The organism is Candidatus Tisiphia endosymbiont of Thecophora atra (assembly GCF_964026395.1).
In the GTDB taxonomy this organism is placed as follows: Bacteria; Pseudomonadota; Alphaproteobacteria; order Rickettsiales; family Rickettsiaceae; genus Tisiphia.
Map to the genome: position 1 here is coordinate 1,672,472 of NZ_OZ032145.1, position 57,671 is coordinate 1,730,142.

The 57,671-nt window shown below is 33.1% G+C and carries 51 protein-coding genes, 1 tRNA gene and 4 pseudogenes (2 of these 56 running past the window's edge); 21 read left to right on the top strand and 35 right to left on the bottom strand.

The genetic code is table 11. The annotated features are described in order from the left end of the window. The 7 genes and pseudogenes from AAGD45_RS07885 to AAGD45_RS07915 form a co-directional block, all read right to left on the bottom strand. Positions 1-6, bottom strand: the start of a protein-coding gene (locus AAGD45_RS07885) for a BON domain-containing protein (protein ID WP_341761342.1). It extends 600 nt beyond the left edge of the window; 6 of the gene's 606 nt are visible here — the first part of the coding sequence; the start codon lies at positions 4-6; the stop codon falls past the left edge of the window. Positions 7-926: 920 nt separating this feature from the next. After that, a complete protein-coding gene (locus tag AAGD45_RS07890; RefSeq protein ID WP_341761343.1) occupies positions 927-1,337 on the bottom strand; it encodes a hypothetical protein in 411 nt (136 codons plus the stop codon). 156 nt (positions 1,338-1,493) lie between these two features. Beyond that, entirely contained in the window at positions 1,494-1,892 is a 399-nt protein-coding gene (locus tag AAGD45_RS07895; protein WP_341761344.1) for a GNAT family N-acetyltransferase, read from the bottom strand. 25 nt (positions 1,893-1,917) lie between these two features. Then, the gene (locus AAGD45_RS07900) at positions 1,918-2,556 is read right to left on the bottom strand and encodes a class I SAM-dependent methyltransferase (protein ID WP_341761345.1); all 639 of its coding nucleotides are present in this window, start codon (positions 2,554-2,556) and stop codon (positions 1,918-1,920) included. Then, a pseudogene (locus tag AAGD45_RS07905) lies at positions 2,553-2,855 on the bottom strand (GNAT family N-acetyltransferase); the annotation flags it as partial. The gene AAGD45_RS07900 and the pseudogene AAGD45_RS07905, both read right to left, overlap by 4 nt. Before the next feature lie 303 nt (positions 2,856-3,158). Beyond that, positions 3,159-3,716: a histidine phosphatase family protein gene (locus AAGD45_RS07910; RefSeq protein WP_341761346.1), complete on the bottom strand. Its 558-nt coding sequence runs from the start codon at positions 3,714-3,716 to the stop codon at positions 3,159-3,161. After that, positions 3,713-4,330, bottom strand: coding sequence for a phosphotransferase-like protein (locus AAGD45_RS07915; protein ID WP_341761347.1), 618 nt, complete (start codon positions 4,328-4,330; stop codon positions 3,713-3,715). Before AAGD45_RS07915 ends, AAGD45_RS07910 begins: the two co-directional genes overlap by 4 nt. Before the next feature lie 245 nt (positions 4,331-4,575). Between AAGD45_RS07915 and AAGD45_RS07920 the strand changes: the two are divergent. Beyond that, positions 4,576-5,607: pseudogene (locus AAGD45_RS07920) on the top strand (PDDEXK nuclease domain-containing protein); the annotation flags it as partial. Positions 5,608-6,004: 397 nt separating this feature from the next. Here the strand turns inward: AAGD45_RS07920 and AAGD45_RS07925 are convergent. Next, complete coding sequence (locus tag AAGD45_RS07925) at positions 6,005-6,823, bottom strand: folate-binding protein (RefSeq protein ID WP_341761348.1); 819 nt, start codon at positions 6,821-6,823, stop codon at positions 6,005-6,007. Positions 6,824-6,956: 133 nt separating this feature from the next. On the opposite strand from AAGD45_RS07925, the gene AAGD45_RS07930 reads away from it, so the two are divergent. Then, complete coding sequence (locus tag AAGD45_RS07930) at positions 6,957-7,760, top strand: RMD1 family protein (RefSeq protein WP_341761349.1); 804 nt, start codon at positions 6,957-6,959, stop codon at positions 7,758-7,760. 492 nt (positions 7,761-8,252) lie between these two features. Here AAGD45_RS07930 and der read toward each other — a convergent pair whose 3' ends face one another. Further along, positions 8,253-9,599, bottom strand: a complete 1,347-nt coding sequence (gene der / locus AAGD45_RS07935) for a ribosome biogenesis GTPase Der (protein WP_341761350.1) — start codon at positions 9,597-9,599, stop codon at positions 8,253-8,255. Positions 9,600-10,151: 552 nt separating this feature from the next. On the opposite strand from der, the gene phaZ reads away from it, so the two are divergent. Further along, entirely contained in the window at positions 10,152-11,399 is a 1,248-nt protein-coding gene (gene phaZ, locus AAGD45_RS07940) for a polyhydroxyalkanoate depolymerase (RefSeq protein WP_341761351.1), read from the top strand. Between the two features lie 75 nt (positions 11,400-11,474). Next, entirely contained in the window at positions 11,475-13,568 is a 2,094-nt protein-coding gene (locus AAGD45_RS07945; protein WP_341761352.1) for a hypothetical protein, read from the top strand. Between the two features lie 319 nt (positions 13,569-13,887). Here AAGD45_RS07945 and clpP read toward each other — a convergent pair whose 3' ends face one another. From clpP to AAGD45_RS07970, 5 genes are all read right to left on the bottom strand, one after another. Continuing rightward, entirely contained in the window at positions 13,888-14,490 is a 603-nt protein-coding gene (clpP, locus tag AAGD45_RS07950; RefSeq protein WP_341761353.1) for an ATP-dependent Clp endopeptidase proteolytic subunit ClpP, read from the bottom strand. A gap of 196 nt (positions 14,491-14,686) precedes the next feature. Then, positions 14,687-15,658, bottom strand: coding sequence for a stomatin-like protein (locus tag AAGD45_RS07955; protein ID WP_341761354.1), 972 nt, complete (start codon positions 15,656-15,658; stop codon positions 14,687-14,689). Positions 15,659-15,743: 85 nt separating this feature from the next. After that, positions 15,744-16,757 carry an efflux RND transporter periplasmic adaptor subunit gene (locus AAGD45_RS07960; protein WP_341761355.1) on the bottom strand — a complete coding sequence of 338 codons (1,014 nt, stop codon included), beginning with the start codon at positions 16,755-16,757 and terminating at the stop codon, positions 15,744-15,746. Next, positions 16,733-17,494 (bottom strand): DUF2608 domain-containing protein, encoded by a 762-nt coding sequence (locus AAGD45_RS07965; protein ID WP_341761356.1) that lies wholly within the window; start codon positions 17,492-17,494, stop codon positions 16,733-16,735. The genes AAGD45_RS07960 and AAGD45_RS07965 overlap by 25 nt, the downstream gene beginning before the upstream one ends. Continuing rightward, entirely contained in the window at positions 17,491-18,255 is a 765-nt protein-coding gene (locus AAGD45_RS07970; protein ID WP_341761357.1) for an alpha/beta hydrolase, read from the bottom strand. Before AAGD45_RS07970 ends, AAGD45_RS07965 begins: the two co-directional genes overlap by 4 nt. A gap of 24 nt (positions 18,256-18,279) precedes the next feature. Between AAGD45_RS07970 and AAGD45_RS07975 the strand changes: the two genes are divergently transcribed. The 3 genes from AAGD45_RS07975 to acpS all read left to right on the top strand — a co-directional run bounded on the left by AAGD45_RS07975 (position 18,280) and on the right by acpS (position 20,605). Continuing rightward, entirely contained in the window at positions 18,280-19,446 is a 1,167-nt protein-coding gene (locus AAGD45_RS07975; protein ID WP_341761358.1) for a glycosyltransferase family 4 protein, read from the top strand. A 386-nt stretch (positions 19,447-19,832) separates the two neighbouring features. Continuing rightward, positions 19,833-20,225, top strand: coding sequence for a DNA-directed RNA polymerase subunit omega (gene rpoZ / locus AAGD45_RS07980; RefSeq protein ID WP_341761359.1), 393 nt, complete (start codon positions 19,833-19,835; stop codon positions 20,223-20,225). Then, the gene (gene acpS / locus AAGD45_RS07985; protein WP_341761360.1) at positions 20,222-20,605 is read left to right on the top strand and encodes a holo-ACP synthase; all 384 of its coding nucleotides are present in this window, start codon (positions 20,222-20,224) and stop codon (positions 20,603-20,605) included. Before rpoZ ends, acpS begins: the two co-directional genes overlap by 4 nt. Here the strand turns inward: acpS and sucD are convergent. The 6 genes from sucD to ctrA form a co-directional block, all read right to left on the bottom strand. After that, entirely contained in the window at positions 20,602-21,480 is an 879-nt protein-coding gene (gene sucD / locus AAGD45_RS07990; protein WP_341761361.1) for a succinate--CoA ligase subunit alpha, read from the bottom strand. The two genes, acpS and sucD, sit on opposite strands and share 4 nt — an antisense overlap. Positions 21,481-21,508: 28 nt before the next feature. Next, positions 21,509-22,669 carry an ADP-forming succinate--CoA ligase subunit beta gene (sucC, locus tag AAGD45_RS07995; protein WP_341761362.1) on the bottom strand — a complete coding sequence of 387 codons (1,161 nt, stop codon included), beginning with the start codon at positions 22,667-22,669 and terminating at the stop codon, positions 21,509-21,511. A gap of 610 nt (positions 22,670-23,279) precedes the next feature. Then, on the bottom strand, positions 23,280-24,116 hold the full coding sequence (locus tag AAGD45_RS08000; protein ID WP_341761363.1) for a DMT family transporter: 837 nt from the start codon (positions 24,114-24,116) through the stop codon (positions 23,280-23,282). Positions 24,117-24,388: 272 nt separating this feature from the next. Further along, positions 24,389-25,063: a DUF5394 family protein gene (locus tag AAGD45_RS08005; protein ID WP_341761364.1), complete on the bottom strand. Its 675-nt coding sequence runs from the start codon at positions 25,061-25,063 to the stop codon at positions 24,389-24,391. Positions 25,064-25,087: 24 nt separating this feature from the next. After that, entirely contained in the window at positions 25,088-25,438 is a 351-nt protein-coding gene (locus AAGD45_RS08010) for a hypothetical protein (RefSeq protein ID WP_341761365.1), read from the bottom strand. Positions 25,439-25,505: 67 nt separating this feature from the next. Continuing rightward, entirely contained in the window at positions 25,506-26,264 is a 759-nt protein-coding gene (ctrA, locus tag AAGD45_RS08015; RefSeq protein WP_341761366.1) for a response regulator transcription factor CtrA, read from the bottom strand. 587 nt (positions 26,265-26,851) lie between these two features. Between ctrA and AAGD45_RS08020 the strand changes: the two genes are divergently transcribed. Next, positions 26,852-27,808: a transposase gene (locus AAGD45_RS08020; protein ID WP_341761367.1), complete on the top strand. Its 957-nt coding sequence runs from the start codon at positions 26,852-26,854 to the stop codon at positions 27,806-27,808. A 148-nt stretch (positions 27,809-27,956) separates the two neighbouring features. Here the strand turns inward: AAGD45_RS08020 and AAGD45_RS08025 are convergent, their stop codons facing one another. Further along, positions 27,957-29,726, bottom strand: coding sequence for an ABC transporter ATP-binding protein (locus AAGD45_RS08025; protein ID WP_410521068.1), 1,770 nt, complete (start codon positions 29,724-29,726; stop codon positions 27,957-27,959). A gap of 125 nt (positions 29,727-29,851) precedes the next feature. Here AAGD45_RS08025 and AAGD45_RS08030 point away from each other — a divergent pair, with 125 nt between their 5' ends. The 4 genes from AAGD45_RS08030 to secB all read left to right on the top strand — a co-directional run bounded on the left by AAGD45_RS08030 (position 29,852) and on the right by secB (position 32,172). After that, positions 29,852-30,109: a DUF2671 domain-containing protein gene (locus AAGD45_RS08030; RefSeq protein ID WP_341761368.1), complete on the top strand. Its 258-nt coding sequence runs from the start codon at positions 29,852-29,854 to the stop codon at positions 30,107-30,109. Between the two features lie 112 nt (positions 30,110-30,221). Then, positions 30,222-30,728: a copper chaperone PCu(A)C gene (locus AAGD45_RS08035; protein ID WP_341761369.1), complete on the top strand. Its 507-nt coding sequence runs from the start codon at positions 30,222-30,224 to the stop codon at positions 30,726-30,728. A 396-nt stretch (positions 30,729-31,124) separates the two neighbouring features. Beyond that, complete coding sequence (gene dcd, locus AAGD45_RS08040; RefSeq protein WP_341761370.1) at positions 31,125-31,691, top strand: dCTP deaminase; 567 nt, start codon at positions 31,125-31,127, stop codon at positions 31,689-31,691. Positions 31,692-31,722: 31 nt separating this feature from the next. Continuing rightward, positions 31,723-32,172, top strand: coding sequence for a protein-export chaperone SecB (secB, locus tag AAGD45_RS08045; RefSeq protein ID WP_341747230.1), 450 nt, complete (start codon positions 31,723-31,725; stop codon positions 32,170-32,172). 275 nt (positions 32,173-32,447) lie between these two features. On the opposite strand, the gene AAGD45_RS08050 is transcribed toward secB, so the two are convergent. From AAGD45_RS08050 to AAGD45_RS08060, 3 genes and pseudogenes are all read right to left on the bottom strand, one after another. Further along, positions 32,448-33,404 (bottom strand): transposase, encoded by a 957-nt coding sequence (locus AAGD45_RS08050; RefSeq protein WP_341761371.1) that lies wholly within the window; start codon positions 33,402-33,404, stop codon positions 32,448-32,450. A 421-nt stretch (positions 33,405-33,825) separates the two neighbouring features. Continuing rightward, positions 33,826-35,382, bottom strand: a pseudogene (locus AAGD45_RS08055) (methyltransferase regulatory domain-containing protein); the annotation flags it as partial. Positions 35,383-35,527: 145 nt separating this feature from the next. Further along, positions 35,528-36,259 carry an outer membrane beta-barrel protein gene (locus AAGD45_RS08060; RefSeq protein WP_341761372.1) on the bottom strand — a complete coding sequence of 244 codons (732 nt, stop codon included), beginning with the start codon at positions 36,257-36,259 and terminating at the stop codon, positions 35,528-35,530. A gap of 189 nt (positions 36,260-36,448) precedes the next feature. Between AAGD45_RS08060 and AAGD45_RS08065 the strand changes: the two genes are divergently transcribed. Next, positions 36,449-37,153 (top strand): HD domain-containing protein, encoded by a 705-nt coding sequence (locus AAGD45_RS08065; RefSeq protein ID WP_341761373.1) that lies wholly within the window; start codon positions 36,449-36,451, stop codon positions 37,151-37,153. Here AAGD45_RS08065 and AAGD45_RS08070 read toward each other — a convergent pair. From AAGD45_RS08070 to AAGD45_RS08105, 8 genes and pseudogenes are all read right to left on the bottom strand, one after another. Continuing rightward, entirely contained in the window at positions 37,056-38,435 is a 1,380-nt protein-coding gene (locus AAGD45_RS08070) for an MFS transporter (RefSeq protein WP_341761374.1), read from the bottom strand. The genes AAGD45_RS08065 and AAGD45_RS08070 overlap by 98 nt on opposite strands. 211 nt (positions 38,436-38,646) lie before the next feature. Then, positions 38,647-39,891: pseudogene (gene hisS, locus AAGD45_RS08075) on the bottom strand (histidine--tRNA ligase); the annotation flags it as partial. 6 nt (positions 39,892-39,897) lie between these two features. Continuing rightward, positions 39,898-41,283: an amino acid permease gene (locus AAGD45_RS08080; RefSeq protein WP_341761375.1), complete on the bottom strand. Its 1,386-nt coding sequence runs from the start codon at positions 41,281-41,283 to the stop codon at positions 39,898-39,900. Between the two features lie 733 nt (positions 41,284-42,016). After that, the gene (gene mnmA, locus AAGD45_RS08085) at positions 42,017-43,114 is read right to left on the bottom strand and encodes a tRNA 2-thiouridine(34) synthase MnmA (protein WP_341761376.1); all 1,098 of its coding nucleotides are present in this window, start codon (positions 43,112-43,114) and stop codon (positions 42,017-42,019) included. A 323-nt stretch (positions 43,115-43,437) separates the two neighbouring features. Further along, positions 43,438-45,054 (bottom strand): ABC transporter permease, encoded by a 1,617-nt coding sequence (locus AAGD45_RS08090; protein ID WP_341761377.1) that lies wholly within the window; start codon positions 45,052-45,054, stop codon positions 43,438-43,440. A gap of 476 nt (positions 45,055-45,530) precedes the next feature. Continuing rightward, complete coding sequence (locus AAGD45_RS08095; RefSeq protein ID WP_341761378.1) at positions 45,531-45,920, bottom strand: type II toxin-antitoxin system VapC family toxin; 390 nt, start codon at positions 45,918-45,920, stop codon at positions 45,531-45,533. Continuing rightward, entirely contained in the window at positions 45,913-46,188 is a 276-nt protein-coding gene (locus tag AAGD45_RS08100; RefSeq protein ID WP_341761379.1) for an AbrB/MazE/SpoVT family DNA-binding domain-containing protein, read from the bottom strand. The genes AAGD45_RS08095 and AAGD45_RS08100 overlap by 8 nt, the downstream gene beginning before the upstream one ends. Before the next feature lie 98 nt (positions 46,189-46,286). Further along, positions 46,287-47,576 (bottom strand): penicillin-binding protein activator, encoded by a 1,290-nt coding sequence (locus AAGD45_RS08105; protein ID WP_341761380.1) that lies wholly within the window; start codon positions 47,574-47,576, stop codon positions 46,287-46,289. Positions 47,577-47,600: 24 nt separating this feature from the next. Here AAGD45_RS08105 and rsmI point away from each other — a divergent pair, with 24 nt between their 5' ends. Continuing rightward, complete coding sequence (rsmI, locus tag AAGD45_RS08110; protein WP_341761381.1) at positions 47,601-48,452, top strand: 16S rRNA (cytidine(1402)-2'-O)-methyltransferase; 852 nt, start codon at positions 47,601-47,603, stop codon at positions 48,450-48,452. A 675-nt stretch (positions 48,453-49,127) separates the two neighbouring features. Here the strand turns inward: rsmI and AAGD45_RS08115 are convergent. Further along, positions 49,128-49,826, bottom strand: coding sequence for a M15 family metallopeptidase (locus AAGD45_RS08115; RefSeq protein WP_341761382.1), 699 nt, complete (start codon positions 49,824-49,826; stop codon positions 49,128-49,130). Positions 49,827-50,151: 325 nt separating this feature from the next. Here AAGD45_RS08115 and AAGD45_RS08120 point away from each other — a divergent pair, with 325 nt between their 5' ends. From AAGD45_RS08120 to AAGD45_RS08150, 7 genes are all read left to right on the top strand, one after another. Continuing rightward, complete coding sequence (locus tag AAGD45_RS08120) at positions 50,152-50,787, top strand: epoxyqueuosine reductase QueH (RefSeq protein ID WP_341761383.1); 636 nt, start codon at positions 50,152-50,154, stop codon at positions 50,785-50,787. Between the two features lie 139 nt (positions 50,788-50,926). Next, positions 50,927-51,862: a TAXI family TRAP transporter solute-binding subunit gene (locus AAGD45_RS08125; protein WP_341761384.1), complete on the top strand. Its 936-nt coding sequence runs from the start codon at positions 50,927-50,929 to the stop codon at positions 51,860-51,862. Positions 51,863-51,892: 30 nt separating this feature from the next. After that, a complete protein-coding gene (locus AAGD45_RS08130; RefSeq protein ID WP_341761385.1) occupies positions 51,893-52,321 on the top strand; it encodes a universal stress protein in 429 nt (142 codons plus the stop codon). 65 nt (positions 52,322-52,386) lie between these two features. Further along, a complete protein-coding gene (gene dapE / locus AAGD45_RS08135; RefSeq protein ID WP_341762249.1) occupies positions 52,387-53,541 on the top strand; it encodes a succinyl-diaminopimelate desuccinylase in 1,155 nt (384 codons plus the stop codon). Positions 53,542-53,588: 47 nt separating this feature from the next. Beyond that, positions 53,589-53,673: transfer RNA gene (locus AAGD45_RS08140), tRNA-Leu, on the top strand. Positions 53,674-53,766: 93 nt separating this feature from the next. Continuing rightward, positions 53,767-55,098 (top strand): trigger factor, encoded by a 1,332-nt coding sequence (gene tig, locus AAGD45_RS08145; protein WP_341761386.1) that lies wholly within the window; start codon positions 53,767-53,769, stop codon positions 55,096-55,098. A gap of 171 nt (positions 55,099-55,269) precedes the next feature. After that, positions 55,270-55,668, top strand: a complete 399-nt coding sequence (locus tag AAGD45_RS08150; RefSeq protein ID WP_341761387.1) for a DUF2660 domain-containing protein — start codon at positions 55,270-55,272, stop codon at positions 55,666-55,668. Positions 55,669-55,925: 257 nt separating this feature from the next. Here AAGD45_RS08150 and AAGD45_RS08155 read toward each other — a convergent pair whose 3' ends face one another. Then, positions 55,926-57,140 (bottom strand): DEAD/DEAH box helicase, encoded by a 1,215-nt coding sequence (locus AAGD45_RS08155; protein ID WP_341761388.1) that lies wholly within the window; start codon positions 57,138-57,140, stop codon positions 55,926-55,928. Positions 57,141-57,572: 432 nt separating this feature from the next. After that, positions 57,573-57,671, bottom strand: the 3' end of a protein-coding gene (locus AAGD45_RS08160) for a cold-shock protein (protein WP_341751689.1). The gene runs 111 nt beyond the window's last position; only the last 99 of its 210 coding nucleotides appear in the window; the start codon falls outside the window, past its right edge — the gene reads right to left on this strand; its stop codon occupies positions 57,573-57,575.

A 57,671-nucleotide genomic window follows, 5' to 3' on the forward strand; every position in this document is an offset into this window, starting at 1 on the left:
ATACATAACCCTCCTTAAATCTACTAATTTAACCTCAAATATCGATGTAAGACATCGGTTTAATAGCCTATTGTGTCATTCCCATAACTGTTGAAAGTTTACAAACACCTATACCACAGCGTCTATTAGCGAGCGTAAGCGAAGCAATCTAGGAAACAATCTATAGATAAATGATGTTACTGGATTGCTTCGTCGGCCTTACAGCCTCCTCGCAATGACGGTTTTTTTTAACTTTCAACAGTTGTGGTGTTATTCCCACGTAGTTACGTGAATTTGGGATAAGAATTTGTCAATTCTTATCCCAAATTCGGTGAAATTATCGAAACAATCAGATTTGAGACGGCTCTGCATCTAATTGTTAAATTAATATTTTGCTAAAAACATGATTTTAAAAGATTAAAATCATGTTTTTAGCTTTAGAAAGGTTTAAAATGCATTCGCAAAACCGCTTTAAGAATGCATTTTTCCTTATATTAAAGTCAGTAATATTCGTGCCTTAAGATAACCTTGAGTTAAAATAAAGGCTTTAAATATTTCATTATAATAAAATTCATAATAAACACAACTGATTTCCATTGTTTTAAGTTAGATTTGGGGAGTATACCCATAATGATTTGAAGAATGGAAACAACAAACAAGAGGCGGGCGAACGCAAGTATTACCATTTAATACGTGAATCCATGATATTAAAAAAATAATTATTTAAAGCAGCAGAGTATTACGAAAAAACTCACAAGACTGATCAAACTACAGCTAAAGTAACATGATTCATTCCTGTAATCACATAATTCTTCCCACATACCATTCAGAAGCCACAGTTAAACCCATACTTTTAAGGAAGCTACGTTTGGACTCGTCATATGCACCACAAACGACAAGAAACTGAGCAGCATTTTTAGTTTTTGCGAGTTCCTTGATTTCCTTAATCAATTTCTGACCAATAAAATTCCAATCGTGTTTACTTTCCACACAAAAATCATCGATAAAAGTCTATAACCCGGGTGGACTAACGCCATAAGCGTTAGTCCACCCGGGTTATAGACTTTTGGTGCTAACGTTAATCTACCGATGATGAAACCTAAGACTTTTTCTTTGTAAACTGCAGCCAGCATAATGTGATCGTCTAACCTCAATAATTCTTTGAACCATTGCTTTTGAGATTCCTCGGATTCAGAACCAGCATATTTCCAAAACTGTGGCTGAGCTTTTTCATAAGCACGACGCTTTTTATATGACAGAGCGACAAATGATGAAATGTCAGTAGTTTCAGCAAGCCGGATTAAAATATTTTCCTGAAACTTTACTGTATTCTTTATTTTGATATTAATTTGTACCATTGATTACAATCGCTTTACTAAAAAATGTGTTTTGCATCCAGCAAATACCCCCTCTCCTTCCATAATAAAATCATCGATATATTTAAATCCCGCCTTTTCATAAACATGTCTAGCCCTTGGATTTGTGACATCTGGATCAATAAAAAAAGTATCAGCCTAGCTATCATAACTACTTCTAATAAAATCAATAAATACTTCTAAAGTCTTTGCCCCTAATCCTTTGCCAAAATAGGCTATATTGCCAATGGTATAATCCATGCTATAGGTGTGACCATGCTTTGAAAGATAAGCTTTTTTGAGTAGTGGTATAGAATATTCCTGCTTTTCTTGTAGTGTCATGACCAAGCAATAAGGTTCGTTATAGATACACCCTATCCAATATGTGTATAGACCACCTGCGTAGCTTGAAGGCTTTATACGACCGTTGATGAAATTTAAAATATCATCTTTATGTTCTTGGCTATTATCCCAAAATTCCTGAACATGGAGTTCTTTTAACCAGTTAAAAATAGTTTCTTTATGACTTAAGTTAGCTTTTTCAAAATGAATATTCATAACATGTCCTGTAACAAGGTTTATCTTATTTTTTCTTGGCTATAACTTCATAATAATGATCAATTTTCCTATCCTCTTTTGGTAAAGTCTTCACTTCTTTAAAACTAATAATGTTAAACTCTTTAAAAAGATCAATTGTTTGCTCTTTTGTATGAAAAGTCATATTTTTCTTATCCTCCTTCCAAAAAGCTACAATTTCGGGATCAAAAGTGTTCCCAATAAAATAACCACCTGAATCAATCTTATTTACAATATTACTCCAAAATTTTTTAAAATATTCAGGTTTACAAAACGGTACAGAAAAGCTAGCAACTATGATGTCTACATTTGGTAATTCTTGAAAATCTAACTCTTCAAAAGAAGATATTAAAGTTTTAAAATGATCTTTATATTTAACAATTTCTGGATATTTAATAAGCATAAAATCAAAAGCCATTTTTTGCTTGTCTATTGCAATAACATTGAAACCTTTTTCTAATAACAAAAATGTTTCATGTCCTACTCCTGCCCCTAAATCAATGGCTGTACCTCGCATTTTTTGATTATCTAGTAATTCAACTTTTTTAAAGAATTCAACAACAAACTCTCTTGCTGGTTTATGAAATTTTTCTTTGTAATAAGCCTCCCATGCATTTGGCTTTAAAAGAGATTTTGATTCACTCATTCAATTTCTTTCCTTAAATATAGTTTTGCCATCAGACCATCATTCTGATAACCAAGGCTTTTATAAAACTCATGACTTCCATCCTTGGCACGCCTAAGACCAGAGGTTAAATCAACGATGCTTGGACTAGACTGTTGTGCAACATTCTCTACAAAATCCATCAATCTTTTTCCAATAGCTTGACCTCGGTAACATTCATCAACCACAACTCCTTCAATATGAAATCTTGTTTTATCTGATATAAAAAGTTGAGATTTAGACCATGCAACCCACCCCACAATTTGGGATTCTAAACATGCTACAGCAACGCCATAACCATCGTTTTTTGTGAATCTTTGAAATCTTGCTTTTAATTCCTCCTCTGATACCTTATATACTCAAATGATTTGAAGAATTGGATTTGAAAATGAATGGTGAGCAAGCGGAGCGTACATATAGTACGTGAGCATGCGAATCCATGATATTTTCAAAAAACAATTCTTCAAAGCAGAAGAGTATACCCAAGTTGTTCCATGAGAGGTAACATGCAAGAGATGTCCTCCATTGCACAGTAACGAATTTTGATATTACTTATAAATCTCCTCCTCACAACTAACCTAAGGTTAACTGAGTTCACACATAGACCATGATTGACTTTGTCCGATTGGTGGATTGTAAAAAATGGGAGAACAATTTTTAAGATATATAATTGACCCTCCTAAAAGTCTTTGGATAGCACGATAAACACCACTATGTGCAACAATTAAAACTGGCTCTTGAAAGCTGAGTGCAATATTAATACCACGCAAAACTCTCTTATCAAAATCATTTACATATTCTGCTCCTTGGTGAGGATTGCCATCTAGCCATCTCTTCAGAATATTATCATCAATGGGTTGGCCTTCATATTCACCCCAACAACATTCTGCTAACTCCGGGACAATTGTAATATCAACCTTTAGCTTTTCATTAACGATCTCAGCAGTCCTGTATGCTCTCATAAGTGGGCTTGTGACAATATGCTTTATATCCTTTTTTCCAAGAATATCAGAGGCTTCCCGTGCTTGGTTTTCTCCAGTTTGGTTGAGAGGAATATCCTGCGAACCCATGTAAATATGGTGTCGATTCCAATCTGTTTCACCATGACGTAAAAAATAAAAAGGTTTTAAGGGAAGCGTCATAACTGTAATCTCTCATGCATAATAATAAAACCTTGTGGCATAGGATTCTCCTCTACAAAAGCTAGAATTTGCTTGGCAATCTCAAAAGGTGACCGGTTCGTAGTATCAACTGTTAAATCATATTCTCGCAGGCTACCTGCGTGGACTCTATCTATTTGGTCATTCGATAAACCTATAGCACGATCACAGCGTAAAATTTCTCGTTCTTGCATCACTGAAAGATCACAAAAAACTCCAACAAAATAGACAATATAGCCATTCAAGCTTTTTATATAAGATTTGAGGCAAGCATCTTCAAATAAGACTTCATCAATGATAAGGTTATTATTACGACTTGCAAGTAGATTGGCAAAATCCGGCATGAGACCAAAGAGCTGCTCACCCTTTGGCTTAGTTTCAACACGCATGGTTGGACCACGATCATTTATCCCCGGAACAAAGGTAAAATATCTAGCATCAGGTTTATCATCAGATGAGCATGGTAATGGTGTCATACTAATAAAAGTATCTATACCAAAAGTAAGCCAAGAATCCTTACTTAAATACTGTATTGCTCTTGCTATAGATGTTTTACCAGCAGAGCCACATCCATTTAAAAATATAATTTTACTCATATGGTATCTTGCTGTTCTTTCTCATTGCTACTAATACTGTGTCCTCCTAGGGTTAACTAATATATAATAAATATAACAGATTTTTATGCTCCACTAATAGCAATTTTTATTATTTTTGCAAGGTTGCTTATTTTTTTTCATTCCTCAATACATTACTCTTGCTCACATTTTTTTTTAAGAGTTATCATTATCCTGAATTAATGGTATAGTGATTACGTTAGGGAATCAATAAATTAAGAACCACCGTGGATAAAAATATTATAACTACAGAATATAAAGAGTTTTTAGAACAGTTAAAAGACCGTGTAGCTACAAGTCGCTATCAAGCAGCACGATCTGTTAATAAAGAGCTGATAATTTTATATCACCATATTGGTAGCGAGATTTTGACTCGTCAAGAGCAACATGCCTGGGGAACTAAAATAATTGACAAACTTAGTCGTGATTTAATATCTGCTTTTCCTGAAATGAAAGGATTTAGCACTAGAAACCTTAAATATATGCGACAATTTGCTAAAGAATATCCTGAACCTACATTTGTGCAAGAGGTACTTGCACAATTAACATGGTATCATAATATTACTTTACTAGATAAGGTAATAGATAAAGAGATTCGTCTTTTTTATATTAAGCACTCTATTACATATGGTTGGTCAAGAAATGTAATGGTTATGCAAATTGAATTAGCTCTACATAAACGTCAGAGTCAAGCTATAACAAATTTTAAAAATAAATTACCATCTCCGCAGTCAGATTTAGCCCATCATACTCTAAAAGATCCATATATTTTTGACTTCCTTAGCATAGGCAATGAAGCACATGAAAGAGAAGTTGAAAAAGCGTTAGTTTCTCATATAGAAAAATTTCTTCTTGAACTTGGAGTAGGCTTTGCCTTTGTGGGACGACAATATAAATTATCAATAGGAAATGAAGATTATTATATTGATCTGTTATTCTATCATTTGCATCTTAGAGCCTTTATAATTATTGAGCTCAAGGCAGGTAAATTTTCTCCTCGTGATGTAGGACAATTAAATTTTTACTTATCAGCTGTTGATGAACAATTAAAACATTCAACTGATAATCCATCTATAGGCTTAATTCTTTGTAAGGATAAAGGAGAACAAATCAAAGCCGAATATGCACTACGGGACATGACTAAGCCAATTGGTCTTGCTGAATATAAGTTGACTGAAAGCTTGCCAAAAAATATAAAAACTGCCCTACCAACCATTGAAGAGCTGGAAGTTGGATTGTCCGAGTATTTTGATTATGAGACTCTTGAGCGGACAACTGCTAAATTACAATCATTACCTAACTTACTAGCCCAAGAAAGAAAATCATTGCACAAACTTGCTGAGCTATATCCTGATCTAGCAAGTCAGTTTGTAGGAAAACATTATGATACCCATGCAACAGAATATCAACGAGAGAAAACAGCAGATGCAAGTAGTACAGCATTAGAAGAGTTGGAGAACATTGTGAGAATATGTGGTGGTTATGAGAAATTAGGTTTAACTCCAGTACAGCCACAATTACCTGAATTGGGCAAAACACGACAACACTCTACCATAATAATCAAAAAAGTAACCAAGTAATGACCAAGTTATAGCTAACCCGTTTAGGTTCTAGGAGTACAACTGTCAAAAGTGACTCCTCGCAATGACAAAATAGTTAACTATAACGCCAAGGTGGAACAACCAAAGAAACAGGTAAGTTTTTTACAGTAATAGCTGTATTTTGTAATGAATAATAATCATCCTCTCTAATTAAAGCTATTGCCATGTTCTGATAAATCGAACATATTGTACCAATTTTTATATTATTGGCAATAATCTCATCATCTTTTGCTATATCTGAACTGCCTGTATTAATGGAATCTATGTTAACGGATAATTTAAATATTTTTTTCCTTACTACTCCTTGGTATTTTGTTCTTGAAATAACTTCCTGTCCAATATAGCAACCTTTGGTATAACTTACAGCATTTAATTCCTCACAGCCATATTCGAGCGGAATGGATCTGTTGAAAATTAGATCCTCATACCCATCAACTATGGCAAAATTATATTTATCTTGCAGGTATAGTCTTGCTGTTCCTGTAGTTATTAGTACATCTTTACTAACAATGGAACGAAAGCCTAGTTGATCATAACGAGGGTCTTTGTATCCATTAAATTCTAGCTGTTGTTTTGAGTAAATAACCTGATAGATGTTAGTTAAGTCATTCACTTCAATTTTAGCACGTAATTTATACCGCACTAAGTGATTTTTAAATAAATCAGACTGATTAACATTTATATCAATAAAAAACCTTGTTGCTGATAGTTTTAATACAAAGAAATCAAATAAATACCTTCCTTGATTACTTAGAGCATAACTATAACAATAATTATTATTTTTTATATCATTAGTTGTCAAATTATGCAAGAAATTCATCGCATCATCACCAAAAACTTCAATAATTGCTCTATTTGTTAATATTTCATACATAATTACCAACTATGATATTTTAATTGACTTTAATAAGTTTTATAATACTATATTATACTGATGCAACAGTTGTTTGCTATAAATTATTTATTATATGAGATGTGCTTCCTACTGTACGACTTCTGAATATAAGATGAATGACTTAGTAATAAATCTCAATAAGATTGGTCTTGAACCTAAACACTTCGATGATGTACTATATATTCAAAAAGAACAAGCAAAAAACTTAGACCCTATAGATGTTTTCTTTTTCCCATTTGGCTGTGTTACTATATGGGGAGCTGAAGAAAGCCAAGAAAAAATGATCCTAGAAGACATAGTAGCTCTGCAAGCTAATAGTATTCACGAGATAATGTCTGACTTTATCTATTTTGATTATGATGAAACTACAGGTAAAACTTTTATAGATGAAGAAAAAAACCAAATCATTCTAGCAGATAAATCAACTTTTATAAAATTATCTATATCGCATGCTTTAGCTCAGTCAGTTAAGCTTAGTGTACTAGAGAAATCAGTAAGTAATTTAATTGTAAAAACAACGCCAATTCAACAAGAACTAGCCAGCACTGGCAGTGTATCACTCTCAAAAAAGGAAATATCTCAACAAATTGGCATATTATTTAACGAACGATATTCCATTAATTTACACAGCGATATACTAGATACTCCTGAATTTTTTTGGCGTCGTCCTAGTTATGAACCTTTATACTTAATGACTGCAGAGTTTCAAGATATTCAAATTCGTCAGAATATTCTTAACCATCGGCTGAATATGATCCATGAACTCTACAATATTTTGTCAAATGACTTAAACTATAAGCACTCAACTAGACTTGAATGGATCATTATAATATTAATTACCATAGAAGTTGTACTATCCCTTGTTCACGATAAACTCTTTTTCAAAATAATTGGTTATCTTCTGAATAAAATTTAATTGACTCTATTTACATAATCTCACATAGGTTTAATGTGAGAAAGAACTAGCTAGAAGCGATGTCATCCCTGTGAGGGTTGATGTCATTCTCAGCAACGGCGGGAATCTAAAAAATAGCAAAGATACATGTAGTAAGATATTCTAGATCCCTGCCTTCGCAGGGATGACATCGACCATTACTTAAAACTTACACGCTTGGTAAATTCAGATTATTTAGGCTTAAAATTTGAATTTATAATTTCTGATAGTTTTTGTCAACAGTAATCCTATGACTTTACATCAGGGTAATTTAAAAGTCATAATTAATAGTTGTTATAGATATAAATTCAACCATCATCGATGTCATTCTCAGCAACGGCGGGAATCCATAATACTTGACAGTCTTTCAGGCTTATTTTTTTAGATTCCCGCCGTTGCTGAGAATGACATCGAGTGCATATTAAGCACTTTTTCCTTTATCTATTAGGCTTGTAGCCCGACTTTTAAATTACCCTACTTTACATATGGATTCTCAGTTTTAGTATAAGTAAATCTTATTGGCACACCGGGTAAATTAAAAGCTTCCCGCAAGTTGTTTACAAGGTATCTAGTATAACTATCCGTGATTTTCTCAGGATTATTAGAGAATAGTTTAAAAGTTGGTGGGCGAGTTTTTGTTTGGGTCATATATTTAATTCTAACACGTCTGCCACCTTTTTGTAAGGGCAGCGGATGTTGCTCGAGTGCAAAACCTAACCAATTATTCAGTTTACTGGTAGCAATTTTTTTATTCCATAAAGTATAAATTTTTATAGCCTCATCTAGTACCATATTAATATTCTGCTTTTTTAGGGCTGATATGAATATTATCGGCACTCCTTTAACTTGCGGTAGATTGGTTTCCATCTTATAAAAAAATTCTTCCTTAAATTTATCTTTATTTTTCCCTTCAATTAAATCCCACTTATTAACTACTATAAGCAGGCTTCTACCTTGCTCTATAACATAACTGGCAATATTCAAATCTTGTTGCTCCAAATTCGTTCGTGCATCAACCATCAGAATAACAGTATTAGCAAACTTAATACTATTAATAGTATCAGAAGCTGATAATTTTTCTAAGGACTTGTTAATAGCTCCCTTTTTTCTTAGACCAGCCGTATCAATTAATTTAAATTTATTATCATTATATAGCCAATCAATTTCTATAGATTCCCTTGTTATACCGGCTTCAGGCCCTGTTAACAATCTTTCATTGTCAATAATACTATTAATAAAAGTAGATTTTCCTGCATTTGGTCTACCACTTACCACTATTTGTATATAGTCAGCCTTTATTGGGTCGATTAATTCTTCCTCTAGTTCCTCATCCCCTAATTTCTCAGTTATTGCATCGTGTAAATCTGCCATACCAACACCATGTTCTGCAGAAATTGGCACTACATTATCAAAACCAAGCTTGTAGTATTCTTTAGCAAAATCAAACCGTCCTTCACATTTATTGACAATCAACACAGATTTTTTATCATACCTTCTGATAAAATTAGCAAAAAACTTATCTTCCGGTAATACGCCATCCTTACCATCCACCATAAGGCATAGCAAGTCTGCTTCTAGAATCGCTTCTACAGTCTGTTGCATCATTCTATATTCTAATTTTTCACCGATTGCTTCTTCTAAACCAGGAGTATCAATTACCATGAAATCGAATGGTCCAATTTGAGCATCAGCGTATTTTCGATCACGTGTTACCCCCGGGAGATCATGTACGATAGCCTTTTTCCTGATAGCCAAACGATTAAAGAGCGTAGACTTCCCTACATTGGGTCTACCAATAATCGCCACAATTTTTTTACGCATCACCTTTATATTATCATAATAATTAATTAGCACTAATAGACATCTTGCATAATTCTACTTCTACAAGAGATGGAAACGATGTCATTCCTGCGTAAGTAGGAATCTAAAAAGATAAGCCCAAGAAGACTCTTGGACTTTTCTAGCCCCCGCACTGAAGCAGGGGTGACATCGAAGGTGCAGGAAGTCTATTACTTAAATATACTCAAATCATTTGAATATTGCATATTTGAGTATATTATTAACACTTAATTATATAAAATTAAAGCATAAATAACCTCAGTTCGATATAAGAATCATTAATTCTTATATCGAACTGGCTTTGTTATAAGGGAAAATGCACTCTTGAAGCGGCTGACGCGAGTGCATTTTAACTTTTTTCATCATTCAATATGTGATTTTAATAATTAAAATCACATATTGAATGGAGTGTTATATTTTAACAATCAGGTGTAGAACCGCTTCAAACCTGATTATTTCTATATATAATACTGAATTCGATGTAACAAGTTACATCGAATTCACGTATAAACATACTTCTAAAGGACAAATATTATGCATAATGGCAGTTCTAATAATCTTTATTATACACTAGAAGGCTTTAAAACTATGCTTATTCCAATGCGAGCGAACATAGAAATTTTAGAGCAGTGGTTTAAAAATAGTAATAATCCTGTAAAAAATAGCGGCTACGCTCACGTTATGTTAGCATATTTGACGCTTGCTGAAAGGATGACTAGAACATATAAGAAGCCAAAATTTAACATTAATGAATGTATTATCAATGGTACATCTTATGTCGTTAAAGAAAAAACAGTTGCGACTAAAACATTTTGTCAATTAAAGCATTTTAGCAAAATTGGTATTAAGCAGAAGAGTATGCCAAAGTTATTAATAATCGCTCCAATGTCAGGACACCATGCTACCTTACTTAGGGACACTGTAACTGAAATGCTCCCCTACGCAGATGTATATATTACAGATTGGCTTGATGCAAGCACTATACCTAATCAACTTGGTAAATTTAACTTAGATGATTTTATAGACTACTTAATTGAGTTTATGACGCTTCTAGGACCAAATCTGCACACTATGGCAGTATGCCAACCAACAGTTCCCCTTCTAGCTGCCATTAGTATAATGTCTGCAAATAATGATGTAAATGTGCCGCGGTCAATGACTTTGATAGGTGGACCTATTGATGCAAGGCTTAATCCTACAGATGTTGACTTGTTTGCAATCCATAAAAGCATGCAATGGTTTTGCCAAATGGTGATTACATCCGTCCCCTTTAACTATCCTGGTTACGGAAGAAATGTCTATCCAGGATTTTTACAACTTATGGGTTTTATCAGTTTAAATATTCCTCGGCATATCAATTCGCATTTGGATTTACTACAAAATTTGCTAGATGGCAACCTTGAAAAAGCTAATCATACCATAAAATTTTATGATGAATATTTAGCCACTATGGATATAACATCGGAATTCTATCTGCAAACAATACAAGAAGTATTTAAAGATTTTGCTCTTGCCAAAGATGAATTTGTCTCAAAAAATCGTAAAGTTCATTTAAAAAATATAACAAAATGTGCTTTACTAGGCATCGAAGGTGAGAATGACGATATAGCTGCGGTTGGACAAACTAAAACTGCATTAGATTTGTGTTCCGGTATTCCTATGACAATGAAAAAATATCATTTACAAAAGGGAGTTGGACATTACGGCTTATTTAGTGGTAGCAAATTTAAACAGTTTATTGTACCGATAATTAGGGATTTTATATATAGTTGTCAAAATTAGACTTCTAATGCAAAAAAGTTATTGCATTAATTATTAATCCGTTTATAACGGTTCAATCAATTAAATGCAAATTATATGAGCAAAATAAAATTCCAACTTTTACCACAAGAAAAAATTAAAGCAACTCTTAATTCACTTGCTTTACTTCCAACAAGACAAAGTAATAAAGCTTTTATAGACAATATTTGTTCTAATGCTCATCCTGAAGTGTTAATGGAACTAATTAAGAAAAAAATGTTGGGAGATAATACAGAACTAACAACAGAATATTTGCTTGTTAATTTATGTTCTCATCAAGAATATAGGGGGAGGCAGTATACATACAACAAATCATTTGCCAAATTTATTGAAGACTATGCCAATATTAAAATTGGCAAAATTTATCCAACTGATCCAAGCATCACATTTAAGAAACCAAATGATAATATAGTAAAAGTAATCTCTATCAAAAATAGTTTAAATATAAGTCAAAGTGAAAAGATATGGACATCTTATGCCGAAGCATTACTAAACTTACACAACTATAAATCAAAAAACACAGTAATAGCTAAAGAGATATCCTATATAAAAGAGTCTTTCTTATCAATTATAGATTCTATAGATAAGAATGATCTGTTTATTGAATTATTGTATGATTTTACCAAAGTTATTGGATCAATGGATCGAGATACTTTAACAGTAATTCGTAATAAGCAACTCTTTAAAGAGTCAATAATACTTTCCCAAAACTTAACACAGTATTTTATTAATATTCATAATATAGGAGAGGCAAAATATTTTTTAAACATTACAGATCAATTAATACGTTCTTCTCAACTTCATGAGATTGATAAACAAGAAGATTTTAAAGTATTACAAGCCCATCATTACTGGAATAATGGAATGCTGCTAATGCTTGAAAATAAACACTTAGAAGCTACAGATTATTTTGAAAAATATTATCAATATAATGCTGATCAAGCTACTGTCACTAATTTATATAGTCTATACACTACAATAGGAGAATATAATAAAGCAGAGGCTCTATTTAATAAACATCCAGATACGTTACCTTGTGTAAAGATGATGAAAGATGTTTTAAATAACGAAGAATATACTGATTTGCAATTAATAAAAGATTTCTGTTATACAGATAAGTACAGTATAGTTATTATCAATCTTAAATTGGCTATATTATTAAATGATGAAGAACACATAAAATCTTATAGGTCAATATTAAAACATCAGATAGTAGCACAAAAAGAAGAGTTTAACAAAATCTCCCCTGAATTTCAGGCAGAAGCTAAATTATTATTAGATAATCGTGTTGAAAATGTCAGTGCAATTATAAAAAAGCTTAATCCTGATATAACATCAGCACTGTTTTTTAAGCTGTCAGTATTATATTCTGATATTTCCAATTATAACATTGCCTTAAAATATATAGATCTAGCTATATCCTATAAATCAAACGATCCTTTATACTTATTTCACAAAGACATTTTAGAATTTCATAAGGAACTTTCTGAGAATTTTAACGAATCGTATCCGGAAAAGCAAGCAGAAATTGAACATAAAGAACTGAATGAAATAACTCTAAGTAATGACGAAGAGTCACAGATAGAAAAAAGAGTTACAAAAGAAAAAACTAGACCAACACAAACTTTGCCTTCGTATGATGATATAATTGATAGCTGTGACCCTCAAAAAATAGACCAATACTTCAAATTAAGTAAAAAAATTCTTTTAGAACAATCGATAAATCCGGTTAATAAAGATAAAGATGCTGGATGGATAATCAATGCAGAGACTAAAATTAAGTTATTAGATGCAATTAATATATTTCCTAATTTATACGCTGCTATTGATTCTAGTTTAAAATTAGATATTGATCTTAGTAAGTGGGAGAATATTCTAACAAAAGGTTTTACTTCAAGAAAAAATGCTGAAAATGGTATTAAGTACTTAAAGCGTGGTATTTATGAAGCAAAAGATTGTAGTAGTGATGTCAGATTAGTTGCTTCTAAAACTTATATAAACGAAGATAACAAAAAATTAATGTTATTTACTAACCAAATGAGTCATAAAGAAGTAACAAAATATATAGAAAATACTACTTACGAAGAGATTTATTGTACTAATCATAATAACGAACCGCAACTAATAGGAGCAGCGTCAATGGATGAGTAGGAGTCAAGGCTCAGTATAATGTCATCCCCGCGTAAGCGCATAGGCGTCAACTTAAGAGCGTAATGATTGAACATGTATAAACAAATTAAACACAGCCGTCATCGCGAGGCATCGTTAGATGCCGTGGCGATCCAGATAAACAGCGAAGCTGTTTTTTAGAGTAACGCTTCGCGTATCTTAGATTGCCGCGTCGCCGCTTGCAGCGGCTTCTCGCAATGACGTTTAGGTTTGATTTACTTATACATACTCAATCATTACACTCTTAAGTTGACACCTATGCGCGTAAGCAGGAATCCATAACATCTAACGGCCTTTTAAACTATTTTCTTACTAAGATTTTTGCTCTATCGGTGATAATTTCATCAACAAGTCCAAAAGATTTAGCTACTTCAGGATCCATGAAATTATCACGTTCCATACTTTTTTCAATAGAATCTAGTTCTTGCCCTGTATGCTTGACATATAAGTTATTGAGCATTCTTTTTAATTTCATGGTTTCTTTAGCATGAATTTCTATATCTGTAGCTTGCCCTTGGTAACCACCTGACGGTTGATGGATCATTATACGACTATGTGGTAGGGAATAACGCATACCTCTCTCACCAGCAGTAAGCAACAGAGACCCCGCGGAGCAAGCCTGCCCTATACAAAGAGTAGAAATTTTAGGTTTAATATATTGCATAGTATCATAAATTGCCAAGCCAGAAGTCACAACACCACCAGGAGAGTTAATATACATAAAAATATCTTTTTCTGGATTTTCTGCCTCTAAGAATAGTAATTGTGCAACCACCACATTGGCCATATAATCTTCAATTTGACCACAAACGAAAACGATGCGTTCCTTTAATAACCTAGAATAGATATCATAGGCTCTTTCCCCTCTAGGGGTTTGTTCAACTACTATAGGCACGTATGTCATTAAATTTTCTCCTAAATTTATTGTAACCTGATTATTGTAACCTGAGTTCAATATAACTTGTTATCAGTATAGTCCCTGTTAGGGTTGATATATTACCCCTGATGCACCTTCGATGCCCCCTGCCTATGCAGGGGTGACATCCGAAGGTGCTTAGAATAATAATTATTTTTATGTCGAATTCAAGTTAAATAAGTAATTACTCATTAGCACTCGTTTGTTTCTTCATAGAAGATTCCTTAGACAATTTTTTATTGCTCACTGATTTTAGCTGATCAAAAATACTTAAAGCTTGAGTTATAAAACTCCCTGGTTCAGAAAGATTTGCTGGAAGAATTACTGTATTACTATCTTTGGCTAACTCACCAAAAGCATTTATATATTGTTCAGCAATTTTTAAAGATACTGCGTCATTACCCCCAGACTTTTGAATAGATGCAGCAATAACTTCAATACTTTTAGCAGTAGCCATTGCTACTAATCCTATTGCCTCAGCTTCACCTTTAGCTCTATTTACTTGGTCAATATAGGAAGCTTCAGAATTTAATACAACTTGAGCCTTCTCACCTTCTGCATGGTTTATTTTTGCTTGTCTATTGCCTTCTGAATCCAAAATTTGAGCTCGTTTCTGACGTTCTGCTGCAACTTGTAATTCCATTGCTTTAAGTATTGTTTGTGGTGGCTGAATATCTTTAATTTCATAACGCATACATTGTATCCCCCAATTTACTGCAGCTTGGTTAATAGCAGACACAATAGCAATGTTTAACGTTTCTCGTTCTTCAAAAGTCCTATCTAATGGTAATTTACCTATTTCTGAACGCATGGTGGTCTGTGCAAGCTGTGTGATGGCATAATATGGACTATTAACACCATAAGATGCAGCGACTGGATCAACAATTTTTACATATAAAACACCATCTATTAATAACGTAACATTATCATTTGAAATAGCTGTTTGAGCAGTAACATCAATAGCTTCTTCCTTCAAGGTGTGTTTATAGGCTACTCTTTGAATCACTGGTATCAAAATATTCAATCCGGGCTGCAAAACCCTATCAAATTTTCCAAACTTTTCTACAACCCATGCTTGTTGTTGTGGTACAACCTTAACCATCTGTACAATAATAAGAATTGCCACGATACTACAAACTAATAATATATATTCCATTTTAATCCTCTGTTAATTTAATCTTAGTTCGGTGACATCGTTCGCAGTTGATGCTTAACAATATAACTTGTTACATGAATTCAGGTTAATCTAACAATTTGACGACGTTACCATCATAAATCTTAGTAATCCCTTCCAATACCACCATATCTCCTTCCCTAATTTCGCTTGAGATAATCTCTGTTAAACCATTTAAACTAGTGCCAAGTTTAACATAAAGTTGTTGTACCTTATTGTCATTGAGTTTATATACAAAATACTCACCTTTATTATTACTCTGTACCGATTGATTAGGCACAGCTAAATTCCTATGTTTGTTAAGAATTAGATCTATATTTACATAGCTTCCATGCACAATATTACTATTAGAATCAACGATAATTTTAGCACTTATAGTACCATTATCTGAAACATATTGTGAGATTTCAGCAATTTTTCCATTAATTAATCCACCCTTATTATCGGTTATCACTAAATTAGTGGATTCTGATACCTGATTATAAAGCCCCTCAGGTAGCTCTATTAAAATATTATTAGTAGTAGAATTTTGAGCAATAATGCTAAAAAGATAATCTCCTTGTTTTATCTTATCCCCTATTTTGGATTTTATTATACCAATATATCCATCAAATGGAGCTATAAGAACCATATCGTTGTAACTATTCATTGCTTTAGCAAAAGCAAGCCTAGCTTCTTCTAACTCGCTGCTAGATTTTTCTAGCACATCACTACTAATATATTTTTTGGCAAGTAATTCCTTGTTACGGCTATAAGAAGCCATGGCTTTTCTTAAAGAGACTTCCGCTTGTGACTTAATTGACATAGCTAAATCTTGGTCAATAATAAGTAAAACATCACCTTGATGGATCTTACCTCCTTGGGAAGTAGATACTAAATCAAGTCTACCAGAAACATTTGCATAATAATCACGGCTCATACCACTCTTACATTGTCCTATAACGCTGAAAACATTATATAAATCAGCCATTTGTACTGTAGTAGCTTTTACCCCAATAGTTTCTTGTTCTTCAGCTATAACACAGCAAGAAGTAATGCATATACACAAAAAAATAATTATAGTCTTAAATCTGTTATCCAACGATGTTCCTTCTCTAAAATCTCAAAACGAATTTTTTCACTTTTTTCATCTAGTTCTGTTTCCGGGATCAAAGAAGCCCCGTCAAATTCAAAACCATAAAAATTAATCTGTAATTTGCTACATATTTTTGCCACTGACTCAATATTTTCTAAAATATCGTCCACAAATATTATTGTTTTAGGATAGTAGTTTTTTTTGTGTAAAATATTCTCTAATACTGCACCTTTATCAACATCGGCTGTCAGAATCACCCCTTCTTTCATCATTGGTATACCACCCCCAATATGTAATTCATCAACTAATATTTCCTCTTTTATCGGAGTAGATTTCATAAAATCTATATTTATCCCTTTAAGCTCTGTAAGACGCCAATCGGTAAAATCCTCAATAACACCAAATTTCCCTGTATATAATTTGGTCAGAGCAGCAGTTGGGATTTGCATCTTCCATAATCTACCTAGTATATCAGTTATATTATAGTCCACTAAGCGAATAGTACGATTTTTTAAAATAATACTGAATAAAAGATGTCTTTCTTCTCTCGTAAGACGGTTTTTGCTTTCAGTACGCCACTGCCGTCTATAAGGATGAGTTAAGCGATATTCATCTTGATCCATGATAAGTACGTCATCTACATCAAAAAGCACCAGACTATCTTGATCTAGCTTATCTATTACTTCCGATATTTTTAAAAAATCGGAAACTTTAGTTGTTTTAGCAAATATATGTTTATTCATAGTTCTAATGATAAGTTTATTATTTCTTCCAAAGAATTAGCTATTATAGCTAAATCTGATTCTCGTACAAGAGTATGAACTCCATCTTTTATTAATTTCACCACTACCATATCACTAGTAATATTTTCTACAAGGTTATTTGAGATGGTGTAAGGTACGTCCTCATCTAGCATCCCGTGAATTAAATGAATAGCCCCCTTAAGCTTAATACTATTTGCATTTAGTAACAAGTGATTTCTAGCTTCGAGTATTAATTGATAACTTATTGGATATTTATCGTTGCAATTACGCCCACCAACCTCAAGGTATTTTTGTTGTTGCATTTGTGTTTTTTGCATTTCAGTTAAATTTTGCCAAATAGTTTCTGTAAAATCTAGGGCAGGAGCAATACAAACAAGACCACAAACTTTACTAGGAAATTTTATAGCAGCAAGAATGGCTAACCAACCACCCATGCTAGAGCCTATGATAATAGCTGGTTGCACTACAAGTTTATTTAAAACTAGTTCAACCCCTGTAAGCCAAGATCCAATCGTTTCATCTAGAAATCTACCTGATGATTCTCCATGACCAAAATTATCAAATGTGATAAAATTATAATCACGTTTTTTACAGTAATTCTCAAGAAACATAGCCTTTCTACCATTCATACCCGACATCAAGCCATGCAAGAAAATTACCGAGGGCATATTTTTTTTACTACTTTCGTGATGATTGTAAGTGATAAATCTTTTCTTTTCTGTATTATATATTTTACGCATCTAAATTAATTATGTAAAAGATTAATGATTTCATCAGATTCACCCAAACGATATCATAAACCCACCATTTTGCAAGTAGTTCCAGCTTTATCCTCTGGTGGAGTGGAGCGAGGAACAATTGAAGTGGCTAAAATGTTAAAAAAAGTTGATTATAATGTTATTGTAGTTTCATCTGGTGGTTCATTGGTTGAAGAATTAGTAGCGGCAGGAGTGCCACATATTTTTATGAATAGTGCTACTAAAAATCCTTTAACAATATGGAAAAACGCAAGAATTCTGTCAGAAATAATTAAGGAATATAACGTAGATATAGTGCATGCAAGATCGAGAGCTCCAGCTTGGAGTTGTTATATGGCGGCAAAGGCTACAGGCGTCAAATTCTTAACAACATTCCACGGAGTCTACAACATCTCGAATCCTTTCAAACATTTTTATAATAGCGTCATGGTCAAAGGCGAAAAGATCATAGCTGTGTCTAATTTTGTAAAACACCATATATTAATTAATTATCAAATCCTAGAAGATCAAATTGTTGTAATATGTCGAGGGGTAGATTATCGTTATTTTGATCCAAAAAATGTTACAGAAGAAAAGTTACTAAAACATAAAAAGAAATACGGTATATCTAACAACACTCCTATAATATTGTTACCATCAAGAATGACCAGTTGGAAGGGGCATCTTACCCTTGTTGAAGCACTTGGCAAATTAAAACATCTAGATTTCTACTGCCTAATGGTTGGAGATTTATCCAAACATCCCAATTTTACCAACCGAGTAAAATCTCTTATAAACTTATTGAAACTACAAAGTAAAATTCAAATTTTTGGTAATGAAACTGATATGCTCAGCCTTTATGGTATTTCAGATATAGTAATATCTACTTCAATTGAGCCAGAAGCATTTGGTCGAACTATAACTGAAGGACAATCAATGGAAAAGCTAGTAATTGCTACAAATATAGGTGGAGCTATTGAAACAATATTAGATAAAAAAACTGGATTTCATGTCAAACCAAACGATGCTGTTGATTTAGCAGAAAAAATCGAACATTGCTTATCTATACTCAAAACCAATGAAGGTAAAAAAATACAACAAGCAGCAAGAAAAGCAGTAATCGATAATTTTTCCCTTGATTTAATGCTTAGTAAAACCTTAGATCTATATAAAAAAATGCTCAAAAAAACATAATATTTCCCCCTGTTCTTTGTAGTTCCCTTATATCTTTCCACCTGTAGCTATGATTTTTAAACTACCCTAGAGAGCCAGGGTAATTTAAAAGTCGGGCTGCAAGCCTAATAGATAAAGGAAAAAGTGCTTAATATGCACTCGATGTCATTCCCGCGTAGGCGGGAATCTAAAAAAATAAGCCTGAAAGACTATTAAGTAATATAGATCCCTGCCTTCGCAGGAATGACATCGGTAGTGGTTAAACTTGCATCTGTAGCAACTAGTGATTGTGACTTTTAAATTACCCTGAGAGAGCCAATGAAAATTCTATTCTTGAAATCTACTAATTATACTTTATACTGGTTCGTTATTGTATATATATCTTGTAAAATTAAAAAGAGAATATTATGGCTAGGATAACGATTGAAGATTGTGTTGGAAAAATTCACGATAGGTTTAAGCTTGTAGCTTTAGCTGCTCAAAGAGCAAATGATATAAATTCCGGTAGTAAAATGACTATTAATAACGTGAAAGGTGATAAGGCAACTGTGCTGGCATTACGTGAAATAGCTGCTGGTCATATAACGATTCCAGCCCTAAAGGCACAATTATTAAAACGTCTTCGAACAAAAAGCAGAATCGATCCTATTGATGAAGAAAATACTGATGCTTCTCTTGATACTGCTGTAGAAGAGTTTGATTATTTACCAAGCGGCTCAGATCTTTGTGTTACTGAAGACTACTCTGATTTAGATGATCAAATATTTGATGATAATGCTAGTGATGATGAACAAAAATGATTATTGGTGTTGGTACAGATATAGTACAAATTCCAAGAATAGAAAGGATCTTAAACCTATATGGTCAGCGTTTTATAAACATAATTCTTTCTAAAACAGAAATACAAAAGCTAACTTCTCTAAGCAAAGACCAGCATGGTTGTTTTTTGGCAAAAAGGTTTGCTGCGAAAGAGGCAGTTAGCAAGGCTCTTGGTGTTGGAATTGGGAGGGGCTTACGATTTAAAGACATCTCTGTACTAAATGATGCCTTAGGAAAGCCCCTTGCCCAAATTTGTCATCCTGAAAATCCAAACAAATTTGGACAAATCAAAATTCACTTGTCCATTTCAGACGATTACCCAATTTCTGTAGCTTTTGCAGTCATTACCTCTAAGGTTTAGAGGTTTTTTAATAGTTCAAACATAGTTTTCCCAATATCAGCTGGTGATCTAGTGATAGTAACACCTGCACTTTGCAACGCCTCCAACTTATCTTCAGCTGAACCCTGTCCATTAGAAATAATTGCACCAGCATGCCCCATTCTTTTACCTTCAGGAGCAGTAACACCAGCAATGAAACTAACTATTGGTTTTTTAATCTTTGAGCTTTTTATTAATTCAGCAGCCTTTTCCTCAGCATCCCCACCTATTTCACCAATCATAATAATTGATTCTGTTTCATCATCTTGCAAAAACATTTCAATACAATCAACAAAATCGGTGCCGTTAACTGGATCTCCACCAATACCAATACAGGTAGATTGACCAAGACCAACAGCTGTAGTCTGTGCTACTGCTTCATAAGTCAAAGTACCGGACCGGGATATAATTCCTACCCTGCCTCTCTTATGAATATAACCAGGCATTATACCTATTTTGCATTCATCAGGAGTAATAATGCCAGGACAATTTGGTCCAATTAATCTAGTTTTTGATCCGATTAATGCCCTTTTGACCTTTATCATATCAAGTATCGGTATTCCCTCTGTAATACACACTACCAAACTAATTCCTGCATCTATAGCTTCCAAAATTGAATCAGCAGCAAAAGGTGGTGGGACATAAATAACGCTGGCAGTAGCCTTAGTTTTTGCAACTGCCTCATGTACTGTATTATATACAGGTAGATCTAGATGAGTATTTCCACCTTTTCCAGGAGTTACCCCTCCTACCATTTTAGTACCATAACTGATGGCCTGCTCAGAATGAAAAGTCCCTTGAGAGCCAGTAAAACCTTGGCAAATTACTTTTGTATTTTTATCAACTAATATTGACATATATGCATTTTCCGTATTTTTATATGAATTATTTTACTGCATCGACGATCTTAACAGCAGCATCACCTAAATCATTTGCAGCAATTATTTTTAAACCAGAATTTGCTAAAATATTTTTACCTAATTCAAAATTGGTACCAGCTAAACGTACAACCAGTGGAACTGTAATGCCAATCTCTTTCACTGCAGCAATAATGCCTTCGGCTATTATATCACAACGCATTATACCACCAAAAATATTAACTAAAACCCCTTGTACATGTGAATCTGATAAAATTATTTTTAGTGCTTCCGTTACTTTCTCACGATCAGCCCCACCACCAACATCTAAAAAGTTTGCCGGTTCAGCACCATAAAGCTTGATAATATCCATTGTAGCCATAGCTAGCCCAGCCCCATTCACCATACAACCAATAGTACCATCCATCTTAACATAACTAAGACCAAGGCTAGCTGCTTTTATTTCAAGAGCATCTTCTTCATCATCATCCCGCATATTTAAAATATCAGGATGTTTAAATAGTCCATTATCATCAAAGTTAATCTTGGCATCAAGTGCCAATAAACTACCATCAGCTTTTGTTATTAGTGGATTAATTTCAATTTGGTTAGCATCAGTTGCTATAAAAGCTCGATAGGTTGACTCAACAATTTTCATCATTTGTTTTGCCTGCTCATTCTTAAAGCCAAGCTTGTATGCCATTCTACGACAATGAAATGGCTGTATGCCTGTTGCAGGATCAACTGATACTTTAATAATTTTCTCTGGAGTATTATGAGCAACTTCTTCAATATCTATCCCACCTTCAGTAGAAGCTATAAAAGTTACCTTGCTATTACTACGATCAAAAACGGCACTAAAATAATATTCTTTTAAAATATCACACCCAGATTCAACATAGAGATGGCGAACCTTTTGGCCCATAGCTGACGTCTGATGAGTTACTAAGTTAATGCCAAACATTGCGTGTGCTGCTTTCTTTGCCTCTTCTTTAGTTCTTACAACTTTTACACCACCAGCTTTTCCCCTACCACCTGCGTGGATTTGGGCTTTAACCACATATATTTCTGCTTCTAAACCATCAATTAGCCTATCGATGTCTTCTTTTTGCAATATTACAACTCCTGTAGAAGTAGGTATACCATATTGCCTCAGAATCATCTTTGCTTGGTATTCATGAATATTCATTTTTATAATTCTTTTAATAATTTAATCCTAGGTTCTTATACTACAAATGTTGCCAATTTGTAAAGCTTCATTTACTACTTGTTAGACGTTAGTAGTTTTGGGGGTATCTAAAATTCACCAATGTTATCCCTGCGAAAGCATAAATTACCCTCAAATATTGATGTATAGTCAATTGATGAGAAGTTGGTGACGTCGTCTTCGATCGCTCGCCTATTACATATAGGCGTTGCTCCATCGCTCCTAGCACCAAATCCTCCTGAATTGACTATAATAAATTAATAGTAAGCTCAAGTAATCATCACCATTAGGGGGGATATCACCCCTGCAAAAGTAGGGGTCTAAAAAAATAGCATAGAAGACTATTTAAACTTTTTTAGATTCCTGACCGAAGCGGGAATGACACCCTAGGCTATTAAACCTATGTCTTATACCATTTCCCAAAACTAAATTGCTACTCGGAGTACGAGTGTCGAACACCGGAGCGTACAACTAGTACGTGAGGAGCGTAGATCATGAAGTACGACAACGTGATGATTAGTTTTCGGAAATGGTATTACATCAATATTTGAGGTTAAACTAATAGATATATTCATCTTACTCTACTTTTTGCTTACGATTTTTGTTTCCTAGATATATATACTCCACTTGAAATTATTATTATTGCTCCAATCATTGAGAAAATATCTGGTATTTCCTGCCATATAACTACACTTAAAATTAAAGAAAATACAACGCTACTATAAGCTAGTATACTCATTTCAGTAGCTAAACCAATTTCTAATCCCTTATTTAATAATATTTGGTGTAAAAGCATCAACAGAGCGTTGGTTAATAGCAATATCCAATCCTTTGAAGAAACTTGTGTTATATTAAAATCCACTAAAAATGGTAACATAATAAGAGAGGAAATCCAAAAATAATACACTAATACTCTATCTGATGTCTCCGTTTTTAGTAAGTTGTGTAATGATATAATAGTTAATGCCATAAATATTCCGCTAAATAATCCAAAAACGGCTCCTAAATTTATAATTTCTACTGATGGCTTCAGTATTAATAAACAGCCAATAAACCCAATTATTGCTAAAAATAATAGATCATTTTTGATAGATTTATCAGTAAAAATACTCGTTATTAGCAGCACCCAAATTGGAGACAAATTCGTAAGTGTACTAACATTGAAAAGAGACAAGTAATTTACTGATGAAAACACGCAATACCAACATGCTGTACCCAATAATCCCCTTGTAATTAATGCACAATATCGCTGTGATACTATTAATTGACCACGAGACCTAATAATTTTTGGTAAAAAAAAGATAGCGCAAAGAAAGAATTGTGAAAATACAACTAGAGAAATAGGTATACTACTATTAAGAGATTTTACTATACTAGCTTTCATTGCTCCAAGTCCAAATGCACTTAAGATATACAATGTTGCTTTCATAGTGGTTCTACTCTAATGAATTGATTTTACGAAATTTCTAGGCATTCGCGCATATACTGCTCGTAAATGAAGAGTTGGTAGACGATAGTATAACTTAAGAGCTAGGCAGTAGCAAAGTCAAGCGGCGTAGCGTACATGAGTAACGGAGCAGCGGATATCTTTGGTCGCGGGAACACCAATTCTTGAAGTTCTACCTGAGTATACTTCTCCTACTTCAATTGGAGCGTAAAACAATCCATAATGGCTAACTCTATGGCTAACTCTCGCATTAATCAATAAATTGTCCTACCACTACCTTTAAAATTCTGATGAGCCTTATCTAATTTTTTGATAAATTCTGGAGAATAAGATTTAAGATCACTTTTCGATCCACCCTCATATTTTTTAGCTAGATCTATCCCCCCTCTAATCATATTATAAGCAAAATTTTCTTCCTTTGTTTCTCCAGCTATTCTTTTAGGGTTCATGAACTTATAAACTTGGTATAAAGCAAAATTTTTCACTAAACGTTTTGCTTCCAATCTAGATTGATTACTTATGCCTTGTAGCTTATCTTTTGATTTTATCAAACCTCGGTTAGCTTCTTTTACCAATTGTGAATGTTGTTGCATTAAGTAACTACTTACTTCAGCAACATTCTTACTAACAAGGTTCTCATCAATTTTAACACCTAATTTTCCTAATTTCTTGTATTCAAGTTTACCTAAATATTTTTTTATTAATAGGATGATCTGTGTTTGTAATTTTGTTAGATCCATTGTTTGCTCGTTAAGACAAGCCAATATTTGTTCTATTTCCTGCTCGAAAGCATCGTTGTTACTTAACTCATTGAAAATTTCCATCGCCTCATCAGATCCAAGTTCATCATCAGTGATGCCTACTAATGCATCCTTAATTTGGTCTGCCAATTTTCTAGAGTCCTGTGGTTTTTTGTCATCTGTTTCCATTTATTAGTCCCCTGTTTACGAAATCTATTCTTGAGTAGTAAAATGTCCTCTATAAGTTCGGTACAACATGACTCCCTGATGTTTTTCAATTATATTTCGGCACAGTAAGGCTGAGTCAATAGATTTTTGTTTTTTAGTAAATTTATGTTCTTTTTTGAGACATAACTCACTTATACTAATATTTTGCCAAATAAGTCCATCAAAAATTTTTGCTTTAATATAACCACTTGACTTTAAGTTATCATAATCTCCTTTGTTAAGACTCAATGCATCATCATTTAATAAAAGCTTAACATCCCCAACATTTGGTGCTGGTATAGGATCAACATATTTAATATAGACTTTACCGGTTAATTCTATCTTGCTAGGTATCATAATGCTTTATCTATATTAAATTAAGTTCCTGTCATATCTTTGATAAAAATCACAATCTATTTTATTATCACGACTCTTTGTTATCTTCCATCTCTGATTCTGATGGTTCAATAACTTCTCCTTGAAAATGATGCAATAGTGTTTCTTGTTCATCATATTCTTTCAACATATAACCACGTCCCCATACTGTATCAATGTAGTTTGTACCACCAGCAGCATCAGCTAATTTCTTACGTAATTTGCATACAAATACGTCTATAATTTTAATCTCCGGCTCATCAACACTACTATAAAGATGGTCTAAGAACATCTCCTTATTCAGTACTGTTCCCCTACGTAAGACTAATAATTCTAAAATAGCATATTCCTTATTCGTTAAATGAACCCTTGTTCCATCAACTTCTACAATTCTAGTATCAAGATGAATACTTACCTTGTCAAACCTAACCACTGACTCAGAATGTCCTTTAGAACGACGAACAATTGCATAAATACGAACAATTAACTCTTCGCGGTTAAATGGTTTTGTGATATAATCATCTGCCCCACACGTAAGTCCTTTAATTTTTTGATCAACTGTAGTAATACCTGATAAAATCAGTATAGGTGTTTTTACTTTAGCAGAACGTAATCTCAGTAGGACTTCGAATCCACTAATATCTGGCAGCATCAGGTCTAAAATAATTAAATCATAATTATAAATTTTAGCTATTTCTATTCCTTCTGTACCAAACTCCACCACCTCACAAATAATTCCTTCTGAAGCTAACGTTAATTCAATAGAACTAGCTATATCACTATTATCTTCTACTAACAGTACCCTCATAACATTTCTCCCATTAACAAATTTTTCTATAATATTAATTTATTATTCTTTATTACATATCTATGTTCTCATTTTATCTCTATAAGAGCAAGTAATTTTATCAAAATAAGATACAAGTAACGCGAATTTGGGATAAGAATTTGTCAATTCTTATCCCAAATTCGGTAAAATTATAGAAACAATCAGATTTGAGACGGCTCTGCATCTGATTGTTTCTATAATTTTATGGTTAACTCACCTTACGCCCCCATGGCAATTTAAAAGTCATAGGGAAAACAGCCTAGCGTCATTGCGAGGAGCTACTTTGTGGCGACGAAGCAATTGTAAGTTAAAAGTATGATATAATAGATATTGAAGTCAATGTAAATAATGATTTATACTGACTTATAAGGGGGTATTACAGCGATAGTCATTAATAATACTAAATGACTATCGCTGTGCAGGCGTGAGCGACCGTGAAGCAATTGGTTTTAAGATCGTATAGATCCTAGTACTCTAGCCCAAATCCCCGAGACGTTTGAATAGTTGATTGGGATGCCTTTGCACGCCCGCTTACAATCGTAAACATTAAAAGTCTTCGAGGTATTATGCTATTATACAATAATTTTATCGGTCTTGATATAGGAAAATTCAATTTTGTTGTTGCTATTCATGGAAAAAAAGAAACTAAAGAATATAATAACAACTCTAATGGAATAGCTGATTTTATCAAGGATTACAAAAAAGAGATTAGTTCTGCATTGTGTGTTTTAGAAACTACTGGTGGATATGAAATGGAACTATTACTAACGCTTTGCAATCAGGGTTTTGCTGTACATAGAGCCAATACTCGTAAAGTTAAAAACTTTATTAGGTCTTTTGGTAATGCAGCTAAAACTGACAGTCTTGACGCTAAAGCTCTAGCACTTTATGGTTTTGAACGATCAGAAAGATTAGAGCTATTTAAAGTACAATCTAAGCAAGCTTTAAACTCGTATGAATTAGTAGGACGTAGGAACGATCTTAAACAAATGTTGATTGCAGAAAAAAATAGGTTTCAGTCCCCGAGAGCTGATTTAATCAAGTCTAGTTGCGTTAAAATGATCGAAGTACTAGAAGAGCAAATTGCATCTATTACTAAAGAAATAGACGACTTAATAGCAAAAGATAAACTCTTGCAGGCTAAGAAAGAAACTCTACAAACTATTAGTGGTATAGGCACAGTAGTATCTAATGAGCTTATAGCTTTGTTACCTGAACTTGGTACATTGAACCGCAAACAAATAGCATCATTAGTAGGTGTTGCACCAATATCTAATGATAGCGGTAGATATAGCGGATATAGACATACAGGTCATGGTCGAAATTTTGTTAGACCTATGTTGTTTGTAGCTGCTATGGCTGCTAGAAATTCTAACTCTGAACTGAAGGTATTTTATGAGAAATTGATCAATAGAGGAAAAAAGAAAATGGTGGCGATGGTAGCATTAATGCGTAAAATCATTGTGATTGCAAATGCTAAGTTACGTGATTTAACTAGCTCTGCACAAGCAATAAAAATTTAAACCAAATTTATTTAAATTTTTATTGCGAACATAGTTGATCTAATGAATGTGGATTGCCACTACACTCACGTGGTCTCGCTAATAGACGTCTTGTACTTTTCTACAATTTTTAAATGCTATACGTAAGGTGAAATAATCAGCAATTTCTTTAAATTATTAAGCCTTTTACTTGTGATTTCCATAGTTTTTTGTACAATTTACTGTTTTTCAGTAATTCCTCATGTTGTCCATCTTCAACTATGCTACCTTCATTAAAAACCAAAATTCTATCCATATTCAACAAAGTTGATAATCTATGAGCTATAACTAATACAGTTTTATTTTGCATTAAGTAATATAGAGAATCTTGTATCAACTCCTCAGTCTTACTATCTAGACTACTTGTTGCTTCATCAAGAATTAATATTGGAGCATTCTTTAATATTGCCCGTGCTATTATTATTCTCTGCCTCTGACCACCTGACAAGTTATTACCCCTTTCACCACATAAGCTTTGGTATCCTTCTGTTAGGCTCTCAATAAATTCATGTATATGAGCTAGTTTTGCTGCCTCTATTATCTCTTCTAAGCTAGCATCTTTTTTTCCATATCTAATATTATCCATGACTGTCCTATGAAATAGGATTGGTTCTTGCGGTATTATACTAATATTTTCTCGTAAAGAGTCTTGAGTTACATATCTAATATTTTGCCCATCAATTAGAATTTCTCCTTGGTCTATATCGTGCAACCGTGTAATAAGATTAATAAAAGTTGTTTTTCCTGAACCAGAAAACCCTACTAATCCGACCCTTTGTTGACTCAAAATTGTAACGGATTTATTCTCAAATAAATTATTATTATGATAATATTTAAAACTAACATTTTTAAATATTATCTCACCTTTTGTAACCTTTAGAAGATGGGCATTCTCAATATCTTCTATAATATGAGGTTTCATTAATGATACACTTTGATTAAAAGAACCAAACTCTTCGAACATATCTCCTACTTCCTGCGTTAGATCCCAAATTTCACTACTAACCGTTATAGATAAAGTAAGTATCAACACGCAATCTCCTATAGTTATTTGCATTTGACTACGAAGTTGAGCTAGATAATAAACCATTATAAAAATCATTATAGAACAAGCTATGCCTAGTACAATACGTAGCTTAAACATAAAGAGTTGCATAATTTGTTCATTAACTACAGCATCATCTATCCTTACTTCTAGATTCTGACGTTCAAATTTATGAGAAGTAAACATCCGTATTGCACCAATATTTGCAATTGCATCAACAATACTGCCAGCAACTACTGATTTGCTTCGTGCATAATTTACTGAATATTTGTTTATTGTACTTGAACAGATAACGCTAGTGCCTACAAAAACACAAATATGTATAAGGAATATAGTAGCAAATATTTGATGTACACAGTACATTGTTCCAAGAGCAAAAACAATTATAGCTAGTTTGTATAGAATTTTCTCTCCAAATAAAGACAAAACCATTTCAAAAGATCTAGCCCCTTCAGTAATACGATTGGTAATATGACCAGCAAGGTTTTCTTGAAAAAATCTATGATTATGATACTGAGTGTAATTATACATTTCGTCTAATATCTGAGCTTTGATATATGGCATGGTTTTTAGATAAATATAATCATAAATTCGCCACATAGTATTTACACATACCCACCAAAATGCATATATTATTGCCCAAAACAACATGGAGGAAGGTAGGTCTTTAACTGTTTCATTAGAAAAAGACTCAATCAAATTTATAATTTTTTGTAGCAACACACTATCAATAGCTGGTATCATTCCCCGTATTATGCATAACACCCCTAAAATAGTTAGTTTAATTCTTCTTTTCTTTAAAAAATAGAAAAATAACCTTATTGCAGACTTTGAAAAATCAAAACCTTCTAACACAGCACACACCTCATTACAAAAAAAACTAATTAGACTAAATAACCTAAACTAATCTAACAACAAACTCTTGCCACCTTATTACTAAACTGTTATAAAAACGTACAGAATATCTGAAGTTGTTTAGAATGAAAGAAAAAAACGTACCTATTTTGAATACCCCAACTAAGAACACTACAAGCTCATTAGATACTGATAATAATCCCTTTTTTAATGTTAGGTATATTTGTCAATCAGCGACTCTAATTACCGAATCTATACAAAAAGGCTTTGATGTTGCCCAGTTACCTAATGGAGATATTACAGTTACAGAAATTAAAACAGTAAATGTTCACTATCATTGGGATTCTTTTAAACAAAGATTTGTTAAAGTAAGCCAAAGTTAGCATTATACACTATAAATATATTATTTTTTTGCAAAATATACTTAGTGTATGTATAATATGTTATATAATTAAGTGAATCGATTGTGTAATTAATTTAATTTATGGTAATAATATGCTACTTAAGAACATAGTAACCTTCATTGCTGTTACTTTATATTTTAGCCTATCAATATGTTTTGCAACTACCACACCAAGTAATAACAATCCAGCAGCATCATTAGAAGCATCAGCTCCTACTGCATCAACTGAATCTATTAAAATATTAAATGCTTGGGCAAGACCTTCTACCACTGCTAGCAAAAATAATAATTCTGCAATATATTTTGAGATTTTTAATGACTCTGACCTCGATTATAATTTGGTAAATGTTTCTTCAGATATAGCTAACAAGGTTGAATTACATAAAAGTTTTGTTGATGAAAAAGGGGTTAGCAAAATGGTAAAACTCGACAAGCTAGTCATCCCAGCTAAAAGTAGTGCTATTTTACAACCGGGTGGTATGCATATTATGCTCTTGGATCTAAAAACTATACTAAAAGTTGGTGATAACTTTGATTTATTCTTATATTTCGATAATGGGCTTCAGAAAGTTGTTCAAGTAGAAGTAAAAACAAAGTAGTTAGTCGTTCTTATAATGTAATGGATATTTGCCTTATATGCCAGCTATCGTTAACTCTAGTATCGGTAATAGTCTAGATGTCATCCTACGCTGGTAAGCCTTCCTTGTTTGTTGTTCCCATTCTTTAGATCATCCGAGTATACTCTTCTGCTCCTACGAATTGTTTTTTGAAAATGTCATGGATTCGCATGCTCACCATTCATTTTCAAATTCAATTCTTCAAATCATTTGAGTATATACGCGAATCTCCTACAGTTTTGCGAAACTAATTATTTAAAGCAGAAGAATATATAAATATTTTAATGAGGCTGCCCTGCTAATTAAAGTTTTAGTACTTTTAATTTTTAACTATATCATTTATATTCGGTAATTTAAACATAGTATGTGTAATTATATATGACCATTATGTCTGATAATTGGATAAGAAAAATGTGTATAGAACACGATATGATTGCACCTTTTACTGATACGCAGGTTAGATTGAATAATTCAGAGAGAATTATTTCTTATGGTTTATCTTCATACGGTTATGATGCAAGAGTCTCGAAGGAATTTAAAATATTTACTAATATTAATTCGGCAATAGTTGATCCAAAAAATTTTGATGAATATAGTTTAGTAGACAGAGAGGTTGATGTTTGTGTTATTCCACCAAACAGTTTTGCCTTAGCAAGAACAATTGAGTATTTTAAAATTCCAAGAGATGTGCTAGTTATCTGTGTTGGCAAATCAACCTATGCAAGATGTGGTATAATTGTTAACGTAACGCCGTTAGAACCGGAATGGGAAGGGCATGTAACATTAGAGTTTTCCAATACTACCCCACTGCCAGCAAGAATTTATGCTAATGAAGGAGCATGTCAATTTTTGTTTTTAAAAGGTGATCAAACTTGTAATATATCTTATGCCGATCGTTATGGGAAATATATGAAACAAAAAGGTGTTACCCTTCCAATAACTTAAAATTTAAAATGTAAAAAAGGACTATATTATTATGAAAGATACTAACCAAAAAGAAATGCCTCATATCGCTGTTAATGCACAATACATAAAGGATTTGTCTTTTGAAAATCCAGACGCTCCGAGATCTTTAGTATCTTTGGAACGTAATCCACAAATTGACTTATTCCTAGACCTCAATATTTCTAATTTACCTGAAGAGAATTTTTATGAGGTAGAATTAAGTATAGAAGCTAAAGCAATGAGTGAAAAGCATAGACTATTTATAGTGGACTTAAAATATGCAGGGGTTTTTAATTTAATTAATATAGAGGAAGATCAACACCAAATAATACTAGCAATTCATTGTCCAGCAATGATTTTCCCATTTGCTAGAAAAATTATTGCTGATGTCACTCAGGATGGTGGTTTCCAACCATTGATGATTGACCCGATTGATTTTGGTGCTTTATATCATAAAAAAATGCAAGAAAATGATAATTAACCATTCACCTTACGTATAGCATTTAAAAATTAGACTTCTTTCGAAACTCTACTTCTGCTGGTGATTTGTACGTCGATGCGGTACTCGAATCCTCACGTACATTAGAGTACGCTGCGGTTCCGCGTCTCCTTCAAATCCCTCAGCATAAGCGAGTTTCGAAAGAAGTCTATTGTAGAAAAGTACAAGACGTCTATTAGCGAGACCACGTGAGTGTAGTGGTAATCCACATTCATTAGATCAACTATGTTCGCAATAAAAATTTAAATAAATTTGGTTTAAATTTTTATTGCTTGTGCAGAGCTAGTTAAATCACGTAACTTAGCGTTTGCAATCACAATGATTTTACGCATTAATGCTACCATCGCCACCATTTTCTTTTTTCCTCTATTGATCAATTTCTCATAAAATACCTTCAGTTCAGAGTTAGAATTTCTAGCAGCCATAGCAGCTACAAACAACATAGGTCTAACAAAATTTCGACCATGACCTGTATGTCTATATCCACTATATCTACCGCTATCATTAGATATTGGTGCAACACCTACTAATGATGCTATTTGTTTGCGGTTCAATGTACCAAGTTCAGGTAACAAAGCTATAAGCTCATTAGATACTACTGTGCCTATACCACTAATAGTTTGCAGAGTCTCTTTCTTAGCTTGCAAGAGCTTATCTTTTGCTATTAAGTCATCTATTTCTTTAGTAATAGATGCAATTTGCTCTTCTAGTACTTCGATCATTTTAACGCAACTAGACTTGATTAAATCAGCTCTCGGGGACTGAAACCTATTTTTTTCTGCAATCAACATTTGTTTAAGATCGTTCCTACGTCCTACTAATTCATACAAGTTTAAAGCTTGCTTAGATTGTACTTTAAATAGCTCTAATCTTTCTGATCGTTCAAAACCATAAAGTGCTAGAGCTTTAGCGTCAAGACTGTCAGTTTTAGCTGCATTACCAAAAGACCTAATAAAGTTTTTAACTTTACGAGTATTGGCTCTATGTACAGCAAAACCCTGATTGCAAAGCGTTAGTAATAGTTCCATTTCATATCCACCAGTAGTTTCTAAAACACACAATGCAGAACTAATCTCTTTTTTGTAATCCTTGATAAAATCAGCTATTCCATTAGAGTTGTTATTATATTCTTTAGTTTCTTTTTTTCCATGAATAGCAACAGCAAAATTGAATTTTCCTATATCAAGACCGATAAAATTATTATATAATAGCATAATACCTCGAAGACTTTTAATGTTTACGATTGTAAGCGGGCGTGCAAAGCCATCCCAATCAACTATTCAAACGTCTCGGGGATTTGGGCTAGAGTACTAGGATCTATACGATCTTAAAACCAATTGCTTCACGGTCGCTCACGCCTGCACAGCGATAGTCATTTATATTATTAATGACTATCGCTGTAATACCCCCTTATAAGTCAGTATAAATCATTATTTACATTGACTTCAATATCTATTATATCATACTTTCAACTTATAATTACTTCGTGACCTTACGGTCTTCTCGCTAATAGACGTGTAGAGAAGGTGTATTTACTAATATTAAAGCCCATTCAGGATAAGAATTAACTAATTCTTATCCCAAATTGGGGTACGACGCAATTCTTGATTTTCTGTTTTAGAGTATATCTTATCTTTAAATCAGCAGAGCATTAGTCACGAATCTAGTTAGTGTAGGTTGCAAGAATGTTTCTAATTCTTTACTGACTTCATCAATATTCTCTATTTTTTTACCGTCACGGCTTAATGTCATCTCACCAGAATTAACATGCTGCATGACAGATTCAATTATTTGCTTATTATCATGCTTACCGTCCATATATTGCAGAGCAAATTTTTCAAAAAGGTTAATAGCTACCACCTCATGTCTTTGGTTTGTCACCCACATATTGGATGTATGAGCTACCTGATATGCAATAAGCTTTGATGTTTTAGGTTTATTAAGATCTACTTCTTTTCGAGTTACCTGTAACGTTATATTAATATATCCTTGCAATACTAATTTCATGGCATTAGCTAAGAACTCAGCCTTTATTTCATTCAATTTTGTTCCATGTAATTTTTTATTGCTACTCACGGCAATTTTATCAAAACTCATTGGGTTATTGATATTCTCAGAGAAAGTATAGAGTATTGCTTTCATATAAGGAGAAGATGTTGATAAACTACTATCCTTATTACCATTATAAAAAAACTTCTCTGTTTCAAGTGAATTAAGATCTATATCAACAAGAGGCTTTTCTGGTACTATATTAAATGTCATATTAAATTTATTAATATCCTCATTATTGATAGATCTATTTAATTTAACACTATTATGGCAAAGTAAGGTTGATCTAAATCGACGATTGGTAATGAAATCCATATATTGTTCGGTTCTAACAATATCATTTATTGCTTGTAATTTTTCCACCACTTTTGCCGGCATATTTCCTAAATACATGCTAGCTATACTACAATCAGACAGATATTGTAGATTATTTTTTTTAGCCTCATCCATAAATTCATGAAAATAATATTGTACATTATCTTCTTCTAGATGGTCATGACGCAAATAATGATCATTTTGTTTGGCAAGCAAACTGGCTTCAGATTTTAACACTTGAGCATAAGGAGAGTCGGAAGTTTCTAAGCTATCCTTAACAAATTCAAGTAACAATCTAGATTGAGCAATTTTATCTTGAATGTTATTAAATGTATTTGAGTGATAAAGCATCATATCTCTTATGGTACGAACCATATTCCAACCAGGTAGTGTATTATAACTAATATACGCGATTCCATTCTCTGATAAATTTTTACTACTTACTTCAAAAATCTTATCCTGAACAAATTTTGGTACCCAAGAGATTACTCCATGAGTAATTATGTAATCAAATTTACCAAATGATTCATCAATATCTGTAATAGAACAATGTCGGAATTCTATATTTTTAAGAGCTAATCCTTCTTTATGTTTATTAGCCTCATCTATTTGCACTTTAGATAGATCAACTCCAACAAAATGTGCTTTAGGATAATTAACAGCATGAGGTATTAAATTCCCGCCTGCAGCACATCCTAGTTCTAGAACTCGTGCAGTTTCAATTGCTGTTGGTTTCATCCCAAATAAAACAGCAAGCGTCCGTAGGTGATATGGATTGGTTAAGGCGTACGGATAACTTTCGTAAGGCACTTCATCGTATGTATTATGAGGTGCTGAGGTGAGTTCTAAATTAGTGGTCATATATTCTCCATAACGTAAAACAAAACACGGATAACACCGTATTTTGTTGTCAATTCTTTAAATTTTTACTAGTATACACTAAAAAATTCAATACACTAATAGTCTTCTTGCATTAAATTGGTAACTTATAAGTAAATCCTATACCAAATTCTCCAACCCCTATGGTTTTTTTAATAGGAGTGGCTGGTATAAATTGCTGGGTTTTCATATCCAAAGTAGCATAGTTAATCTTTATTGAATGAGCAGCTTGTAATTTTACTGCTGCATCAATGCTAAAATTGCTAGATAATTCCTTAGAAAATCCAAGGCCTACTTGCCAAGCAAAACAATTACTACGAGTTGTTTTAATTCTAAAATACTCTACATTCATTAAATCCCAACGAGAGGAAGCAGAGCTAACTTTTACCCGTGCCACCCCAGCACCTAATATGACAAAAGGAGTTATTTCCTGCACTTTATCGAGATCATATACTAAATTAATCATATATATATTGGAAATTACCTTAGTGATCCCTGGAGTTTGTGGTATAATTAGAGAGGGAGCTAGTTCTTTTTGTGGTAAAACATAACGTAGTCGATATTTTGGTTGATGTGTTACCGAAAACTCAATTGCCATTTGCGGATAGAAGCTGTAACCAATCTTACCGCTATACATCTTAGACCTTTTTAAAGTAAAACCAGTGCCGGAATTATGGCGAAATTTTTTCACCACCGGCTCTACTATTCCAGCTTCCGTCCCAATATAAAAAAATCTCTGATCAGCATTAATCTCTTCTGCCTGAGCATTGGCAAAAAATAATGAATATATATAAATCGTAGATAATATTTTCGGTAATTTATTCATTATAATTTTATACTTATTGAAAGCGTGGATTATATAATTATCTATAGGCAGGTCAATATAAAAATTTTTATTAGTAATTTTGGAAATTGGTATAAATATTTATCTTTTTCAAAAAAATACAATAAACTCCTAGTAATATTCTAATTTTTAGTTTAACTTGTATAGTGATTTAAAATATTATGGTTTTTTATGGAAGATAGTAATTATTGGGACAACTCAAAGTATGCACCTTGTCAATATGCTACTAGGTTACTGGACAAATTACGTAAGATGAATGAGGAAGTAAATAGACCAATAGATATTGATGAGGTTATAAAGGCTATTTATTATGCCAAGAAATATCATGGCAGCCAAATGAGGCAGTCAGGCGAGCCTTATTACTCTCACCCAATAGAGGTGGCGTATATGATCTCTGATTATCTTTTCCGCACTGACATTATTGTTACCAGCATATTACACGACACCATCGAAGACACTACACTTACCGAAAAAATGATTGCCTATATTTTTGGAGAGCAGGTTGCTAGTCAAGTAGAAGACTTAAGCAGGAACAAGCCTCACGGGAAGATTAGCTCGGCGGAAATTATGGAATCGTTATATAGACAAAAAAAATATGATGTAGCATTGATTAAATTATTTGATAGAAAGCATAACTTACAGACTCTAGGAGTTAAATCGCCGGAAAAAGTGAAGAAAATCATCAAGGAAACTATGGAAGAATTTATAATTGTTGCTATGCATTTAAAAATACCAGCAATACCACAAAATTTAGTTGCATTATGTTATCAAAATTTATCTATACCACAGTTCGTCCAACATAATCTATATCAGACTTTTGTGGATAATTCCCAGCTTCTTTCTCCAATTTTTCAAAATGATATAGACCCACTATAAATCCTATAGTTGTTGGAAGTAATATTATTAATAATCCCCAATTACCTAAATATTCTACCAAATAAACAGCCCCAAAAGAAGTAATAACATACATTAAGGCACGTGATAAAGCAAATATAAGACTAACGGAGGTAAAACGTTTAAAGACAGGAAAATGCTTATATGTAATCGCTGCGATAGGGGCATACGAAACAAAAAGGACAATAAATGATTGGATTAAAAATAAGTCAAAGGGAGTTCGAATATTATCTAATAAATATGGTAGGAACAATATGAATATAAAAAATACTGATGTTGTTACTTTAAGAATTTTTATAGGATAGATAATATAGCTTAAATATGCCAGCAAGCATATACCTAATAATTGTATTATAGAGACGGTAAAATTTTGATGAATAATTTGTTCAGCACTATAACCAAAAGAATTTTTGAGGATATTACCACAATAAATATAAAGAAAGTAAAAGCAGATTGGCCATATACAATTCATCAGAAACAACAGCAACAATGTTTTTGGGTTAGCTTTTTCGTTATAAATTGGATTACTTTCCACATGTTTTTTATCTATGCTCACCTTATTCGAAACATTATCTAAAATTCTTTTTAAATAACGTTTAGCATCGACAAATTCTGGGGTTTCTCTAAGATTCGTCCTAGCTACAACACCCACTAAGGCAATTCCAGCCCCAACCCAAAAAGCAATACGCCAATTAAAACCATTTCTAGTAACCAAATAGGCAATAGCTAAAGCAAACATTCCACCTAAGCTACTGGAAATTCCAATTAACGAAACAGCTGGATATTGCACAGGAGGTTTCGTTATTTCAGTAACATAGAGTTCTGCTCCTATTACTTCCCCCATAGAAGATATGCCCTGAACGATACGACATATAGTAACTAACCAAGCAGCAGTGACGCCAATTTGTGCATAAGTGGGTAAATTAGCCATAACAATGCAAGAAATAGCCATCATAGAAGTTGTTATGATAACAGTGGATTTACGGCCTATATTATCGCCTATCCAGCCAAATAACAAGGCTCCAACTGGTCGAGCAACAAATGTAGAACAAAAAGCGATGGCAGAAAGAAGAGAAGTAGTGTGAGGATCATATTTCGGAAAAAAAAGCTCATTAAGAAGTACAGCCATATGAACATAAAGCATCAGGTCAAAATACTCTAAGAACGTGCCAATTGAGAGTAATCCAATAGCTTCTTTTTGTTGTTTAGTTAGACTGGTCTGAGTATATATAACCCTACCATCTGCTCGTACAAATTTGCTCATATATAATTATAATTTGTTTACATTAACTAATAATTCACCTTACATATAGCATTTAAAAATTGCAAGACGTCTATTAGCGAGACCACGTGAGTGTAGTGGCAATCCACATTCATTAGATTGCTTCGTCGCTGCAAGGCAGCTCCTCGCAATAACGCTCGGATGTTTTTCCTATGACTTTTAAATTGCCATGGGGGTTATGCGTAAGGTGAGTTAATAATTCCATAATTTGTTCAAATTGCAATAGATATTCTTGTTGTTTATCAAGATCTTTTAATTTTAAATTATTACTCATTTGTTCATTATCGCCAACAAAAATAGCATATTTAGCCTTTTGTAGATTAGCTCGTACCATTCTTTTAGCTATTTTGCCGTTAGTATCTAAGGTAACAGAAATATTTTTTTGACGCAATTGATTTGTTAAAATTAAGCAATATTCTAAATTATTGTCGCTAATGGGAAAGACAAATACTGGTCTTGGTTTAGATATGTGGTACTCTCTCATTAGGCTAAGGCGTTCAATTCCAGCAGCAAAGCCAATGGCTTTTACTTCAGGACCTCCCATAAGTTTGCTCAGCCCATCATAACGACCACCAGCAAGAACTGTCGACTGACTACCAAACTGGCTACCAAGTTTACTAGTAGTAAACTCAAAAGCTGTATGACAATAATAGTCAAGTCCCCTTACTAATCTTGGATTAATGATATATTTTACATTGAGTAAATCTAAGTATTTTAGTAAATCGTCAAAATATTTTGCAGCATCACTGCTATAATATTGCGACATGAGGGGGCTATTGACAACTATTTTTTTATCGTTCTCATCTTTTGAATCTAATATACGCATTGGATTCTTGATAAGCCGCTTTTGGCTATCTTCTGATAATTCTGACTTATAATCATTGAAATATTCTACTAACTTTTGTTGGTAAACAGCACGAGTTGCAGTACAACCCAGTGAGTTTATTTCTAAAGTTGTATCTTGATCTATTTCTAAAGTCTGAAGAATATCTAATGCAAGCTTGATAGTTTCGGCATCCGTACTAGGTCCTTCTCCACCAATATACTCAAAATTTATTTGATGGAACTGCCTTTGTCTTCCAGCTTGTGGTCGGTCGTAACGAAACACTGAACCGCTTGAGAAAAATTTAATAGGTAATGTTTGTTGCAGATTATTAGATATAAAAGCCCTGATAATGCCAGCCGTAAATTCCGGTCTAAGAGAGATATTATTATCACTTTTATCAAGAAAACTATATATTTCCTTACTTATTACATCAGAAGTCTCTCCAAGTGTACGATCAAAGACTTTAGTATATTCAATTATGGGTGTACTCATGGCTTGATAACCATAAAGCCCACCTATATGCCTTGCCGTATTAATTATATAGTCATGAACTATATAATCTTCTGGTAAGAGATCTTTAGTACCACGTATAGGTTGTAACTTATTACTCATATATACTTAAACTTGTCGTTTCATAAAAAATATTCTAATAATATATAGAGCAAATACTGCTAGAAACCAATATGCTAAAACCTTACCAGCAGTCATTTCACCATCAAATATTTGGATAATTAGCAAATATATGCAAGCTATTAAAACAAATGGTATAATGACAAATGCCAATGGGCATTTAAACGGTCTTGTTGCACTCGGCATTTTTATTCTAAACAACATAACTATTATAGCAACTGCCGTGTAATCTATTAAAGCTCCCATAGATGATAGCTGAAAAAGAATTGCAGTTGGACAAAATCCCCCTAATAATGCAGCAAGTGCAGAGAATATTAAAATAGTAATATACGGACTATCATATTTAGGATGAAGTTTTGCAAAACTTTTTGGCAGTAACCCGTCTCGGGCAATTGCATAAAAGATACGAGACGTGCCGTAAATATTCATCATTAATACTGTAGTCATACCAGCTACTGCACCAGTAGCAACAATTGCCGAACCAACATTACTGTTATTTATGCTCAGTGCATAAGCAAGTGGTTGATCATTATTAAGTTGATCAAAAGGGGCTATACCAGTGGTCAAACCAGCTATTATAACATATACTATTGTTGAAATTACTAATGACCCAATAATGCCAATCATTAAATCACGGTTGGGGTTTTTACATTCTTCAGCTGTAGCGGCTATCGTACCAAAACCTGTCATAGCAATAAATAGGATAGATGCCCCAACTAGCATATTATTAAAGCCGAAAGGTAAAAAATTCTGCCAATTTGTAGCATTAAAATGTGGTGCAGCATATATGATAAAAGCAAAGATAGCTGCCATTTTTACAAATACCAATATAGCATTTAGTCTTTTACTATCTTTTGTTCCTAAATATAAAATAAAAGAGATAAATACTACAATAAGAAAAGCTGGTAAATTTATCATACCACCATTGGCAGGTACAGCAGTTAAAGCCTTAGGTAAATATATTCCGCCTGCTGACAATATTGCCTGAACATATCCGGACCAACCGGCTGCAACAGCACCAGCAGCAAAACCAAGTTCTAATACAATGACACTACCAATTAACCAAGCAAATATTTCCCCAAAAGCTATATAAGAGTAAGTATACACACTACCAGAAGTAGGTAACATTGTAGCAAGTTCTGTATATGCAAGGGCAACGAAGATGCATGTTACACCAGCAATAGCATATGATAGCATGACGGCAGGACCGGAATATGTGGCAGCTACTATACCGGTTATTACAAATACACCTGTGCCTATTATAGCACCAAGCCCTAATAATATTAGATCAAATGCTCCTAAAGTTTTATTAAGACCACTAGTCTTACCTAGTTCTTTTATTGATTCAAAACTTTTTTTTGTTAAAAAGCTCATTAATTCCTCCGATTTTAATAATAGAAAACCCTAGAAGGGTGTATATACTACAGTTGTAGTATTGTATCACTAGACTATCAGTAGTAGAAACGATGTCACCCCTGCGAGGCTTTGCCCACGTGAACCACTAGTATGTCATTCCCTGTCGCCATTATGTCATTCCCGCGTAGGCGGGAATCTAGAATGTCCAAAGCACCCTTCTTGGCTATTAGACTTCCTGCATAATTCTACTTTTGCTGGTAATTTGTGCGTCGATCCGCATAGGCGTCAACTTAAGAGCGTAAAGATTGAACATGTATAAACAAATTAAACATAGCCGTCATCGCGAGGCATCGTTAGATGCCGTGGCGATCAATATAAACAGCGAAGCTGTTTTTCTAGTACGCTTTGCGTATCTTGGATTGCCGCGTCGCCGCTTACAGCGGCTTCTCGCAATGACGTTTAGGTTGATTTACTTATACATGCTCAATCATTACGCTCTTAAGTTGACACCTATGCGTTGATCCGGTACTCGAATCCTCACGTACATTTGAGTAAGCTGCGGTTCTGCGTTCCGTGTCTCCTACAAATTCCTCAGCAAAAGCGAATTATGCAGGAAGTCTATTTTCTTTAGACCCCTGCTTTCACAGGGGTAACATCACCCCTAATGGTGATGATTACTTGATCCTACTATTAATTTATTACATCAATATTTGAGGTTATTTTATAAAAATAGACTTTTTTGAAATTGTATCTATACAATTTCTCTAGTAATCCACCCCCCACCAAGAACTCGATCATTATCATATATGACACAAGCTTGACCAGGAGTTACAGATTTTTCTGCAGACATTAACTTTACTCTAATTTCTGTATGACTTATTTTACTAATCTTGGCAAAGGTAGCAGGTCGAGTCGAACGGATCTTAACTTTTACATCAATTTCTTCTTGCTCGGTCATTTTTTTACCAAGCCAATTAACATCCTTAATAGTAAATTCAGTTGAGTCTAAAGCCGAGTCTGGACCAACATATACAATCTTTGTAGTAGGATCAATTTTTACTACATAAAGTGGGGTTTGAAAGGCTATGCCAAGCCCACGACGTTGACCTACAGTATAATTTATTATACCATTATGTGTGCCAAGTTCAAAGCCATCTACATGAATTATTTTACCTTGCTTATTAGCATTGTTTCGTATACCACTAATTACCTTCCTATAGTCGCCATCCGGTACAAAACAAATATCTTGACTATCAGGTTTATCGGCAACGCTTAGATTAAATTTGCTAGCAAAATCTCTTGTTTGCTCTTTGCTCAATCCTCCCAAAGGAAAAGATAAATAATTTAATTGTTCCAAAGTAGTTGCAAACAAAAAATAACTTTGGTCTTTTCCAGCATCAATACCAGTATGTAATTCTGCCCCACCTATACCTTCGATTTTTCGAACGTAATGACCAGTAGCAAGACAGTCAGCCCCTAAATCTTTTGCTACTTTTAGCAGATCTTTAAATTTAACTGACTGATTGCATTTTACGCATGGTAGGGGTGTTTCGCCTTTAATATAACTATCAGCAAAGTCATCAATTACTGATTCTTTAAATTTAGACTCATAGTCTAAAATATAATGCGGAATGTTCAACTTATCTGCTACCATTCTTGCATCGTAAATGTCCTGCCCAGCACAACAGGCATTTTTTTTCTTGGTAGCTATACCGTGATCATATAATTGTAAAGTTATACCAATGACTTTATGACCTTGTTCATGGAGCATAGCAGCCACTACTGAGCTATCAACCCCACCAGACATTGCAACTACTATCGTAGATGGATTGTTTATTCTATTATTCATTGTATTGCTAGCCTAGCTAAACGAAACATTACATTATAATCACTTTACAGTTAAATGCAATAGGCTTTTTTGAGAATTTTCGGCAGGGCAATTTAAAAGTCACAATCACTAGTTGCTACAGATGCAAGTTTAACCACTACCGATGTCATCCCTGCGAAGGCAGGGATCTATATTACTTAATAGTCTTTCAGGCTTATTTTTTTAGATTCCCGCCTACGCGGGAATGACATCGAGTGCATATTAAGCACTTTTTCCTTTATCTATTAGGCTTGCAGCCCGACTTTTAAATTACCCTGATTTTCGGATATTCTAGATTCATAGAATTATAGCTGAAATCTTTTAATAGAATACTCATTTAACGGTTGCCAAAATAAACGATTAAACAATACCACAAATAGAGCCATAACTCCCATACCTAAGACTATTTTATTAAAATCAGCCTTTATTGTCATTTCAGCTATATAACTGCCAATACCGCTTGCTGCTATTTTCCGATCGCCAAAATTAATAATTTCTGCCACGATACTAGCATTCCATGCTCCACCTGATGCAGTTATTGCTCCTGTTATAAAATACGGGGTAATTGCTGGTAACATGACTTTGAACCACCAATTCCAACCACTGACTCTAAAAATTTTTGTGGCATCTTTAAGATCATTGGGAATAGTTGATGCTCCTACTATAACATTAAATAATATATACCATTGAGCTCCCATAATCATCAGAGGACTAAGCCAAATATTAGGGTTTAAATCGTAACGAGTAATAATTATAAAGACAATTGGAAATAATAAGTTTGCTGGAAAAGCTGCAAAAAATTGTGCTAGTGGTTGTACAATAGCTGTTACTTTAGGATTTAGTCCAACATATATACCAATCGGTACCCATATAATTGCTGCAAGAATTATAAGTACTACCACACGTAACATAGTAATTGATGCTAAAACAAATACGTTCAATAGCTCAGACCAACCAATATCGTAATGCAAGAAATGATATATGTAATAGACCGAAAAACATACTATGCCGCCCAGCATAGTATACCATAAATAATCGCTCCACGAAGGATTATTGGAAAAATTATTTGACGAACTTGAATTTATTTCGCTATAACGATTAAGTATGGGGAGATAAAGTACAAATTTTGCAATATAAGCAATAGGGGAGAATAATTTTTGAATAATCAAACTTCTTTGAAATAAATTTAATGCCCAAGAATGTGGTGCATTGTTACCTGCATTCATTTCATAACGGAATCTATCAGACCATGCCACTAGAGGTCTAAGTAGCAATTGATCATATGATATAATCACCAGTGACATTGACATAATTGCTGAGCTAATTGCATAAAGATCTTTCTGCGTAATTGCTAAAGCAATATATGATCCTATTCCAGGCAAGGTTATATGGGTATTGCCAACTGTGATAACCTCTGAAGCTACTACGAAAAACCACCCACTAGATATTGATACTACAATATTCCAAACTAATCCTGGCACTGCATATGGAACGCTGACCTGCCAAAATTGCCTCCATTTTGACATTCTAAAAATATATGCTGCATCATGCAATTCTTGTGGGATATTTTTAAGCGAATAATAAAAACTAAATGTCATGTTCCAAACTTGCGATGTAAAAATAGCAAATATCGCCGCACATTCAGCTCCCATAATACTTGACGGGAAAAGAGCTAAAAAAACTGTAACTGTAAAAGAAATATATCCAAGAATAGGAAGAGATTGAAGAATGTCTAGTAACGGAATTAATATTTGTTCACATTTCTTGCTTTTAACAGCTAGGCTGGCATAAATAAAAGTAAAAATTAATGAGACAATTACCGCAATTAGCATCCTCAAAAGTGTTCTAAGAGAATACTGAAAAAGATTACTATACTCTAGAGTTACTGGTTGCTGCTCTAATACAGTTATTGGTGCTGCCATCTGCTTTAAACCCCAGGCAATAAAGATAAGGATGCTAGCGATTATCAAAAATGTTAACAAATTGAAGATAAAATTGGACTGAGTTTTTTTTGAATATTTTATAAAATTTATCATTAATTTAACCTTAACTTAAGCATCTTCTACGTCATTCCTGCGAAAGTAGCAATATCTAAAAAAATAACCAAGAAAGATATTATATATTTTTAGACTCTGCACCGAAGTTTACTATAGTCAATTCAGGAGGATGGGGTAGCAAGAGCGATGGAGCGACGCCTATATGTAATAGGCGAGCGATCGAAGACGACATCACCAACTTCTCATCAATTGACTATATTACCTACATCTTTTAAAAGTTGCATACTTATTAGCCTTTGGAAAATATATTTTTGATATTAAAACCTGAGATGTAGCACCTTTTCAAAAAGATGTGGGTAATAGTAAGGTTGATACACGTGCATATCTCAAAATATCAGTCATTACCTTGCCATTATGAACTCAATATCAAGATCAACTTTTTGCCATATCTTATCACAAGTAAGTATAGGGTAATTTTTAAACATTGCTAGAGCAATACACCCTCTATCTCCTAAGGATAAACCATACTGTTTTGTTTTTTTGATTATTCTTGCTGTTATTAATGCTTGTTCTTCACAAAAATCTATAATTTTGATACCGGAAAGCTTTATCAGGTTTCTACAGTCGTCTTCTGTTAAATTTTGTACTTCAATACAGTATTTGTATACTTCTGCAATATTTACACTTGAGATTATTGCATATTTCATATGCTGCCTTATGGATTCATATCCAAGTTCTTTTGCAAATAGCATTATAAGAGCAGAGGAATCAAACACTATTTTATTAGCCATTTTTTATACTTCTATTTTCTTCTATTTGGTATTCTTCATGCTTTCTATTTATAAAATCATCTACCACTGAATCTTTTCTATTATTTTGGTTTTTTGTAAAGATTGCATGCATCTCATCTATTATTTGGTTAGCATTAATTATCTTTACCTCATTTTCATAAACTTCTAGATTAACTTTATCACCCGGTTGTATATTAAGCCTTTCTCTTATTTCTGATGGAATCAATACTCTGCCATGTTGATCCATATTTGTTATTAATTTTTCCATATTCTATATCAAATACTTGTTTAAGTTATTTTATCATTTATTACTATATGTTATTTAGATAAATTACGCAATAAATTGATAGATTTACCCCGTCTAAATCAGAATTTGTTATCACTTTTTGCCATGGTACTATACAGACCATCTTCTTTCTTAATTATATCATACTCTCTTTGAGCTATTGAATCGATGAAGTAGACATTACCTGATATACCAGTATATGGGGTTTTGCCATTAATAGCTGCTAAAAATCGTTCTTCGGTAAAGTTGGTATCTATATATTTTGATGTTATTCTTCCTAGATCATAAGCTACAGCATGCATGAAAGACAAATGATTAATACCTATATTTTTAGCCCTTTCTATTATATTACTATTGACAATATTCAATGAACCGGTGAAGATAATACTTATAGGTTCAGAACGATCGATATCAATTCTGTTATCACCTATTATAACTGCTTTCTTATCTAAATTATGCTTATGAATACTATCAAAAAGCAAATCTAAATTTTTACTATCATCTGACAGATAAATTACAGGTTTAGTTGCCGTATCCTCCATTTCATTTAAATTATCAACACTATTTGAGACAGTTAAAACCGCCTTTTCTATTGATTCCGGTATATTAGCATAAAATTCACTCCGCACTAAGGTAGAATTTTTTTGAATTAGTATATTTTGGATAAGTTGGTTTATAGTTTGTGCATGACTACCTGAAGGTAAAAGTGCAATGAAATTTTTATAATCATTATCAGCAAAGTAATTAATTATTTTTATGAGTTGCTTTGACGGAGTATGACCGAATACAAAAAGTTTTTTGTCTGCCAATACAGGATTATTAGACATGGTAATGATAATAATATCATGTGCTTTAGCTTTATTGGCAATTAGAGAGGTAAGATTTGAATATAATGGCCCGAGAATAATTTTTGTTTTACGTAGCAGTATTTTATCCATTGCAGCAAGTACCTGCTTTTCATTAGAACCATCATAAGAAGTAACATGAACATAAGTTTTTAAGCCATCTTCTAGACCCATTTTAATTAATTGGTTGTATTGCTTACCTAATGTAGAATGTTCTCCTGTTAGGGGCATTAAAATAGCCACTTCTAGAGTTTCCCGAGCGACTTCTTTTGGTCTAGGAACAACAATCTCCTTATTAGATTGGCAAGAAAATAAAGAGACAAGACATATAAATGATAAGGTGACCTTTAAAAATTTTTGTGCATAAGTCAATCTAGTTGGTGTCAATCTAGTTGGTGATTTTGTCGTCGAAACTTGCCCTAGTGTCTCACGTACATTTGAGTACGCACCTCGACTCGGCTTCGTTTCTCCTAAAAATCTAGAAAGCTTCTTTGACTTATGTAGGAAGTCTTTTATACTGCTCATAATGCTTACTTATAGGATTAAATTATGATCTTCAAACCAGGGCTATACATTGTCTCAACACCTATTGGTAACCTAGATGATATAACACTCCGGGCTTTAGAAATGTTAAAAAATTCTACAATTATACTGTGTGAGGATACTAGAATATCAAGAAAATTACTAGCAAAACATAATATAAAGACTAAGTTGCAAATATATAATGATCATAGTGATTATCAAGAAAGAGAATTTATCCGCACATTAATTGATAATGGAGCAATAGTTAGTCTAATATCTGATGCTGGAACACCGTTAATTGCTGATCCTGGTTATAAACTAGTAAGAGATTTAAGGAAATTGAATTATCACATAGACGTAGTGCCAGGCGTTTCGGCATTAACTACCTCTATAACCATTTCTGGATTACCATCAGACCGCTTTCTATTTGCTGGATTCTTACCAAAAACTACTGAAGGTAAAAAGAAGATTTTTACAGAATTATCTAATATAAAAGCAACTTTGATTTTTTTTGAAACTGCTAGCAGAATAGAGCAGTCGCTACATACAGCTTTTACTGTTTTTGGTAATAGGGAGGTATGTGTAGCACGAGAACTTACTAAATTTTATCAAGAAGTAAAGTCTGGATTAATAGAAGATGTAATAAATTTCTATAACTCGAACATTATCAAGGGGGAAATAGTACTGCTAATTTCTGGTGCTTCTGAACCTTATAAAGCTCTTCTTGCAGATGATTTAAAAAAATTTATAGATTTATACTTATCTAAAGGATGGAGTGCAAAAAGTGTCACAGATATAGCTAATGAAAATTTTGGAAGAAGCTACAGCAAAAAAGAAATATATTCTATAGTTAACAAAATCAAGAACGGGAGTGATTAATATACTCTTCTGCTTTGAAGAATTGTTTTTTGAAAATATCATGGATTCGTATGCTCACGTACTAATGTACGCCTAGCAGCTCGACTTTGCTACTGCCTAGCTCTTCTTGAAGTTATACTATCGTCTACCAGCTCTTCATTTACGAGCAGTATACTTCTCCTAATTCGAGAGTTGCAAACACAAAATAAGTAGTGTATGGTATTACTTATAAATACTTAGCGGAAGTTCGATGTAATACCATTTCCCAAAACTAAATTGCTACTCGGAGTACGAGTATCGAACACCGGAGCGTACATACTAGTACGTGAGGAGCGGAGATCATGAAGTACGACGACGTGATGATTAGTTTTCGGAAATGGTATAACTTGTTACATCGAATATATGATGATACCATCTACGTAGTCCATATTAGACATGATAAGGAAATAGAATTTAAATGATTTGAGTATACATGACTCTACTGATATTAACTCTTTAAAAGTAGAAGAGTATATATTAGACTTCCTGCATAATTCTACTTCTGCTGGTAATTTGTACGTCGATCCGGTACTCGAATCCTCACGTACATTTGAGTACGCTGCGGTTCTGCGTTCCGTGTCTCCTACAAATTCCTCAGCAAAAGCGAATTCTGCAGGAAGTCTATTAAATAATAACGCAATGCGTTATTGTAGTTAGTTATTCAACATCAAAATCAAAATACTGATCCTTATAAGGTTCGTCTTGTAAGGTATAATGCCACCATTCAACCGAATATTCCTTAAAATTATGTTTTGTCATTTTCTCACGTAGATAATTACGATTTTGTAAATAAAATTCATCAATTAGTTTACTATCATGGGAGGATACTAGATCCATAAGATCTACAGAGCTATACATGTCAACCGTATTATCATCAAAATAAGGGATTAGACGACCATCTTTTAGAGGTCTTTTTATCATTTTAGGGTTTTGATTTAATTGTTTTCCAAGTTCGATAATAGTTAAATCTACAGTACTTCCACGACTATGAGGTGATCGTTTAGCAACATAACCTAATTGAAAAATTTCAGCCTTATTAATGTATGGATAATAAGAGTCTTTCATTTTTTGATCAGCAACATCTTCTCCCCAGCTAACGAAATATTGTACAGCTTTATTAGGTCTATAAGCATCATAAATTACCAAAGAGTAGTTATCGTTTTTTATATCTTGCTGAAGATTTTTTAAGGCAATAGCCGCTTCTTTAGTTAGCACAGCTCTATTAGCTTTATAGCCATCGATCTGCTTTCCTACAAAATTTCTAGTATCATAATACATCATCTGTTGAATTATAGTAGGATCTATTTGATCCAAATACACAAAACCTTCCGGTAAATTGGTCGTTTTATTTAACATAATATATCTCTCAATTAAACCAATATTCAATATTTAGTAACAAAATTATTGTTAATAAAAAATAATAATTTATTATACTTTTTTCTACAATACAATATCTTAATGCTAACCCGACTAACATTTATCCATTTGTTTCAACGGAAAGGATGTAATTCCCCCTTCGGTCAGGAATCTATAATATTTCAGGGTTTTCTGAACACTATTTTAGATCACCGCCTACGCGGGGATGACAACATTGCCCTAGATCAACTATGGATAAATACTAATCGAGTTAGCTATATTGTATGTTATTTTAAAATTTTATAAAGAAAATTAACAGATAATTATGAATGAAATTCTAGAAGTACCAAATGGTGAAAGTAAAGTACTACTACACTCCTGCTGTGCTCCATGTTCAGGAGAGCTGATGGAAAAAATGTTAATGTCCGGTATTAATTTAACTATTTTTTTCTATAACCCTAATATTCATCCTAAAAAAGAGTATGAAATTCGTAAAAATGAAAATATCCGTTTTGCTGAAAAAATGGGTATCAGTTTCATTGACGCAGATTATGACGTGCAGAATTGGTTTGCAAGAAGCAAAGGTATGGAATATGAACCAGAAAGAGGTAAACGTTGTTCTATGTGTTTTGATATGCGTTTTGAACGGACAGCTCTTTATGCTTATGAGAATGATTTTAAAGTTATTACCAGTTCTCTTGGTCTTTCCCGCTGGAAAGATATGGATCAAATTAATGAATCAGGGATCAAGGCCGCTTCTCATTACGATGGAATAACTTACTGGACTTATAATTGGCGTAAAAATGGAGGTAGCAGTAGAATGTACGAAATAGCTAAACGTGAAAATTTTTATAAGCAAGAATATTGTGGCTGCATCTACTCACTTAGGGACACCAATAATTGGCGTAAGTTAAATAATCGTAGTGAAATTGAAATTGGAGAAGAATATTATAAGGAATAAGAATTTTTTTATACATGAATTGTAACAATTATCTTGATTATCAATAATAGTAAAGGTACTTTGGATAGGGAAAATGATTTATTAAATTTTAAGTCTTAAGGTATTAGTGGTCAATTATTTTTAGTGTATAGTGTTATTTATGAATAATTTCAGAGTTTTATTGGTAGTTTTTTGCCTATTTTTTACTAGTAATTGCGTTTTTGCTTCACAGAAAACAGTGAGAATTGGGTCTGGTTCTATTTTGAAGGGTTATTACTCTATCGGATTGGATTTGTGTAAAACCTTTACTTTAGCTGATAAAAGTGTGAATTGTGAAGTAGTACCTACTAGTGGAGGGGTTGAAAATTTAGCTTTGCTAAAAGAAGGTAAGATAGATTTAGCTTTAGTGCAATCTAATGTAGCACTTGAGGCTTTTGAAGGTACTGGATATTACTCTAATACAGAAAAAATGCAAGAAATGCGTCAGGTACTTAATCTATATGATGAGTTTTTTACTGTTGTTGTAAAAAATCGGGATGAGATAAAGACTTTTTCTGATATTGAGGGTAAGAGAATATCAAATGGCTTGCCATTCTCTAGTAATACTATTACCTACAATGCTATAAGGAAGTTATATAATTTTACTAAAGAACCAATAGATGTTGATGAAATTAATTATGAAGAGTCAATAAAAGAATTTTGTAGCGGTAAAATTGATGTGATAATGATGACGGTAGGTCATCCTAATGCCTTGGTGGGATTTATTGCTAATAGCTGTAAAGTTGATTTTGTACCTATTGAAGATAATAAAATTGCACAATTAATCGCCACTAATAAAGCTTTTCATAAGGCATTACTGGATAAAACATTATATCCTGGGATCACTCTCGATCAGAATACAGTAGCAGTAACAGCAATTTTAGTTACTAATAGCAATATGGATGCTAAACTATTGGATAAATTTATCGGAATGTTTCACAAAAACGTAAAACATTTTAAACATTCTAATTATATGTTATATAATATAGATATTAAGCATTTTGCTGATACCAATAATTTTGTTTTGCCAAAACATTCAGTAGTAAGAAATAGATAATAATATAAATGCACCGGAGTAGTGTTAATTGTGTTTAAAAATATAATAATACCAATAGATTTGTCGGATAAACAATCAGTTAAGGTGATATTACCAAAGGCTTTAAGTTTTGCTACTATTTTTAGTGCCAAATTACATTTTCTTTATATCATCTCGGATTTCGGTATGAAAATGGTTGAGGATTATTTGCCTAAAAGTTGGGCAAAAGATCAAAAAGAAAAATATCGGGTACAAGTAACAGAATTAATTAGACAATATGTGCCGGAGGAGATCGAAGTTGAATTACATATTGGTCGAGGGGCAGTATATGATGAAATAATACAATATGCCAATGAAGTGAAAGCTGACTTAATCATTATTTCAGCAGTAAGACCACAACTCAGAGATTATATGTTAGGTTCCAATGCGTCCAAGATTGTGCGGCACTCGGGTGTGTCTGTTTTGGTTGTCAGAGAATAAAACATTGGCTAGATATGAGAGAGGAATTTTTAGGAAGAACTATAAGTTTATGACTATTGGAGGTTATCTTGATAAAATTTCTTGAAGACTTAATTAGTTTTCAATCAGTAACTCCTGAGAGTAGTGGTTGTATTGAATATATTAATGACTTATTAGAAAAAAATGGTTTTAAGACTGAAATCAAAATATTTGGAGAGGATAATTATAAAGTAACCAATCTTTATGCTGTTTATGGTAATGCAAGACCTAATATTTGTTTTGCTGGACATGTTGATGTCGTGCCAACAGGTGATAAGGCATTATGGCTTAACGACCCTTTTATAGCAACTACCGTAAGTGATAAGATTTATGGTAGGGGAGTTGTTGACATGAAGGGAGCGATAGCATGTTTCCTAGCTGCTAGCTTAGATTTTATTAAGTTAAATCCAACTCCGCATGGTTCAATTAGTTTTCTAATTACTAGCGATGAGGAAGGAAACGCCAAATATGGCACTGTGGAAATGTTAAAATATTTGCATAAGGGTGGTAATAATTTGATCGATCTTGCTATTGTAGGTGAACCAACAAATGAGCGTCAAATAGGTGATACCATAAAAATTGGTCGGCGAGGAAGTATTAACTTTAACCTAGTTCTATATGGTACAATGGGGCATGTGGCATATCCATTACAAGCCAGTAATCCGATTACTCCTTTAGTTCAGATACTCAATGAGTTGGTTAATTATCGACTGGATGAAGGAAGTGAATTTTTTCAACAGTCGAATCTAGAAGTTACGTCTATTGATGTAGGTAATGATGTTACTAATGTAATTCCTTCAAAAATTACAACAAAGTTTAATATTCGTTTTAATGATCTTCATTCATCATCGAGCATAACAGATTTGATAGATCAGATAATTAATAAATATTGTGCGAAATATAACTTTAAATATGAATTAAGTAGTGTAACTTCAGCTAATTGTTTTATCCAAGAACCAGTAGGGTTAATTGCCGATTTTGTTCGGGTAGTATCTAATACAACAGGAGTATATACAAAATTATCTACTAGTGGTGGTACTTCTGATGCGAGGTTTATCCAAAATTATTGTCCTGTTGTGGAATTTGGTTTACAATCTAATACAGCTCATAAAATTAATGAATACACAGAAATTAACGATTTACAAAGTCTGTATCATGTGTATTATAATTCTCTGATAAAACTCCTAGCTGAACCTATTTAATTAAGTTGTTAAAACAATCTATGTTAAGTAGTCAGGGCTACAGCTATGCGGGTGTGACGAAATTGGGAGACGTACTAGATTTAGGTTCTAGCGCCGCAAGGCTTGGGGGTTCAAGTCCCTCCATCCGCACCACAAAATAATAATACAAAAACTGGAGAGCTTGATTTAATTTAGTAGCTCTTCAAGTTTTCGTAAGGTTTTAATATTGCTAATGAGTTTTTTAGTATGCAAGTCACAGAACTTAAAAATGAAGGTCTAGATTTTGAAGTTAAAGTAGTCCTTCCTTCTTCTAAAATTGCCAATGAAGTACAAAAAGAATTAGCTAGTTTAGCAAAAAAAGTTAAGCTTGATGGATTTCGTGTTGGTAAAGTGCCAATCAGCATTGTTAATAAAAAATATAAGCAATCTATTAGGTCTGATGTGGTAAACCATGAAATTAATCATGCAGTCCAGCATGTTATTAAAGATCATAAACTAAAAACAGTAGGTGATCCACAGTTAGAAAATTTACGTAATGAAGAGAATGAGGATATAGAATTTACTCTAAAATTTGAGCTATTACCTGATATTGAATTGCCAGATTTTAAAAAAATAAAAATTATTTATCCAAAGTTAGTAATTAAAGAAGATGATGTTAATAAGCAAATAGATAAGCTTGCATCTATATCAAAAATTTATAATAAAGAAAGTAAAGGGAAAGTAAAAAAAGGGCAGGAAGTTACTATTGATGCGATTGGTTATGTCAATAATGAGGCTTTTGAAGGTGGTAAGGTTACAGATTATAAACTAGTAATTGGTAGTGGAACTTTTATTGAGGGCTTTGAAGATCAGCTTATTGGAAGTAAGACTGGGGACGAGGTAGAAATCAACGTTAAATTTCCTGAAGATTACCATATGAAGCAAGTCGCAGGTCAACCGGCTAAGTTTATTGTACAAGTAAAGGCTGTACATTCTGCTGATGAGCTAGTTGTTGATGATGAGTTTGCTAAGAAATTTAATTGTGAAACACTAGAAGAGTTACGTGATAATATTTCTAAAAGCATAAAAAATGAATATAGTGAACCTATACGCACTTTAATGAAAATGAGCTTATTTGATCAATTAGAAAAGCTATTAACGTTTAATGTTCCTAAATCTTTAATGGACCAAGAGATAAGTATTCTGAAATCTCAAACGGAGAGAAATAGTGACTCAGATTCGATATTTAAAGATAAATCACAAGCAGAAATTAATGAGTATTATAATAAGCTAGTCTTACGTCGTGTTAGAATAGGTCTAATGTTATCCGAATATATGAAAATTAAGAATTTACATATCGATCAGAAAGATCTTATAAGTGCTATTATGGCTCAAGCAAGGAAGTTTCCAGGTCAAGAAACAGCAATATTTGATTTTTATAAAAAAAATCTTAATGCTCTTGAACATTTAAAAGGTCCGTTATTAGAAGAAAAAACAGTACAACATATTTTTGACAATGAAGTGATTTTAGAGGAAAAAAATTATACGAAAGAAAAGCTTGAAGAATTTTTAGCACAAGAAGAAGATCGTGTGGTATAGAGTCAAGTAGCAGGGCATTATCATACCATTTCTGAAAACTAATCATCACGGTCGTACTTCATGATCTCCGCTCCTCACGTACTAGTTGTATGCGAAGGTACTCGACACTCGTACTCCGAGTAGCAATTTAGTTTTGGGAAATGGTATCAGTAAGATATATTTGAGGGTTTTATGCAAAATACTAATTTGATAATCGCTGTAATAGGTCTATTTCTAGTGTTTGTTACATTCTTTATTTATAAAAAGAGCAAGAAAACACCGGTTAGAACGCTTGTTGATGATCCTAATAATGCAGAACCATTTAATAAAGAAAATAATAAAAAGAACCTCTCACTCAATGATAGAGTTGAGCTATCTTGGAAGTTTTTATATGAAATTACAGAATTAATTATTAGTAAATTCTCTAAAAAGGATGTAGAGTTAGTAAATAAACTTGGTCATATCCTGCTAGATAATGGAATGAGATATGAGCATGTAGTAGATCTTGGTATCAAACAACAGGTTATATCAAGGGTTGCAAGCATTGAACAACAAGCATATTCCCAATCTCAGAAAACTTTGAGTAAATAAGTATACTCAAGTGATCTGAAGAATTGGTTTTGATAGTTGAGAGGTATTAGCCATAGTACCCTATATTTTTTATATAACCACTATTAAAATAGCTGCTGATCGTCTATTAGTGAGGAGTCGCGAAAAAGCGGTAACGCAGCAATCTAGGATACGCGAAGCGTTACTCTAAAAAAACAGCTTCGCTGTTTACCTAGATCGCCACGGCATCTAAAGAGCCTTGCTATGACGATTATAGAAAAATGTAGGGTACTATGATATTAGAATGCTTTATTATTTCTAGCAGAACCAGCATAAGGTTTTCTATCATTGTTATTACGAGGAAAATAACTTTTTTTGCCATTATGACCATTAAATGGTTTCCTGCGATTCTTACTTTCCCTCATATCTGCTCTTGAAGTAGTTTCACCTTGATTTATTAGGCGGTCAATAGCTTTCCATCTGATATTATCTTCTGGCGAAATGAATGATAATGCACAACCTGAGAGACCAGCTCTACCAGTTCTACCTATTCTATGCAAATAATCTTCTGGAGCCATTGGTAAGTCATAATTGATAACATGCTGTGTATGAGGTATATCTAAGCCACGAGCTGCAACATCTGTTGCCACCATGATCCTATGACGAGAAGAGCGAAATGATGAAATTACACGATCACGTCTACCTTGTGTTAAATCACCATGTATAGCTTCAGCTTTATGATCTTCAAATTTCAACATTTTTGCAAGCTGATCAGCACCACGCTTAGTTTTTACAAAAATAATTATAGAACCATCACGTTCATTTAATTGCTTTATAAGCTCAGGAAATTTCTCTTTATCAGAAACACGCAAAGTTTCTTGTTTTATTTGAGATGCAGCCTTAGTAGTTGATCCAACAGTAATACGATGAGGATTAACCACGTATTTTTGCGATAATGCAATAATATGTTTTGGCATAGTAGCTGAAAACATTAAAACTTGGCGTTTCGCAGGTATATATTTATTTATCTCTTCTAATTGTTCTTTCATACCCATATCAAGCATTCTGTCCATTTCATCAAGTACTACCAGTTGGATAGTATTTAATTTTAAAGTACCACGAAGTAAATGATCTATGATACGACCTGGTGTGCCAATTATAACTTTAGGATTTACTTTTAGTTGTGTAAATTGTTTATGCATTGGTTCACCGCCTATCAAAACCGCACTAGGAAGTTTTATTTGAGTAGTTACCTTAGTTAAAGTATCACGCACTTGAGTAGCTAATTCCCGAGTTGGAACAAGTACCAAAGACATTGATTTAGTCTGTATAAAAGAATTGATTATTGGTAGCAAATAGGCAAGGGTCTTACCCGAACCAGTTTGACTAGAAGCTAGAACATCATTACCTTGCATAGCAACCGGTATGGCCTTTCTTTGAATTTCCGTTGGAGAGGTTATGTTCATGCGTTCAAGTGATATAATCACTTCATTTGGTAAATTAAAACTTTTCATTATATAAGTCCAATATTATTTATCTTAAATTAAAAATGCTCAAATGCTTTACCCCAATTCGGGGTAAGAATTAACTAATTCTTATCCCGAATTGGGGTACATCGAAGGTGTAGGGATGATACCTTAGGCTATTAAACCGATGTATTACATCTAATTCAGGTTAGTCAAAGCATTTGAGTAAACATATATTCTATACTTTAAAAGAATAAGTGTATGATTAAGTTCTTACGTTATAATGTGAGTTGTCAATTAATTGTATAGTAAAAAACTATTGTATTATGTTCCAACAAAATTATAACTTTAACTTACAGTGAAACACTGAATTACAAAAAATAATCCATGAAGTGTATAAAAAGATGATACTACCCAAAATTCACTAGTTTAATAACCACTCATAAATTTTGAGTAGTTGCTTGTAGTTTTAAATAAATATTATTTTATTTGTAGATTAACAGCAGAAATTTTCCCCTTATTATCTTCTAGATCAAAGCCAACACTTTGACCTTCATTAAGATTACGGATACCGGCACG

Coding starts and splice junctions, on each gene's coding strand:
- AAGD45_RS07890 (WP_341761343.1), bottom strand. CDS start 1,337: ATGGTACAAATTAATATCAAAATAAAGAATACAGTAAAGTTTCAGGAA.
- AAGD45_RS07895 (WP_341761344.1), bottom strand. CDS start 1,892: ATGAATATTCATTTTGAAAAAGCTAACTTAAGTCATAAAGAAACTATT.
- AAGD45_RS07900 (WP_341761345.1), bottom strand. CDS start 2,556: ATGAGTGAATCAAAATCTCTTTTAAAGCCAAATGCATGGGAGGCTTAT.
- AAGD45_RS07910 (WP_341761346.1), bottom strand. CDS start 3,716: ATGACGCTTCCCTTAAAACCTTTTTATTTTTTACGTCATGGTGAAACA.
- AAGD45_RS07915 (WP_341761347.1), bottom strand. CDS start 4,330: ATGAGTAAAATTATATTTTTAAATGGATGTGGCTCTGCTGGTAAAACA.
- AAGD45_RS07925 (WP_341761348.1), bottom strand. CDS start 6,823: ATGTATGAAATATTAACAAATAGAGCAATTATTGAAGTTTTTGGTGAT.
- AAGD45_RS07930 (WP_341761349.1), top strand. CDS start 6,957: ATGAATGACTTAGTAATAAATCTCAATAAGATTGGTCTTGAACCTAAA.
- der (WP_341761350.1), bottom strand. CDS start 9,599: ATGCGTAAAAAAATTGTGGCGATTATTGGTAGACCCAATGTAGGGAAG.
- phaZ (WP_341761351.1), top strand. CDS start 10,152: ATGCATAATGGCAGTTCTAATAATCTTTATTATACACTAGAAGGCTTT.
- AAGD45_RS07945 (WP_341761352.1), top strand. CDS start 11,475: ATGAGCAAAATAAAATTCCAACTTTTACCACAAGAAAAAATTAAAGCA.
- clpP (WP_341761353.1), bottom strand. CDS start 14,490: ATGACATACGTGCCTATAGTAGTTGAACAAACCCCTAGAGGGGAAAGA.
- AAGD45_RS07955 (WP_341761354.1), bottom strand. CDS start 15,658: ATGGAATATATATTATTAGTTTGTAGTATCGTGGCAATTCTTATTATT.
- AAGD45_RS07965 (WP_341761356.1), bottom strand. CDS start 17,494: ATGAATAAACATATATTTGCTAAAACAACTAAAGTTTCCGATTTTTTA.
- AAGD45_RS07970 (WP_341761357.1), bottom strand. CDS start 18,255: ATGCGTAAAATATATAATACAGAAAAGAAAAGATTTATCACTTACAAT.
- AAGD45_RS07975 (WP_341761358.1), top strand. CDS start 18,280: ATGATTTCATCAGATTCACCCAAACGATATCATAAACCCACCATTTTG.
- rpoZ (WP_341761359.1), top strand. CDS start 19,833: ATGGCTAGGATAACGATTGAAGATTGTGTTGGAAAAATTCACGATAGG.
- acpS (WP_341761360.1), top strand. CDS start 20,222: ATGATTATTGGTGTTGGTACAGATATAGTACAAATTCCAAGAATAGAA.
- sucD (WP_341761361.1), bottom strand. CDS start 21,480: ATGTCAATATTAGTTGATAAAAATACAAAAGTAATTTGCCAAGGTTTT.
- sucC (WP_341761362.1), bottom strand. CDS start 22,669: ATGAATATTCATGAATACCAAGCAAAGATGATTCTGAGGCAATATGGT.
- AAGD45_RS08000 (WP_341761363.1), bottom strand. CDS start 24,116: ATGAAAGCAACATTGTATATCTTAAGTGCATTTGGACTTGGAGCAATG.
- AAGD45_RS08005 (WP_341761364.1), bottom strand. CDS start 25,063: ATGGAAACAGATGACAAAAAACCACAGGACTCTAGAAAATTGGCAGAC.
- AAGD45_RS08010 (WP_341761365.1), bottom strand. CDS start 25,438: ATGATACCTAGCAAGATAGAATTAACCGGTAAAGTCTATATTAAATAT.
- ctrA (WP_341761366.1), bottom strand. CDS start 26,264: ATGAGGGTACTGTTAGTAGAAGATAATAGTGATATAGCTAGTTCTATT.
- AAGD45_RS08020 (WP_341761367.1), top strand. CDS start 26,852: ATGCTATTATACAATAATTTTATCGGTCTTGATATAGGAAAATTCAAT.
- AAGD45_RS08030 (WP_341761368.1), top strand. CDS start 29,852: ATGAAAGAAAAAAACGTACCTATTTTGAATACCCCAACTAAGAACACT.
- AAGD45_RS08035 (WP_341761369.1), top strand. CDS start 30,222: ATGCTACTTAAGAACATAGTAACCTTCATTGCTGTTACTTTATATTTT.
- dcd (WP_341761370.1), top strand. CDS start 31,125: ATGACCATTATGTCTGATAATTGGATAAGAAAAATGTGTATAGAACAC.
- secB (WP_341747230.1), top strand. CDS start 31,723: ATGAAAGATACTAACCAAAAAGAAATGCCTCATATCGCTGTTAATGCA.
- AAGD45_RS08050 (WP_341761371.1), bottom strand. CDS start 33,404: ATGCTATTATATAATAATTTTATCGGTCTTGATATAGGAAAATTCAAT.
- AAGD45_RS08060 (WP_341761372.1), bottom strand. CDS start 36,259: ATGAATAAATTACCGAAAATATTATCTACGATTTATATATATTCATTA.
- AAGD45_RS08065 (WP_341761373.1), top strand. CDS start 36,449: ATGGAAGATAGTAATTATTGGGACAACTCAAAGTATGCACCTTGTCAA.
- AAGD45_RS08070 (WP_341761374.1), bottom strand. CDS start 38,435: ATGAGCAAATTTGTACGAGCAGATGGTAGGGTTATATATACTCAGACC.
- AAGD45_RS08080 (WP_341761375.1), bottom strand. CDS start 41,283: ATGAGCTTTTTAACAAAAAAAAGTTTTGAATCAATAAAAGAACTAGGT.
- mnmA (WP_341761376.1), bottom strand. CDS start 43,114: ATGAATAATAGAATAAACAATCCATCTACGATAGTAGTTGCAATGTCT.
- AAGD45_RS08090 (WP_341761377.1), bottom strand. CDS start 45,054: ATGGCAGCACCAATAACTGTATTAGAGCAGCAACCAGTAACTCTAGAG.
- AAGD45_RS08095 (WP_341761378.1), bottom strand. CDS start 45,920: ATGGCTAATAAAATAGTGTTTGATTCCTCTGCTCTTATAATGCTATTT.
- AAGD45_RS08100 (WP_341761379.1), bottom strand. CDS start 46,188: ATGGAAAAATTAATAACAAATATGGATCAACATGGCAGAGTATTGATT.
- AAGD45_RS08105 (WP_341761380.1), bottom strand. CDS start 47,576: ATGAGCAGTATAAAAGACTTCCTACATAAGTCAAAGAAGCTTTCTAGA.
- rsmI (WP_341761381.1), top strand. CDS start 47,601: ATGATCTTCAAACCAGGGCTATACATTGTCTCAACACCTATTGGTAAC.
- AAGD45_RS08115 (WP_341761382.1), bottom strand. CDS start 49,826: ATGTTAAATAAAACGACCAATTTACCGGAAGGTTTTGTGTATTTGGAT.
- AAGD45_RS08120 (WP_341761383.1), top strand. CDS start 50,152: ATGAATGAAATTCTAGAAGTACCAAATGGTGAAAGTAAAGTACTACTA.
- AAGD45_RS08125 (WP_341761384.1), top strand. CDS start 50,927: ATGAATAATTTCAGAGTTTTATTGGTAGTTTTTTGCCTATTTTTTACT.
- tig (WP_341761386.1), top strand. CDS start 53,767: ATGCAAGTCACAGAACTTAAAAATGAAGGTCTAGATTTTGAAGTTAAA.
- AAGD45_RS08150 (WP_341761387.1), top strand. CDS start 55,270: ATGCAAAATACTAATTTGATAATCGCTGTAATAGGTCTATTTCTAGTG.
- AAGD45_RS08155 (WP_341761388.1), bottom strand. CDS start 57,140: ATGAAAAGTTTTAATTTACCAAATGAAGTGATTATATCACTTGAACGC.